The organism is Nocardiopsis sp. MG754419 (assembly GCF_018207095.1).
In the GTDB taxonomy this organism is placed as follows: Bacteria; Actinomycetota; Actinomycetes; order Streptosporangiales; family Streptosporangiaceae; genus Nocardiopsis.
This window is the reverse complement of record NZ_QOCZ01000030.1, coordinates 1-51,637: the sequence shown is the minus strand read 5'-3', so window position 1 is coordinate 51,637 and position 51,637 is coordinate 1. Positions and strand designations below refer to the sequence as shown.

Sequence of the window (51,637 nt, the reverse complement as noted above, 5' to 3'; positions counted from 1 at the left end):
AGGCGGGTGGGGCTGAGAGCAGGCCGAGGGTCAGAGTCGCGGCGGCCGTTGTGGCCACGACCGAGCGCAAGGGGAGCGGTCTCAAGAGGAAAGACTCCAGTGAGCCTTTCTTATCCTGCTTCTCGGAGCTGAAGGACCAGCACCGCGCGGGTGATCTCCCCTGCGCGTTGTGGGCAGCAGCGTAGGCGGCGCAGGATGTCCCACTGCTTGAGCTGGGCGATCGCGCGCTCACCCGGGCTGCGAAGCTTGGCGTCGGCGGAGTTGGCGTCCTTCTTCCACTGCGGCTTGCCCCGGCCCTTGAACGGGCAGAACACCACGTCCGCCAGCCCGACGTAGCCCTTGTCACCGAGCCCGATGAGGCCGGCGGCCTCGATGCGCTCGGAGATCTTCCATACCCGGGCGGCCCTGGTGTCGCGCACCGCTCCGGGCAGCGACCACGACGTCCACAGCGGTTCGCCGTCGGGGGCCGCGACGACCTGGATGTTCATGCCATGTTGCTTGTGCTTGCCGGAGTAGAAAGGCCGGTCGGCCGCGACGCGGTCGCAGGTGATGAGAGTGCCGTCGACGATCACGTACGCCCAACCCTTGCGGCGGGTGCGGCGCAGTCCTTGTCCGAGGGTGGGGCCTGGGCGGCGAGCAGGGCCGTGGTCTCGCGCACGTACCGCCAAGCGGTCGTGGTTCCGACGTCGAGCCCGGCCGCGACCTGGGCGAACGGTTCGCCCTTGTACAGGTGGACCAGGACCAGCAGGGCCTGTTGCGCCGACTCCAGGCGACGCCATCGGGACCCGGTGCGGGCGCGGTGAGCGCGAATGGTGCGGGCGGTGAGGTTGAGGGTGCGGCGTGACAACGGCAGCGCGGCAGGTTAGAACAGCATGCGGAGCTTCTGGTGCTGGGTTTTCTTGGTCGTTAACTCCTCTACCAGGGGCTTCTTGCTGTCTGGGAGGGGGTGCGGCAGACCGGTACGGGCCTGTGACCTGCACCTTCAAGATGAAAAAGGCTCACTGCTGCACCTCGGAGCAGATGGAGGGTCATTATTCTCCTGGTCTTATTTGGTGTCTTTATTCTTTGCCCTACGCCACAATGCAATCTTGAGGAGGATCCATACCGAGAAAAACAGGTCGGAGATCAGCGAACAGATAACGCCAGCATCAGGGGAGCCGCCAAAGGCGAGCCAGGCGAAATCCACCAAGAGTCGACTGGGGACAGGAGCAGCCCAAATGACACCCGAAGCAATATCGCCGAGATCACCTAATCGCCTCGTCATCCTCTAGTGTTATCCGCCGAATGCCCCCATGGCTATAAAAACTGAACCGCAGACTATGGCACCGACCGAAGGAATAATGACTTGAAAAGATGCGAAGTGAGGCCAACCTTTATCAGTTTTATAAACTCGATTATGAATAGTTCTAGCCGAACCAGCAATCTTATTGCGATAGATCAATCCCAGCACCCCGAGGATGATCACAATTGCGCCGATAGCGATTTCCAATATCTATCTTTTTTCCTAGAACTGCCATCCTGCCATGGCAGAGCACGAAGCACCGAGGCCATAAGTGACCCCGCCAGTGCCGCTCCAGTTTCCTAGGCTGTCATAGCTGACACTGGCGTTGCCACCAGCCCCGTACGCGGCATCGCAACCTGCTTGGCCGAAGAGTCCATCAGCTCTATCGCCAGTTACTCCGACATCTCCACTGCCTGCTATCCCGGTCGAAACACCGGGTCCAGCTGCAACGCGACCGCCAAACTGGTCCCAGCCGCTTCCATCAGGATCAATACTCAAGGATTTCCATCCTCCTCAGAAGCCAGTATGACTGAAACCGTTGTGTACTGGCAGAGCACACGCGTCGCGTGCACGAGAGCCATCATCCGATAACCTCGCCCTCGACAATCGGACGCTTCCCCGGCTTGTGTGCTCCGTTTGTGCTCCGCAGTTTTGGACCGGGGCGTCAGCGGGCGGCACGACGTGGCACAGGACGGCATCCTGATTCGGATGGTGCGGGACACAACGACACGAAGTGACACGGGGCGGTACCCGGGCGCCGGACTTCTCATCCGATGCATGCGCTCAGCCTTCGTTGTCTGTGGATACTCCTTTTTCGCGTTTCAACACACTCCTCGATCGCCATTCGGCGGGCCTGGGCCTCCGGTCGCAGACCGACAGACCCGGCGAGACCATGACAAGGCCCCTTGACCGGTCCGGCTGTTACAGCAGAGCAACGCGATCGCGCCCGACTCGGACACGACGGCCACGATCTTCGCTGGGAGGGTACGGGTCGGCTGGCTGAGGACCCGGTTCCGTCGACTCACTCGCTCGAAGAGCGGATATTAGTGCGGCGCCCTTTCTCGATAAGCGTCGACCACGGGCGCCGATGAGGCGGTGCCGGGATAGAACATGACCGGTCCGACCACCCGCACGCGTACCCGGTCCCCGACCCGTGGGAACGGGTGCATGTGGGTCCGGGCCCGGACCACGATGTCCGTGCCCTCCAGCAGGAGCTCGACCAGGCTGTCGTGCCCGGCGAAGCGCACTCTGGTGACCTGCGCACCCCTCGTGTCCGAGCCCGTGTCATCGTGGGCCGCCGCGGGTGCCAGGTCGATCCGTTCGGGCCTGACCAGCACGGTCCCCGGTCCTCCCTCCGATACCCCCGGGTCGACGGCGGCCAGCGTTCCCAGGGCGCACTCCACCGCTCCCTCGCGCTTCCGCCCGGGCAGCGTGACGGTCTCCCCCAGGTACGACGCGAGTCCGGCGTCCTGGGGACGCTCGTACACCTCCCGTGGCGTACCGGTCTGCACGATCTCTCCCGCGCGCATCAGCGCGACGGTGTCTGCGGTCGACAGCGCCTCCTCGGGATCGTGGGTCACCAGGAGCCCGGTGACCCCCGCGGCACGCAGGACCCGCCGCACCTCGTCGCGCAGATCCGACCGGAGCGCGGGGTCCAGGGCGTTGAAGGGCTCGTCCAACAGCACGAGGCCTGGCTCGGGGGCCAGGGCACGGGCCAAGGCGACCCTCTGCTGTTGGCCACCGGACAACTCGTGGGGCATGCGTGCGGCGTGGTCGGCCAGCCCCACCAGGTCCAAGACCTCCTCAGCGCGGGCCCGGCGCTGGAGCCGGGCGCGTCCGCGCAGGCCGAAGACGACGTTGCGCAGGACGGACAGGTGAGGGAACAGCGCGCCCTCCTGGGGGACGATGCCCACGTTCCTGCGTTCGGGGCGCAGGTGGTGGCGCCCAGCGTCGGCGAGGGTCCGGTCGCCCACCCGGATCCGGCCGGCGTCCGCGCGTTCGAAACCGGCGACCAGGCGCAGCAGGGTGGTCTTGCCACATCCGGAGGGGCCCAGCAGGGCGCCCAGGGTTCCGTCGGCGACACGCAGGTCGACCCCGCGCAGAACCCGCGTGTGCCCGAAGGACTTCTCCACGTCGGTGATGTCAAGGGCGCTCATGGGTCACCTCGTCGGCGGTGGCGGCCTTGCGGCCGAGGATGAAGGCGGGCACCGAGGCGAGAAGGATCAGCATCATCGCGTAAGGCGCCGCGGCGGCGAAGCGCCCCACGTTGGTCGCCGACCAGAGGCGCATGGCGATGGTCTCCATACCGGTGGGGTGCAGCATGAGGGTCAGCGGGAGTTCCTTCATGCAACTGAGGAAGACCAGCGTGGTCCCCGCCGCCACTCCGGGCAGGGACAGGGGCAGCGTGACCCTGGCGAACACGCCCGTGGCCGAGTGGCCCAGCGAACGACCCACCTCCTCCAGCACCGGCGGCGACTGCGAGACCGAGGAGCGGATGGAACCGACCGCCGCGGGCAGGAACAGCAACGCGTAGGCGAAGATCATCAGCGGAAGTCGCTGGTAGAGCTCGAAGGCGTGGTTGACGGCGAAGTACACCAGGGCGATGGCCACCACGACCCCGGGCATCGAGTAGCCCGCCCAGGTGGCGCCCTCCAACAGCCGCGGTACCGTTCCTCGCCGGCGCGCGGCCAGGACACCCACCGGCAGTGCCAACAGGAGGGTCAGGAGTGCCCCGCCCGCGGAGACCCCCAGGGTGGTCAGTGCGGTCTCGACCATCCGCGGCAGGTCCGGGTCGGCCGAGGAACCGCGCACGATCCAATAGACCAGGCTCACGAAGGGGAAGACCAGCGCCGCCCCGGCCACCACCACGAAGGGCAGGACCGTGAGGGCGCGCACGGGACCGGCCCGGACCGCGGACAGACCCGCACCCGGATCCCACGGTCGGCGGGTGCGGGTCGCGCCCGCTCCCAGCCGGCTGAACCGGGCGCGGCCGCGGGCCCTGGCCTCGGCCCACAGCACCACGAGCGTGATGGCGACCAGGAGCACGCTCAGGGAGGCGGCACCGGCCAGGTCGAACCGGTTGGAGTAGTCGTTGTAGATGGCCCGGGTGATGGTGTCGTAGCGCAGGGTCGCGACGGACCCGAAGTCGGAGAGCACGTACAGGGCGACGAGGAGGGATCCGGCCGCCGCCGAGGGTTGGATGTGGCGGAGCGTCACCGGCCACAGAACCCGGAGCGGGCCGAGCCCGAGGGCCCGCGCCACCTCCTCTTGGTCGCGGTCGGCCATGCGCAGGGCGGCGACCACCGGCAGGAAGACGTAGGGGTAGCAGGCAAGGGTGAGGACCAGGACGGCGCCGACGAACCCCTGGATCTGTGGCATCGCCTCCATCCACACCATGGCGGCGACGTAACTGGGGATGGCCAACGGAAGCGTGGCCACCAGGGCCCACCAACGTCCCCCGGGGAGACGGACCCGGGCCACCAACAGGGCCAGGCCCACACCCAGGACCAGACAGCCCACGGTCACGGTCCCGGTGAGCAGCAGGCTGTTGGCCAACAGTTCGAGGGTCCGGCCGCGCGAGAGTACCTCGACCAGGATGCCCGGGCCCTCCGCGAACGCCTGGAAGAGGATGTAGACCAAGGGAAGCAGCGCCAGGGCCGCGGTGGCTCCGGCGAGCAGGTAGAGCGGCAGTGCGGAGGGCAGGGCGGTGAACACGCGAAGGCCGGAGCCTCCCCTGCGGGGGGAGGGCTCCGGCTGGGCCCGTCCGTGACGGACGTCGATCACTCGAGCCCCACCTCACGCAGGATCTCGACGGTCTCGTCCAGGGAGTGCAGGTCGCTGAGGTCGATGTCGGGCTGCTCGAGGCTGTCGATCTCGGGCAGCCCCTCCCCCAGAGCGACCCCGTCCACCAGCGGGTACTCGGAGGTCTCCTCGGTGAAGTAGGTCTGGGCCTCCTCGCCGAGGAGGTACTCCAGAACGGCCTCGGCGCCCTCGGAGTCGGCAGCGGTGGCGGTGATGCCCGCACCGGCGACGTTCACCAGGCCACCGGCGTCACCGGCGGGCAGGTAGTGCAGTTCGGAGGTGACGGAGTCGGCGCCGCCCTCCTTGACCCGCTCGTACCAGTAGTAGTGGTTGTTCAGGCTGATGTCGATCTCGCCCGTCTCCAGGCCGTCGAGCATGGAGCGGTTGTTCTCGAAGGTCTGGACGTCGTTGGCGACCAGGTCCTCCAGCCACTGCCGCGCGGTGTCCTCGCCCTCGATGACCCGCAGACCCGTGACGAAGGCCTGGAAGCCGGCGTTGGTGGGGGCGATACCGACCCGGCCCTGCCACTCGGAGTCGGTCAGGTCCAGGACGCTGTCCGGGGCCTCGTCGACGTTGTCGGGGGCGTAGGCGATGACCCGGGAGCGGCCCGAGACACCGACCCAGTTCCCTTCGGTGTCCTGGTACTCGGCGGGAACCCGGTCGGTGAGGTCGGCGGGCAGCTCGGCGAGCAGCCCCTCCTGGACCAGGAGTCCGAGGGCGCCCGCGTCCTGGGAGAGGAAGACGTCGGCGTTGGTGTTCTCGCCCTCGGTGGCGATCTGGTTGGCCATCTGGGCGCTGTCGCCGTACCGGACGTCGATGTCCAGGCCGGTGGACTCGCGCATCATCTCGATGAGCGGGTCGATCAGTTCCTGGTCGCGACCGGAGTAGATGACCACACCGCCGCTCTCTTCGGCGGCACCTGATCCCGCGGCGTTGTCGCCGTCGCCGCCACATGCGGTGGCCAGCAGTGCGAGTACCGGGACGGTGATGAGAGCGGTCTTGAACCGTGGGGGCATGGCGTCCATCCGAAGGGTCTCCTACCGAAGGTCGTGTTCACGGGACCCGGTCGACTCCAGGCCTCGGCGAAGGTGACCCTAACCTAGGCCAGCCTTGCCTCAACAAAGTGGGGTCGCCTTGAGGGCGCGGGAGGCGCCGAGGGCGCCCGCACCCGCCTCACGAGGGTGCCCCGAGATCCTGGTACGGGTCCGACGGAGGTGACCGGTCCTCCGGTGCGGGTCCGACGGAGGTGACCGGTCCTCCGGTGCGGGCCGGGCCCAGGCCGGGGAAGGCGAGCCGCGGCCGGTCAGGGCGGGCGATCGCCCACGGCCGTCACGGTGCTCGATCCGCGTGGACAGGCCGGTGTCGACCGCGCCCGCGTGTGAGCGCGCCCGCTCGGCAGCTGCGCGTCCAGGGTGACCTCGTGCGGCGCAGGAGACGGACGACGCCTCGGTGAAAAAGGTGTGTGGGTGCGGATCCGCCGACGACGACGCCGACCACGGTCGTGATCGCGCCGTGGTCGGTCCCGGCCGCCGGACCACATAGGCGGCGGCCGGGAGTCGTTCATACCGTGATCGACGACTCGATCTCCCGCAGAGAGTGGCGGGGTCGGGGAGGCACCGGACAGTGCACCCGACGGGCGCGTTCGCCTGCGCCGATCAAGACACCATGCCGTTCAGGGCGCGGGGGTCGAGCCGAGCCCCGGCCGGACCGGCGCTGTCAGCGATCGACCGCGCTCCAGCGCACGTACTCGGGGACGACGTCGTCGACCCGCCAACGCAGTGCGGAATCGACCGCCACCACCCCTTCCACACGCCTGAGCCGCTGGACCAGCACCTGGGCCTCGCTTCGGCGCTCCACCACCCCCGACAGCGACACGACCCCGTCCTCGACCGCGACCGTGGGCCCATGGACACGCACGGGGCGCAGGGCCTCGGTGATCTCGTCCCGAGCCTCCGCGGCGATGTCCTCGTCCTCGCGGAGGAAGACCATGAGCAGGTCACGCCTGCTCACGACACCCGTGAGTCGCCCGTCCCCATCGACCACCGGCAACCGCTTGACCCCGTGGCGCTCCATCAATCGAGCCGCGCGCGCCACACTCGCGTCCGGCGCGATGGTGATGGCGGGGCTCGTCATCAACTCCCCCGCGTTCCTCGCGGCGGCCTTGTCCCTCGCGGTTCCTCCCGAACCCAGGCGGGCGCGGAGGCGCGCACGCATGGGCGGGCCGTACTCCCCGCCAGAGAACTCCTCCTTGTGGAGCAGGTCCTCCTCGGACACCAGACCGATGACGCGGCCCTCGCCGTCGGTCACGGGCAGTGCGCTCACGTGCCGGGCGAGCAGGATCTCGGCGATCAGCCGGTATGAGCTGTCCCTTCCGACCGAGACGACCTCGGTCGTCATGACGTCGTGCACGGTGTACATCGCGTTCTCCTTTCCCGGAGCGATCCGGGACCGGCGTCGCCCGCGCGTCCCTGAACCTCCCGAAAGAGCGCCCTTCGATCACCCGCGACTTCCCCCTCCATCATTCCCCGATCAGGGGAAAAGGATCATCGGCCCAGGGTCGAAGGGGTCACTTTGTCCACCTTTGGGGGCACTCGACCAGAGCGCTCCGGTGGGCACGGCTCTCCCCCGTCCGCTACCAGGAACGCGGCACACGCGCCGCACTCGACCTCGGTCGTCCAACGTCCGACGTCGAATGCCTCCCTCCCCGGGGCCTTTCGTCCCGGCGGCCGGGCCCAAGGGCCCGTGTCCGAGCACGCACGGACCGGTAAGGCTTCGCGTGAGAGATGCCAGGGCAGGGCCTCGTCCGGCGCAGAGGGGAAGGCACGCCATGAGGAGAGAAGCGGGTGTGGGCACCGCGGGCGGCGATTTCAGCCGCAGGGCCGCGGCACGACGGGCGGAGCTCGGGTTGTCCCGAGAGGATGTCGCCAAGCTCGCCGACATGGACCCCGGATACGTGGCCTACCTGGAAGAACACGCCCCCAAACTGACCCGACAGGCGCTGTACCGTCTCGCGATGGCCTTGAACACCACCGAGGACCACCTGCTCGGGGTCAACACCGATGCACCGCCCGGAGCGGCGACGACGATCACTCCCGTACCGGAGACCACCGCGCTGTCACGGAGAAAGTGCCTGGAGCTGATGAGCCCGGGCGGCGTGGGAAGGATCGGTCTGGTGTTGGCAGAGGCGACCGTTCCGACCATCCTCCCCGTGAACTACCGGGTGCACGACGGCACCCTCGTCTTCCGCACAGGCGGTCAGGGGCTGATCGCCCGCCACCTGCCGCACGACGCCGCCTTCGAAGTGGACCGGGTCGACGGTGCGACCAGTGAGGGTTGGAGTGTGCTCGTCATGGGCCGGGCCGACCCCGTCACGGACGAGGACGAGGTGGCCGTCCTCCGGGAGCGAGCTCCCGTCCGGCCCTGGGCTCAGGGCGAGCACGACCTCTACGTCCGGGTGATCCCGCAACGGGTCACCGGTCGCAAGGTACGCGGTCGGAGCCTTCTGTGAAGGGGCCGGGGACATCCGCAGGGGCACAGGCACCTCGGGGCCGTCACGGCAGGTGGTCACAGGGGACGCACAACGGCGCACGGCCCCCGCGCGGACGCCGCCCGGGCGTCACGGCGCCGCGCATTCTTCGATGGGGACCGGGCTCTCTTCGGTGGGGAAAGGACCGACGATGTCGGAGACCGAGGGCGTCATTCGTGTCTTTCTGTTGGACGACCACGACGTGGTGCGCATGGGCATCACGGCCCTGATCGAGCAGGAGGACGACCTCTCAGTGGTCGGCGAGGCGGCCACGGCGTCCGAGGCTCTCCGGCGCGTACCGGCGGCACGTCCGGACGTGGCCGTCCTGGATGTGCGCCTGCCCGACGGCAGCGGTGTGGAGGTCTGTCGGGAGTTGCGCGACCGCGTCCCGGGGCTGGCGTGCCTGATCCTGACCTCCTACTCCGACGACGAGGCGCTCCACGACGCGATCATGGCCGGGGCGTCGGGTTATGTGCTCAAGCAGATCCGCGGTGCGGACCTGGTCGGCGCGATCCGCACGGTCGCCTCGGGAGAGTCCCTGCTCGACCCGCACAGCACCACTGTGCTCCTACGGCGCTTACGCGCGGGTACCGAGTCCGACGACCCTCTCCGCGGGTTCACCGCCAAGGAGCGCCGTGTCCTGGAGCTGATCGGTGAGGGCCTGACCAACCGGCAGATCGGTGAGCGGATCTTTCTGGCCGAGAAGACGGTGAAGAACCACGTCTCCAGCGTGTTGTCCAAACTGGACATGCGCAGACGCTCCCAGGCGGCGGCCCACGCCGCACGTCTCAAGGCCCGTTCCGGTCGCGAGGGACCCGAGGCGACGGACCGACGGCGGCCAGATCCTACCTGATGGCCCGGTTCTTAGGTGGCGAAGAACTCCACCGCCGAAGTGCGGAAGATCGGTTCCTCGTGTGCGCGCTCGGGCCGGCGTGACGGGCTCGCCCGCGTCCGCACGCGTGTCGGCCGTCGAGCTGCGCAGGGACCGTTCCTGGAACAGGTCACGTTGATGGTTCAGGGCGGGTATATCGGACACGTGGATGCCGGCGACGATCTGACGCAAACGGTCCCGCTTCGTGGGGTTCTCCGGAAAGCCACCACGATGCGGAGTCAAGAAAGACAGTCGAAATCTCGATCTTGCGTTTCATTCGATGACTTCATACATCGATGAGAGCTCATCTCACAGGTCTTCGGCGTGCTCGCCCAGTGGTCACAGCAACCGAGAATGCGAGCGATGCCCAGCACGACCTTGAGCGCAGAGGCCGTGCACTCTCGACCTACGTCGATTCTGTGGCGCAAGCCCATCGAGACCGGAGACCTCTCGAGGCAGGACGGGAATCGGTTCCTCCAGCGCGACTTCGCCCGAACGAGGGTGCAACGGTGAACACACTCGGCGTAACCGATACGAGTCCAGGACCGTAGCCGCATGTGGGTAGCCCGTCCCCACTCGAACCACCGGCGCGGCGTCCACACGCCCGGGGAGGGTCTGCCCCACCGACCCTCGGAGCCTGACAACGTCCCTCTCGAGTAGCTGCTCGCGAGACGAACCCGGCCCGGACATGACCAACACCCCTGACACCGGTTGTCCACCCACAACCGCGACAGAAACCATGTCCGGATCAAACCCAGGCTGCACGGCCTTCCGGCTCACGCGTCCTTCACCGAACAACGGAAGGGGGTCCTTAAACGCCAGCGCCTCCACCTGTACCAGCAGGTCACGAGCGATGTGGATGGCCTTCAGAGTCCTGCAGCAGCCGCCAAGGAGCCGTTGACATAAAGCCAAACCACCAGAACGGCCGCCATAAATGGATAGATCCACATCATCCTGCGGTACAGATCGAGAAAAGCAACACGGCCTTCCTTTCTCGAGAGCTTCTCCTGGACGAGCAGGAGCAGCAGGTCAAGACCTGCGGCCAAGGCCAACTGGCCCCGGAGCACAGAAAAGAAGAACGCCGCACCCACGAGAAAGAGCGCTACAGTTTCACTGGAATCCCGGAGCAATGATCCGACAAGTCCAATGACGATAAGAACAACGAACCCCATGAATATCGAGACCGCAAATCTGAGGTAAGAGAGCCATGCCGCATCACGAATCGAAGGATTCTCTCCATAAACCGCCGAGTCTGCAACATTGAGAAGCCTGGAAACGGCTCTACTGCTTTTCGCTATCGCACCACAGACATACTCGTCCACGCGATAGAAATCGACCTCGATCGGCTTCCAACCAGAAGGCTTCGCCGAGTTCCCACTCGTCATTTTGACTCAACTTCCCAGCATCCAAGCGATTCGCCCCGAGGATCACCGGAGGCACCCATACGCGGGCTCGCATCGCACACTGCACCCACAGTCGAGTCTCTCAGCACGGGACTGCGAACTCATACGTGGGCTCACCCTTCGAGGCGACTCTGGTCGTGACCAGCGCAGCGTGGGACACCTGGCGGTCGATCCGGCCCCCTGCAAGCCGGTGGTCCCGCATACCTGAGTCTGATCGATGGCGTGGTGGATCGGACTCGCAGGCACAGCTCACCCTCGCCGCCATCAGCGCGCAACAGCCGGCCGGTGGGGCTGTGGACGTGGGATTACTCGCCCCGCGCGACCATGCTCCCGACCTGGTCGGAATCGTCGTAGGACAGCCCCTCCCCCTCCACGGAGGCGAGTTCGTCCTCGCGCCCGGTGAAGGCCACGACCTTGGACCGCGCGTCGAGCATGCGGCTGGGTCGGGGGCGGTCCCCTCCTCGGGCGCGGCCGAGACGAGTCGGTGTTCGTGGAGCAGGTACACGGGTCCACCGTTGGTGAACACGTGCAGGTCGGCGCCGACGACCCCACAGGCGTACCCACCGTTCTCGGCGCGGACGATCTGTTGCGGATGGAACGCATGGTCCGTCCGGGCGCCGTGGCCGCGATCAGCCATCCGCACCCGCCCCCGAACAGGCCGGTCGGCTCCGATTCGGCGTGGGAAGCACCGGTGGCAGCTGGTTCACGATGACGTTGCCGTTCTGTGCGCCGAAGACCTGACCGCCGTCCCGGGCGAAGTTGTTCTGAGTCGACGTCGCTGGTTCGTGGGGCAGGCGCTCCCGGATGTCCCGTTCCAGGGCCCGGAGTTCGTTCGCGAGGCCGGGATGCAGCTCCACCAGATTCTGGAGTCGAACCTGCCACTGGGCGACCAGTCCATCGCGCACCCGGGCCGACGCGTCCGCCGAACTGTCTGCGATCTTGGCCGCGTCGTGGTCCAGACGCTCGGCGACGGTTTTCTGTTCGTTCTCGCCCTTGCGGAGGAACAGCCGGACGATGTCCTTGCGAGCGGCGGGCCAGGTGTCCGTGGCCATGACACGTACCAGCGCGATCACGCCGTCCTTGACGACCTCTTCGAGCATCACCACATCCTCGCGTCATTTCGTCCACCCACGGTGAGCACCGACCTCGCGCCCGAAGCTCGGGCACCACATCACGATGCGCGGACTGCCGAGCACGGGAAGGTCCGGGTTCGCACCTTCGGCCAGAGGTTTGTCCACCATCCGCACGCGACCTTCTCCATCCCCGGACCCCGTGCCTGGTCGGGGCCTGCCGATCGGGAGCTCGCCGGCGGTTCTTCATGCCCCGATCGCTGTCGAGGCACCCAGGACTCGAATGCGCCCCCAGGATCATGTGGCGGCCGCCGGTGGAGGACGAACCCGGGTTCGATCACCGCGCTGGCTCCCATTGCGGCACCGTCCACGCCGCACCCCTGGCGGCCGGTCCACGCCGTTCGGGGCCATCCGGGCATGGGTGTGCGCATGCTCTCCCCATCGATGTGCGAGGCGGCTTTCCCGGGCACAGTGGGAATCGTCGCCTCGTCGTTCTCGTGAAGGCCCCGGCTGATGAACCCTGTGCCCCTGCACCGTGAAGCCGATGTCTCAATCACGGCTCCCCCGGCGTCGCCACAGAATCATTTTCGGCACGCATGCGATCAGGAAGAACAGCGCACCCACACCCAGCCATAAACCCACCCACGCGAGTGAACCCTGGACCACGCCGAACACGGAGATCGAGAGCAACCCGACCGACGTGATCGCGTTGGATATGATCAACCTCCGCCATTCGCGCGAGGTCGGACTCTCGGGAAAACCGTTCGGGAACCCGAAGGGGAGTAGGTATCTGCTTCGCGCCACTCTTTCGATGAACCCATCTTCTCCCCCGCTCATGCGGTATCTCCTCGTGAGAACGCGTCGATCCGGAAGCTTCCCTTTTTTCCGCGGGCGAGCGAAGAGCAGCACCTCAGACAGGACGGCGAGCACGCAAAGGACCAGAAGCGCCACGATACAGAAGACCGAACGGGCGATCCGTCCGGAGTGGACAAAGCCAAGGAAGATCAGGAAAGCGAACCGAGAGTCATGACCGGACCCCACCCGAGAAGGAACCTGTCGCTCCGGTTCGGCCTCTCGGCAGAACCTCTCCTGAGCCCGGAAAGAAGTGATCTCGACTTCGCCGGCCGTTCCACGAGATCGCGCCCCACCGATCCTTCCCTGGGCTCGCCCTCTCTCGCCGTGAGAATCGGTGTCCCTGCGTCAGGCCCACGAAAGGGCAGAGGGCGCGCACCCGAGGAAGGCGGCGGAGGCCGTCGTGGCGGCGACCGTGCCGGCCGCCCTACCCCCGCACGGCGTCCCACCCCTCCGTCCACGTGCACCCGCAGGCGTCGACACGCGCGGCACACGGCGGAGGTACGAGAGCGCCACCGCACGGGACGTCGCGATCAGGCGTCTCGCAAGCCACCGGGGACCGCGGTCGGGGGGGTGCCCCCGCGGAGAGCACGGGCGCGCGGGCGGGCCCTGAGTACACGCACTCAGGACGCGGAGACCGTTCGGGGGCACCATGGAGAGATGAACGCGACCACGACACGCACCTCCCACCGTCCCGGCCCCGCCCAGCTCCTGCAGTCGGCCGCCCTGCTGGTCGGATCGGGGATCTCGGCCTGGTGGCTGACCTACACCCGGCCGGAGAAGGTGGCCGCCGAGCAGGGCTTCCCCCTGTCCGAGGCCGATGACGTGATCCACTCGTTCACTCTTCCGGCCTGGGCGGAGAACACCCTCGGGGTGGGCGCCCTCGTCGTCACCGTGGTGACGGCGATCCTGTTGATCCGGGCGTGGCGGGCCGGACGGTTGGGCACCCGCTGGGCGCTGGCCCTGCTGGCGCTGGTGCCGATCCCGATGATGGCCGGGGTGCTGTGGGTGATCGCCACCGCACCGATCATCGGAGCCAACATCGGTCTGGGCCTGGGCATCATGGCGTTCGGTCCGGCGACCCTGATCCTGCTCGTCGTCGCGGTGGTCATGGCGATCCTGGCGTGGCGCGCCGGGTGACACGACGCGGATCGGTGTGGTCTAGGCCGGGGGAGGCTCCTGGTCGGCGTACATGCGGCGGACCGCGGGAACGCGCAGGTCACCGGTGGGTGCGTCGAAGGCCCGTGCGAAACGCCGGAAGGCGCGGGTGAGGTGATCGCGCATCGCGGTCTCGGCGGCGTCGGGGTCGCAGGCGTCGATGGCCGCCCAGATCCGGCGGTGCTCGTCGAGGGTGATCCGGCCGTCGGCGTCGGCGGGGTAGAGCCGGAAGGTGTGCAGGTGGCTGTGGGTCTGCTCGTAGGCCTCCTGGACCACCCGATTGTCGAGCGCGGACAGGATGAGCCCGTGGAAGCGGACGTCGTGGGCGACCAGGTGGCGGCGGATGTCCTGGTGCTCCTCGACCGCGGTCGCGAACCCGGTGATCTCCTCGTGGATGTCGGGGCCCGGGTTGGTCAGTCGGTTGACCGCCGCCGACCGGGCCGCCCACACGTCCACCAGGATGCGGAACTCGAACAGTTCGCGCAGCTGTCGCGGGTCCAGCAGAGGGGTGGTCCGATAACCCCTGCCGGTGGTGCGCACGACCAGCCGGTCCCCCTCCAGCTGACGGATCGCCTCGCGCACCGGGGTCTGGGAGACCCCGAGTTCCCGCGCCAGGGCGTCGATGTTGACCCGTTCGCCGGGGGCGATGCGATTCTCCAGGATCTGTGAGCGGAGCCGTTCGTAGACGTCCTCCGTGGACCCCCTGCTGCGCGGGGTCCCCTCCTCCGACGGCATCGTGTTCCTCATCCTCGTCCGAGCGGTGGACTGCGGGCCCGCTCGCGCGCGGACCCGCAGCGATCCTATCCGTGGTGCCCGCGACCTCCCGGCCCCTGGGAGATCAGGTAGGAGCTGAGCGCGCCGATCCCGAAGTCCCAGGGGGGCAACTCCTCCGCCCGGCCGACGGTGTTGGTGAGGGTGCCCAGCCGGGGGCTGCTGATCGACACACGGTCGCCCTGCTTGTGGGTGAAGCCGGCCCCCGGTGCGTCCCGGTCGAGGGTGGGTGAGAACAGGGTGCCCGTGTAGAGGACGAACCCGTCGGGGTACTGGTGGTGGGGTCCGTGGGCCGCCGCCACGAGCCGTTCGAAGGGGCGGCTCAGCCGTCCGAGGTTGTTCTCCCCCTCCAGGGCGAAGCCGTCCTCGGCACCGTCGATGCGCAGGGTGATCCGCTCCGTCCGGACGGAGTCGAGGGTGAAGGTGTCGTCGAAGACCCGGACGAAGGGGCCGAGGGCGCTGGAGGCGTTGTTGTCCTTGGCCATCCCCAGGAGCAGGGCGCTGCGTCCCTCGACGTCGCGGAGGTTGACGTCGTTGCCGAGGGTGCACCCGCGTGGTCGTCCCCGTGAGTCGACGACGAGCACGAGTTCCGGTTCGGGGTTGTTCCAGCTCGAGAAGGACGGGGTGCCCACGGTGGAGCCGGGTCCCACCGAGGAGAGCACCGGTGCCTTGGTGAAGACCTCCGGGTGGGGGCCGAGCCCCACTTCCAGGTACTGGGACCACAGTCCCCGCTCCACCAGGACCTTCTTGACCCGCGCGGCCTCCGCCGACCCCGGTTCGAGGTCGTCGAGGGTCCGCCCGAGGGCGTCGGTCAGGGCCTCGCGCACCGCCCGGGCCCGGGAGGGGTCCCCCTCGCACCGTTCCTCGATGACACGCTCCACCATGCTGTCGACGAAGGTCACCCCGCACGCCTTGACCACCTGGAGGTCGACCGGGGCCAACAGTCGGGGTCGGTCCCGGCGACCGTCGTCGGGCGCGTCGAGCAGGTCGCTCAACCGCCACCGGGCGGGCGTGCGCGTCGCGGCGATCCGCCGGTGCGCCTCCTCGTCCTCCAACAGGGCGGACACGGTCGGGGCGAGGGGGAAGAGGTCATGGACGAGGTCACCGCGCACCACGACCGGGCGGGGACCCCCGGTCTCGGGGTCCCACACACGACCGACCAGGGTCGCCGAGGTCCCGTCGGTCGGCAGGACGTCGTGGCGCGCGCTCATCGCCGGGCCTCCGCGGTCGCGAGCCCGCGCCATCCGGCACCGTCGGGGTACTCCCACGCGGTCAGGGAGTCCTCCTTCATCCGGGCGCCGTTCCCGGGCTCGGTGGGGGCCAGGTAGCGTCCGGACTCCACCCTCACGGGTGCGGTGAAGTGCTCGTGCAGGTGGTCGACGTACTCGATGGCCCGGTCCTCGATGCGTCCGCTGATCGCGGCGTGGTCGAAGAACGAGAAGTGCTGGACGAGTTCGCACAGTCCGACCCCGCCGGCGTGGGGGCACACCGGCACCTCGAAGCGGGCCGCCAGGAGCAGGTTGGCGAGGTTCTCGTTCACACCCGCCACCCGGGTGGAGTCGATCTGCATGACGTCGATCGCCCCGGCCTGGAGCAGCTGTTTGAAGACGATGCGGTTGGCCACGGCCTCACCGGTGGCGACCCGGACCGGGGCGATGCCCGCACGGATGCTCGCGTGCCCGAGGATGTCGTCGGTGCTCGTCGGTTCCTCGATCCACCAGGGGGAGAACTCGGCGAGCAGGTTCACGCGTTCCACCGCCTCGGAGACCTCCCAGCGTTGGTTGGCGTCGATGGCGATGCGCACGTCCGGTCCCACCGCCTCCCGGGCCAGGCGTAGGCGCCGCCGGTCCTCCTCCGGGGCGCCGCCGACCTTGAGCTTGATCAGTGTGAAGCCGTCGGCCACCGCCTGCCTGCTCAGGCGGACGAGTTTGGCGTCGTCGTAGCCCAGCCATCCCGGGCTGGTGGTGTAGGCGGGATAGCCCTCCCTGTGGAGGTGGTCGATGCGCTCCTCGCTCCCGCGGCGGCCCTCGACGAGGATGTCCCGCGCCTGGTCCGGGCTCAGGGCGTCACGGATGTGGGTGTAGTCCACGACGTCGACGAGTTCGTCCACGCCCATGCGGGAGAGCAGCAGCCACAGGGGCAGGCCCTCACGGCGGGCCCGCAGGTCCCACAGGGCGTTGACGAGTCCACCGCAGGCCATGTGGGACACGCCCTTCTCGGGGCCGAGCCAGCGCAGTTGGGAGTCGTGGACCAGGCGACGGGACGCCTCCCCCAGGTCGTACAGCAGCGCGTCGGTGGGGCGGCCGACCAGGAGCGCGCCGTAGCTGCGCAGGGCGGCGACGACCACTTCGTTGCCGCGACCACAGGTGAAGACCAGTCCGGTGCCCTCTTCGCCGTCGCTGGTGTGGAGGGTGACGTAGGCGGCGGAGTAGTCGGGGTCGACGTTGACGGCGTCCGAGCCGTCCAGGTGCAGGGACGTCGGGAAACGGATGTCCCGCACGTCGACGGAGGTGATGTGCGACAAGGTGCCTCCAGGTCGGTTCTGGGGTCGGGGCCCGCCCGGACGGCGCGCCCGGGTGGGCGGAGGTGGTTCAGCCGAAGCCGAGCAGGCCGGGGAGCCAGGTGCTGAACACCGGGAAGAAGGTGACCAGCACGAGCACGACGGCCATCGGCAGGAAGAAGGGAAGGACCCCCGTGATCACCTGGGTGACGGGGCGTTCGGTGACACTCGACAGGACGAACAGGACCAGCCCCACCGGGGGCGTGAGCAGCCCGATGATGAGGTTGAGGATGACGACCACGGCGAAGTGGACGGGGTCGATGCCGTAGATCTCGGCGGCGGGGGCCAGGACGGGGACCACGATGAGGATCGCGGCGGTGGGTTCCAGGAGCGCGCCCACCACGAACAACAGGACGCACACCAGCAGCAGGAACACCACGGGACGGTCGGTCAGACCGAGGATGAGGTCCGCGGCCGCCTGTGGCGCCCGTTCGCGGGCCAGCACCCAGCCGAACAGGGCCGCCGCGGCGACGATGATCAGGACCGAACCGGCCGTCTCCACCGTCTGGACCAGGACGGTGCGCAGGGTGCCTCGGTTGATCTTCCCGTAGACCGCGCAGAGCAGGAACAGGTACAGCACGCCGATGGCCGCCGCCTCGGTCGGGGTGGCCGCGCCGGTGAGGATGCTGCCCAGGATGACCACCGCGGCGCCCAGGGCGGGCAGGGACCACCACAGGGTGCGCATCCGGTGTGCCCAGGAGGATCGCTCCTCGCGCAGGTGGTCCTGCTTGCGCATCTTCCACCAGACCATGACGCACAGCGCCGTCACCAACAGCAGGGCCGGGACGATCCCGGCGACGAAGAGCGCCCCGACCGAGACCCCGGCGGTGACGGCGTAGATGATCGCGGGGATGCTCGGCGGGATCAGGGGGGCGATGAGGGAGGAGGCCCCGGTGATGCCGATGCTGAACCCGACGGGGTAGCCGCGCCGGACCATCGCCGGGACCTGCACGCGTCCCATGGCGGCGGCGTCGGCGATGGCCGCCCCGCTCATCCACGAGAACCCGAAGCTGGTGGCGACGTTGACGTATCCGAGGCTTCCCCGCAACCGGCCGAGGAAGGCCAGGGCGGTGGCGTAGACGCGATCGGTGATCCCCGAGGCGTTCGCCAGGCACCCCAGGAGGATGAACATCGGGACGGCGAGCAGGGGGAAGGTGTTGACCCCCGAGACGGTCTGCTGGACGGCGATGGTCAGGGACGCGGTGGGGTTGACCACGACGTAGACCAGGGACGGGATCAGTAGGGCCAGGGCCACCGGCACCCGGAGGAAGAGCAGCACGACCAGGCCCAGGGTCATCCACAGCAGGGTCATGGCCGGGCCTCCTCTCCGACCGGTTCCGTTCCCGGAAGGGCCGGCCCGCCCCTCTGGCCCGGGCGACGGACCAGGTGCACCAGGGTGTGGGCGCACATCAGGGCGAACCCGAGCGCGGCGGCCAGGTAGACCACGGGGATCGGCACACCGGACGCGGGCGCGGTCAGGCCGGCCGCGGAGGCGACCAGCGCGACGGCCGCCACGGTCATGACGGCCGAGGTGGCGATGACGACGACACCGGCCAGGACGTCCACCACGAGGGCGCCGCGCGACCCGAGCCGGTCGACCACCAGGTCCACGCGGATGTGCAGTCGGCGTCCGGCCAGGTGGCCCGCGGCGAGGAAGGTGAGCCACACCAGCAGGAACCGGGCCAGCTCCTCGGTCCAGGACAGCGGCGCCGCGAACACGTATCGGGTGAGGACCTGGAGGACGAGCAGACCGAAGGTGGCCAGGAGCACCGTGACCAGGACCGAGCGTTCGACCGCGACCACCGTGCGTCGGATCCGGCCGCGTTCCTCCAGGGGGTCGGGGGCGCCTGGGGCGCTCGCGTCGGTCACGTCCCCTCCTGGATGGTGAGGTAGAGCTCGCCCCAGGGCACCTGGTCGGGCAGGCGCTCGCGGACCCGGTCGGCGAAGGCCTCCCGGTCGACGTCGCGGTTGACGGTGATGCTCCCGTCCTGTTCCCAGCGTTCCAGCGCCTCGGTCTCCTGTTCCACGATGCACGCGCGCACGGCGTCGGCACCGTGTTCCATCGCCGCGTCGAAACGGACCCGTTGGTCGTCGTCGAGGGTGGCGTACACGCCGTCGTGGGTGACGACGTGGACCGCCTGCACGATGTGACCGGTGAGGTTGACGTACCGCTGCACCTCGTGCAGCTTGGACGACTCGATGGTCGGTACCGGGTTCTCCTGGGCGTCGAGGGTGCCCTGTTGCAGCGCCATGTAGAGCTCGTCGAGGGCCATGGGGGTCGCGGTTCCGCCCATGGCGGCGATGTTGGTCAGGTACAGGGGGGCGTCGGGGGTGCGGACCTTGAGCCCGTCGAGGTCCTCCGGGGTCCGTACGGCCGCGTCGGAGGTCAGGTGCCGGGTGCCGTAGTACCAGGTGGACAGTTCCCGGATCCCGGTCTCCTCGTACATGCCCTGGTGGATGTCGGTGACCTCGGGGCTCTCCACCGCCGCCAGGAAGTGGTCGACGTCCTCCAGCAGGTAGGCGCTGTCCAGGAGGGCCGCGGGCTCGTGCCAGACCCCCAGGAAGGACGGCCCGGCCACGGCGAGGTCGAGGCCGCCGAGCGCGATCTGCTCCAGGGTCTCGGCCTCACTGCCCAACTGGGCGGCGGGGTAGCTCTCGATGTTGACGCCGCTGCCGCTCAGGGACTCCTGGATCGTGGGGACCCCGCAGGTCTCGACGGGGTGTTGGGCGTCGTAGACGTGGGCGAACTGGAAGAGGGTGTCGTCGGGGCCGAACACCTCGTCGGACCGGACGTCGGTGTCGACGCGCCCGCCGACACAGGCGGTGAGGGACAGGACCAGGGTGAGGCCCGTGCACGCCCGGAACAGGACGCGGCGCCGAGGGCCGTGCCGTGTCACGTCGCCCCTCCCCCGGGTGTGTCCGTCCCCCCGTCGGTCCACGGCAGGTCGGAAGGGGCGGTGAGTCCGAGTTCGGTGGCGAGCGCGTCGAGCAGGTCCACGGTCGCGGGGCTCAACGGCACACCCTCGCGGGCGGCCGTGGCGGCCGCGCGGCGTTCGGGGTCGCCCGGGGCGTGGACGTGGGTTCCGGTGGCGCCGCAGGCGCGCACGCGGTCGCGCAGGTCGGAGACCTTCCGTTCGGTGTGGGCCCGACCGGTGAAGGCGTCGGTGTCCAGGGCCAGGAGCAGGTGTCCGGTGTTCATCCGTGCGCCGCGGTCCGCCCAGATGTCCTCGGTCCGGTGCGCGAACGCGGCGGTGGTGAGGGAGGCGGCCAGGGCTTCGAGCAGGACCGAGAGGCCGGATCCCTTGGCCCCGCCGAACGGCAGGAGGGCTCCGGACAGGGCCTCCTCGGCATCGGTCGTGGGCCGGCCCCGGGCGTCGACCGCCCACCCCTCGGGGAGGGGACGACCCTCGTTGGCCGCCGCGACGACCTTGCCGTAGGCGCCGGCGCTGGTGGCCATGTCCGCGGTGAGCGGAGCGTCGTCGGCGGTGGGGACGGCGATGGTGAGGGGGTTGGTGCCGAGGAGCGGGGTGGCACCCCCGTGCGGGGCGACGGCGGGTCCCGTCGTCGAGGTCACGATGCCGATCAGGCCGTGGTCGGCGAGCCGATCGGTCCAGTAGGCGCCGGCGCCGTAGTGGGTGCTGTTCTGTACCGCCACGGCGGCCACCCCGTGGTGGCGCGCCTGTGCGACGACGTGTTCGAGGGCGCGGTCCAGGGCGATCTGGCCCAGGGCCGCGTCGGCGTCGAGGACGGCCACGGCGCCGTGGCGTCGGACCCAGGTGAGGGTGGGACGGGGGTTGATGCCGCCCGCGCGCAGCGCGCTGACGTACAGGGGCAGGCGCAGGAGTCCGTGGGAGCCGATGCCGCGTTGGTCGGCCTGGACGAGGGAGTCGGCGGTGAGGCGGGCGTCGGGCTCGGGGACACCGGTGCTCGCGAGTGAGGTCGTGGCGAGGTCGCGCAGGGGCCGTGCCGGGAAGGTGCGCGTTTCCAACAGGTCACCTCCATGTTCCTATAGGAAACACGCGGATCGTATATGTGGACTGGATCACAGACAAGGGGGTCTCGGTGATGGGCTTCGCGTTCGCCGGCGGACCGGGTGTGGTCGTTGGATTTCTCCGAGATGACCTGCCCGAATGGAGTTAATCGACATATGGGATGAATTCGCGCCGGTTCGGCGGGTATTCGCTCTGTCAGGACTCGCAACCCCGCTCTGCGAGAAAGGACCCGCATGACGTTCCCCCGAACCCTCACACGGATCGCGACCGCCGCGGCCGCCACACTGTTCCTGAGCGTGCTCGCCCCCGCGGGCGCCTCGGCCGACGACGTGTCGGTCGCCGACCTCAACCTGCGCACGCCCTTCGACTGTGGGCAGGTCTGGAACGCCAACACCCGGACCAACCACAACCCGCAACTGTCCGTCGACTTCCAACGGGACAACGCCCAGGGCCAGAACGTGCGCTCCAGTGCGGCCGGCACCGTGACCACGGTCGCCAACCTGGGCAACGAGAGCTACGGCCGCTACATCATCGTCGACCACGGCAGCGGCGTCACGACCCTGTACGCCCACCTGCAGACCCAGTCCGTGTCCGTCGGCGACAGCGTCTCGACCGGCTCGGTGATCGGCACCGTCGGCAGCACCGGCGGTTCCACCGGACCGCACCTGCACTACGAACAGCGCGAGAGCGGCACGGTCGTCGAGGTCGTGCTCAACGGCGTGGAGATCCACTACTACGGCAACACCACCATCACCAGCAGCACCGGCTGCTGAGCCACGGCCGCCCCGTTCCCGGACGGGGCGGCCCTGACCGTGTGGCCTTCCCGCCACCGCGCCGCGCACGACGCCGGCGCGGTGGCGCCGTCTCGTTCGCCCGAAGACACGGGGTGTCGGCCCCGGGCCCGCGTGGGCGGGATTCGAGGTCGCCCGCCCGAGATCGTTGGGAACTCGGGCGTCGCGGGGCAGGGACACCTCATCCCTGTCGGTGTCATCCCGGAGCCCGGCGATGCGGTCACGCCGCGCCACCGGCGCGGTCAGCGGGCGCCGCGCCGCAATCGGAGCCGGTAGGAGTACTGCTCGGGCAGGAAGTGGCTCGTGGCCAGCTCGACCACCGCACCCCGAGTGTCGAGGTAGGTGCGGTCCACCCGCAGCAGTGGTGCCTCCTCCGCGCAGCCCAGGTCGCGCACCACCTCCGACGGAGCGGCCACCGCGGTGATGCTCTGCTCCGCCTCGGCCACGGGGTGTGCCAACCGCCGGTCCAGGAGACCGATGACGGTGGCGGCGCTCTCCGCCCCCTCCCGGTCGAGCTCCTCGACGTCGTCGAGCCGCGCGCCGACCCACGGCGGGAGGTGGACGGTCGTCACACAGAAGGGATGGCCGTCGTGGTCACGACGGAAGTCGACGCTGTGCACGGTGTCGGTCTCCAGCCGCAGCCTCCCGGCGACGTCGAGGTCCACCCTGCGTCGCAACGGCCGCAGCACGACCATGCGCGTGTCCTCCGACAGCGCCATGAGGTCCTCGACCGAACCGAACCGGCGCAGGTAGCGGCCCGCGTTCCGGGTCGGGTAGGTGCCCCGGCCCCGCACCCGGTGTACCAACCCCTCCGCCACCAGGTCCTGGAAGGCGCGGCGGACGGTCTGCCGACTCACCCCGTGCAGGTCCGCCAGTTCGGCTTCGGTGGGCAGGCGCGACCCGTCGTCGAACCTGCCGCCGAGCACCGCCGTTCGCAGTTCCCGCGCCACCCTCTGATAGGCAGACTCGCCGCTGTTGACCGCCATCGCTCCCGCCCTCGTCCCGACCCGTCCGGACCACCATTGTCCCCGTCCGCGATGGGCCGGAAGACGCACCGCGCGACGAGGAGGTTCGCCCCGCTCGTGGCCTCAGGGGTTCACGGGGCGCCCACGGCGGGGGCCGACAGGTGGGCGCGGAGCAGGTCGGGCGCGGTGGCCCAGGTGGCGCCGGCGAGCACGGCGGGCACCTCGGGACCACAGTCCGCGAACTTGGCGGCCAACGCGGTCTCGTCGGCGGGCCGCCCCGGGGCCCCGGCGGGCAGGTCGAGGGTGGCACTGTGGCGATGCCCGTCCTCGGTGGTCACGTGGACGGTGGTGACCCCGTCCAGGAGACCGTCCCCACCGGGGGTCGATCGGACGCGCACGGCCTCCACCAGGCGCCGGGCCTCGGGGCGCCGTGCGGCCTCGTCGGTGAAACTCGCGAAGCCGGGGTGGCCGTCCAGGAGGGCCGTGGCCACGGCGTACTCCAGGCTGAACTTGGCCTGCAGCCCGGTGGTGGGCCGGTGGTGGAGGAGCGGGTGAAGGGTACCGCCCGGGGTCTCGACCTCCACGAGCCGGACCGCGGCGGGGTCGGGCACGGCCTCCGCGAGCGCGCGCACGGCGCCGATGGGGCGCTGCATGGCGTAGCAGCAGGGGTGGATCTTGGTGGCCAGGCCACCGGGGACGGCCTCGGCGGCGGGGTCGAGCAACTCCGGGGTGAAGGCGTCGGGGTCGCCGCCCACCAGGGCGAACCACTGGTCGAGGGCGGTGGGGTCGGTCTGGACCCCGGACGCGGCCAGGCGGGCGGCCCGGACCCCGGCGTGGGTGGCGAAGCCGACCTGGAGGGATTTGGCGTCGGTACCGAAGGCACGCTGGACGCCCCCCGCCGCGGGGACCGCGAGCGCCATGGCGGTGGCGGTCCCTTCGGGTGACAGACCGAGCGCGAGGGCGGCGCCGACCGCGGCGGCGGGCGCCCCGGCGGTGCAGGTGGCGTGCCAGCCGTCGGTGTAGTGGCGCCAGCCCAGGGCGGTGCCCAGGCGGGCCATCACCCCGGCCGCCGCCAGGTAGTGCTCCTCGCTCCCGCCCACGGCCAGGACCGCGGGCACGCACACGACGCTGATGTGGGCGGTGGAGGGCAGGTGCAGGTCGTCGAAGTCGAGGACGTGACCGATCGCGGCCCACCGGGCCTCCTCCGGCAGGTCCCGGGCGAGGTCGACCAGCGGGTGGTCCTCGGCGGCGAGGGTGACGGCCAGGGTGTCGCGCAGGGATCGGTGCGCGAGGGCACGGTCGTCGGGGGTCGGGGTGAGGGAGTGGGCCCAGTCGGCGAGGGCGCGGGCGATGACCATGGGGCCTCCGGGGAGCCGAGGGGTGAGTTCGCAGAGGTGCGCTCGATTTGTACGGCCATTTTCTGCGCCCGGTATGCCCGCTGTCAACGCCCTGGAGACCAGGTGCAGCGGCAGGGGTTTCCGGTTCTGTCGGCGATGTACACCGGCGAGCATGTATTGGCCGTACATGCTGGAACGGGCAACGGACAGGGGGCGTGTGCGGGCACGGGCGCGCCGCACGGATGCGAGGCGGGCGCGGCCGACGAACGACGAGCGTGGCGCCGGGGCCGGTCCCGTCGCGCGATGCGCGCGCGGCGTCGACGCCCCGCGTTCCGCACCCTGTTCCCGGTGTGCCGAGCCCCGCCTCCGTCGCCGACGGTCACCGACGTCGCCGAGGGCCGGGACGGGTGATCGACCACCCGCTCCGGGTCCTCGGCGTCGGTGCGCGACGGATCAGACGGCGGGTTCCCCCGCGCGGTAGCCCAACTGGTGCGACAGTTCCATGGCGGCGTCCGCCATACGCGGGGCCAGCTTCTCCAACGCCGGTCGGTCGGTGCGCACCGCGGGCACACTGATGCTCAGCGCGGCGGCCACCTCACCGGCGTGGTCGCGCACCGGCGCGGCGATGCCCGCGACCCCGAGCACGCGTTCCTCCAACGAGATCGCGTACCCGCGCTCCCTGATCCCGGCGAGCTCGGCGCGCAGGTCCGCGGGGTCGATCCGGGCGTGGGTGGTGGAGGACCGCAGGTCCTGGGTCAGGACCCGCTCGCGCAACTCCTCGGGGGCGAAGGCGAGCAGGAGCTTGCCGGGGGCTCCCTGGTGCGGCGGGATGGGTGCGCCCAGGTCGGTGTAGGTCCGCCGCAACGGCAGTGTGCTCTCCACCTGGGCGATGGTGCGCCGGACCGGGGTCTCGTCCATGATGTGCAGCCCCACGGTCTCACCGGTGAAGTCCCGCAACGCCGTCATGGTCTCCTCGGCGTGCAGCTCCAGGGAGAGCTGGGTGCGCGCGGTGTCGGCGAGGCCGAGCAGGCGCGGACCCAGGCAGTAGCTGGTGCTCCGGGGAAGCTGGACGACGAGTCCGTGTTGGACGAGCGTGGACAGCAGTCGATGGGTGGTGCTGCGGGTGAGCCCGGTGGCGCGCGCCAGCTCCGACACGCTCGCCACCGGACGTGCCGGGGAGAAGGCGGACAGGATCGCCACGGCGCGATCGATGGCCTGGACCGTGCCCTGCTGGCCTGTCATGGTGCTGGGTGCCTTCCCTCGTCGTGGCGCGTCGGCGGCCCGGGCGGGCCGCCGACGCTCGTAGAGCATCGCGGTCTGGGGGATCAACGCAGCAGCGGTCCCGTCTCGCGGACGTCCGATACCTCGTCCATCGACGATACAAGCCCGACCAACGCGGCCGTGCGTTGCGCACCGAGCACCGGCTCCAACAGGTCCACCGCCTTGGCCTCGACCTCGGCGACGCTCATCGGATCGTCCACGCTCCCGCGCACGGCCGGGACGTGACGGCGCAGGCGACGCCCATCGGTGGTGGTGGCCACCAGCGTGGCGCAGCGGACGCCACTGACCTCGGGATCCTCCGTGAGCGTGGTGCGCTCGCGCAGGGACCGGACGAGGGGGTCGGACATGCGTGCGTCGTCGTGCGCCATGGCGAAGGTGAACGCTCCGTCGATGAGCGTGCCCGCCACCAGGTACTGGACGTTGATGTCGGGCATGTCGCGGTCGTCGACCACCCGGCACAGGTCGTACGGGAGGGTGATCTCCAGCGAGGCGGTGGTCTCGGCCGTGAGACCGTGCTCGTCCACCAGGTCCAGGACCGCCTGCACCGCGGCCTGGGCCGGCGAGCCCACCGCGAACTTCTTGATGTTGGTGTGGATGATCTCGTACCGCTCCCCCAGCCCGGCCGCGAGGCGGTCACGGTCCACGCGGGTGGAGAGCGCGTCCAGGTAGTTGGGTTGACCCGAGAACACGTCGGCGACACCGTCGCAGCCGGACGCGACGAGTTCGGCGGCGCGGACCCCGTTGGCGGCGGGCATGCCGCCGAAGACGAACGCCTTCTCGACGTGGTGGGGGTCGCGCAGCCAGCTGGTCACCCCGCCCGCGCTCTGGGCCGCGTAGGACAGGGTCCAGCGGACCCGCTCGGCGTCCATGCCGTGCAGCACGGCGGCCGCGGCCGCGGCGCCGAACTGTCCGGCCAGGGCGTGGGTGCTGTAGCTGCTGCCCTCGGCCAGGACCGGGGGGCGGCCCAGCGCCATGACCACACGGGTGCCGACGTCATAGCCGACGGCGACGGCGGTGAGCAGGTCCCGACCGGAGGAGCCCAGGTCCTCGGCGACGGCCAGGGCCGCGGGAACGACCCCGCACCCCGGGTGGCTGAGCGAGGCCGCGTGGGAGTCGTCGGTCTCGTCGGCGTGCGCGGACATCCCGTTGGCCAGGGCGGCGGTGGCCGGAGAGGCCGTGAGATCCGTTCCGAGGACGGTGGCCCCGGATCCGCCCTGGGTGCGGGCGTAGGCGGCGCCCCTGATCCCGGGTTCGAGTCGGGACCCGGACAGCGTCGCCGCCAGGGTGTCCAACACGTGGAGCCGGGTCTTGGCCGCGACCTCGGGCGGCAGCCCCCGTTCGCGGGCCCCCGCGACGTGCGCCGCCAGGGCGGCGGTCCGCGGGTCGACCGGCGTCTCAGTGGCGTCGGGGACGGCTGTGCTCGCCATCGGCGGACTCCTTCTCGTTGCGTGAGTGGGGTGCCGGATCCGGAGAGCCCCCGTCGCCGGGTGGTCCCTCCGTGGGCCGGAGGTCGCCGCCGGCCGTGTCGTCGTTGGCGGTCTCCCGGGCGGGCGGAACACCACCGTCGGGGTCGGTGCCCTCCCGGTCGGCGCCGCCGTCACCGGGACCGTCGCTCTCGTCCCGGCTCTGGGCCTTCTCCTTGCGCGAGCGCAGGAGCAGGTAGACCACGGACACTCCGAGGACGCACCACAGGACGATGGCCGTGGGGGAACCGAAGAAGTAGGCGACGCTGTTGTTGCCCAGGGCCAGCGACCGCATGAGGTTCTCCTCCGCGAGCGGCCCCAGGATCAGTCCCAGGATGAGCGGGATCACCGGATAGCCGTTCAATCGGAGCACCAGGCCCAGGACACCGAAGGCGATGGCCAGCCCGACGTCGAACATCGAGAACCGGACCGCGAAGGCGCCGGCCAGCGCGATCATGAGGATGGTGGCGATGAGGTAGCCGAACGGCACGCGGGTGATGAGCGCCAGCGGGCTGGCCAGCAGGATGCCCAACGGGAAGATGAGCAGGCTGGCCACGATCATCGCCAGGACCGCGGCGTAGGCCTCACCGGGGTGGGTGACCAGGATGCGGGGGCCGGGTTGGATGCCCTGGACGTAGAGAAAGGCCAGGACGACGGCCATGGTGGCGCTGCCGGGGATACCCAGGGTCAGGGTCGGCACGAGGGTGGCGCTGGCGACGGAGTTGTCGCAGGCCTCCGAGGCGATGACGCCCTCGGGGTGACCGGTGCCGAACTTGCGCCCGTTGCGGGAGCGGCGCTTGGCGAACGAGTAGCTGACGAAGTTGGCGATGGTGGTGCCGGCGCCGGGGACCAGCCCGATGATGATGCCGATGAGACTGGACTGGCCGAGCGTGCCCGGGTAGCGCACGGTCTCCCTGGCGCCCTTGACGGCGTCGCCGACCTCCTCACGGATCTTGGAACCGTAGGAGATCCGGCCCTTCTTACGGGCGTGGCGCGAGCGCGCCGCGAGGTAGAGCATCTCGCTGACCGCGAAGAGCCCGATGAGCACCGGGATGAACGCGATGCCGTCGTAGAGCTCGAGTGTGCCGAACGTGAAGCGGTTCTGGCCGGTCAGCGGGCTGGCGCCGACGGTGGCCAGGACGAGTCCGAGCACGCCCACCATGAGGCCCTTGCGGACGGTGTCCCCCATGAGCGAGGAGGCGACGACGAATCCGAGCAGGATGACGACGAGCATCTCGCGGGCGTTGAAGGACAGGGCGACCACGGCGAGCGGTCCGAGGAGGAACAACACGACGAGACCGCTCGCGGTGCCACCGATGGAGGAGGCCGCACGGGCCACCCCCACGGCCAGTCCGGCCTTGCCCTTGCGGGTCATGGCGTAGCCGTCCAGTGCGGTGACGGCCGAGCCGGCCTCCCCGGGGACGTTCATGAGGATGGCCGGGACCGCGGCGCCGAACTGGGATCCGGCGTAGATGCTGACGATGAGGATCAGCGAGTTCTCGGTGGGGAGTCCGATGGCGAAGGGGAGCAGGAGCGCCGCGGTGTTGGAGGTGCTCAGTCCGGGCAGCACGCCGACCATGAAGCCGAGGCACAGGCCGGCCACCAGCCACAGAAGGGCGTCCGGTTGGAAGAGCATCGCCATGCCGGCGCCGATGGGTGCGAAATCCATGGTCTACCACCACATCCCGCTCGGCAACGGCACGTCCAGGAGGAGGCCGAAGACGACGTAGGCGCTGGCCCAGATGCAGAGTCCGCCGACGACGAGCGGCAGCGGGCGCCGCACGCCGGTGATGGCCAGGGCCCCGATGACGAGCACGGGGATCACTGTGAAGAAACCGAGCGGGGTGATGAGGGAGAGGGTGACCACGAGCAGGGCGATGACGGCCAGCGGGCGGCCCGCGGTGAGGCGGTCGGGCTCCTCGGCGCTCGCGTCGTCTCCGGTGTCGTCGGTCGTTCCGGCGGAGGGGTCCGTGGTCGACGGACTCGTGGACGGTGTCGCGGCCACCGGGACCGCGGGGCGTCGGAACAGCTCGCGGACCAGGTTGTATCCGCTGACCGCGAAGAGCACCGCCGCGAGCACGGCGGGGTAGACCGCCTCGGGCCCGTGCAGCGTTCCGACCTGGGTCAGGAACACGGCACCGAGCGTGAGGGGGAGCAGGGCCGGCAGTGCTCGCCAGGCGAGGCGACCGCCGTTCCCGATGGCTCCGGTGACAGGCATGAAGCCCTCCTTCCGCGCTAGCACGGTCACTCCGTGAAGGCGTCGGGGGACTCGTCGAGGATGGCCTGGATCTGTTCCTCGTTGAACTCGGCCAGTTCCCGCAACTCGTCCGGTGTCAGGTGGGCGACCTTGGTGACCTCGTTGAGGGACTCCAGGTCGGAGAGGTAGTCGGTGTCCTCCAGCGCGTCGGGGAGCACGTCGACGAGCGCCTGGTAGCGCTGGGGGAAGTCCTCGGCGCACCCGGCGGGGGCCCAGAGGGTGTAGTTGGAGGCGCTCTCGGCGATCTCGGCGTCCAACGCCTCGGCGATCGGGGGGACGCCGTCGGTCTCGTCGGGCCAGAGGTTCTCCGGGGCCTGCACGGTGAGGACGCGGGTCTCGTCCTCGATGCCGAGGCTGTTGAAGGCCCCGGCGTGGGTGGCGTCGACCTCACCCGAGATGAGGGCGGTGCGCGAGGGGCCGCCGCCGTCGTAGGAGATGATGTTGAACTCGGCCCCGGTGGCCTCCTCGATGTCGCGCAGTCCCACGTAGTTGTTGCTGGTGCGGAGGCTGACGCTGATGCGGATCTCGCCGGGTCGCTCTTGGGCGTCCTCGACGAACTCCTCGATGCTCTCCCAGGGGGCGTCGTTCTTCACCCGGATCACGCCGGGTTCGATGCTCATGCCGCCGACGGGGGCGAAGTCGTCGAGGGTGTAGTCCACATCCTGGGTGAGGTAGGAGAACTGCAGGTGGGGGACGCCCTGGACCATGAGGGTGAGGCAGTCGCCGTCGGATCCGGCCGCGCTCTGCGTGCCGATCGCCGTGGCGGCGCCCTCCATGTTCTCGACGGTGATCCGAGCGCTGAGGCGGTCCTCCAGCGCGCCCTGGACCTGGCGGATCGTGGTGTCGAAACCGCCGCCCACGGCGGTGGGGACGATGATGCGGAGGGACTGTCCGGCGAAGTCGTCCATCCCCCCGTCCTCGGCCCCGGCACCGCCGCCACCACAACCGCTGACGGCCAGGAGGACCGCGGAGCCGAGAGCGAAGGGGGCGACCCACCGAGGGCCTGGGTGGTGACTCATAGCAAACACCTGTTCCATATGTTGGATGTGTTTCCCGAAGGTTGCCCCACTGTGCTTAACGTCACTCACCTGTGTCAACAGGTTGTACCGGATTATTTCGGGGGTTGACGGAACGTTACGGCGGAATCTAATGTCCCGAATCATGGTCATTGATTCCACGATGCGCGACAAAGACCGCGCTCCACGCACCGACATCACACGCCGGTTCACCGACACGCTCCACGGTCTGTACCAGGACCGCGCCGTCCCCGAGGAGGTCCTGGCCGAGTCCCGGCGCAGCTGGGTCAACGTGGTGCACACCGCGATCGGGGCCGCGCGACACCCGATCGTGGACGCGATGGTCTCCGTCCACGGAGGGTCCGGAGCCGAGGGCCTGCCGTTCCTGGCCCGCTCCGAGCGCTCCGACGTCTACGGGATCGCGCTGGTCACCGGCACCGCCGCCCACATCGAGGACTTCGACGACACCCACCTGGCCACGGTCATCCACCCCGGTGCCGCCTGCCTGGGCGCGGCCCTGGCCATCGGCGGCCGACACGGCTCCAGCGGCGCGGAGGTCCTGCACGCCTTCGCCTTGGGGATCGAGGCCCAGCTCCGCGTCGGTGTCGCCCTGACCCCCTCCCACTACGACGAGGGCTGGCACATCACCGGGACCTGCGGGGTGATCGGCGCCGCGGTGACCGCCGGTCTGCTCCTCGGCCTGGACCGACCCGGTCTGGCCCGCGCCGTGGGTCTGGCCGTCTCCCAGACCGTCGGGCACAGGGAGGGCTTCGGCAGTTCCGTCAAGCCCTTCAACGCGGGCAAGGCCGGAGCCAACGGCGTTCTGGCCGCCCTCCTGGCGGAGCAGGAACTCACCTCCCCCACCACCGCTCTCGAAGGGCGGCAGGGGCTCTTCGCCGTCTTCTCCCCCGCCGCCGACCCCGAGGACGTACTGCGCGACATCGGCGTGCGGTGGGAGTCCTGCGACAACGCCTACAAGCCCTACCCCTGCGGGATCGTGTCCCACCCGGCGATCGACGCCGCCGTCGCGCTCGCCCCTCGCCTCCAGGGACGGGACGTGGTCTCGGCGGACGTGCTCTGCCACCCGCTGGTCGTGGAGCTGACCGGCAACCCCCAGCCGGAGAACGGTCTGCGGGCCAAGTTCAGCACGGTGCACGGCGTCGCCGCCGGTCTGCTCGACGCAACCGTGGGTCTGCCCCAGTACGCGGACGCACGCGTCACCGCCACGGACGTGCGGGACCTGCGCGCGGCCACCACCCTGTCCCCCGACCCCGACTGCGCGCGGGACGAGGCCACCGTGCGGGTCCGATTGTCGGACGGCACCGAACTCGTCGAGCACGTGCGTCACGCCCGCGGCAGCAACGCGCGTCCGTTGACCGACGAGGAACTCGCCGCCAAGTCGCTGGCGCTGACCGGCCCGGTGCTCGGCGAGCGGGCCGGGGACATGCTCGAATCGGCGTGGGGGCTGGACCGGTCCCCCACGCTCGCGGACCACTTCGCACCGGCCCGGGTCGAGGGAGCCACCGCATGACGAACACCATCACCGAACAGCTCGTCGAGTTCGCGCTCGGCTCCGAGTGGGAGCGTCTGGCCTCCGGCGCGCGCGAGGCGGCGACCGCCACGACGGGCAACGTGCTCGCCCTGGCCGCCGGGGGCGCCGCCCACCCGGCGGTGGACCGCACGGTCCGGGCCCTGGCCGCGCTGGGCGCGGGCCCGCGGGTCCCCGTGTTGGGACGCTCCGAGAGCCTCACCCCGACCTGGGCCGCGTTGGTCCACGGCCTCGCCGCGCACGTCGAGGACTACGACGACACCCACCCCTCCACGGTGGTCCACCCCGGTGCGCCGATCGTTCCCGCCGCCCTGGCCGGCGCCCAGATCTCCGGCGCGAGCGGACGCGAGGTGCTGACCGCCGTGGCCGTCGGCACGGAGGTGGCGCTGCGCCTGGGGCTGGCCCTGACCCCGCACGCGATGGAACGCGGTTGGCACATGACCGGGGTCGTCGGTGGTGTGGGCGCCGCCGTGGCCGCCGGACGGACCCTGGGACTGAGCCCGCGCCAACTGCGGCACGCCCTCGGTTTCGCGGCCACCCAGTCGTCCGGCCTGTTGGAGGCCCTGGGCACCATGACCAAGCCGTTGCACCCGGGCAAGGCCGCCTCCCAGGGCGTGGAGGCGGCGCTGTTCGCGCGGGCGGGTCTGGACGGACCGGCGGCACCGCTGGAGGGCCGGCGCGGGCTGCTCGCCCTGCTGCGCCCGGGAGTGGAGGGGATTCAGGACACCGACGCCTCGCTGCTCACCAACGGACTGGGGTCCCTCTGGGAACTGGAGTCCAACGAGATCAAGCCCTACGCCTGCGGCGTGGTGAGCCACCCGATCATCGACCTCGCCCGCGAGCTTCGCGCCGAAACGGGCGCGGACCGGGCGGTGTCCGAGGTGCGGTTGGACGTGCATCCGCTCGTGCCCTCCGTCATGGGTCGGCTCTCCCCGACCGACGGTCTGGAGTCCAAGTTCAGCGCCGTGCACTGCTTCGCCGTCGGACTGGTGCGCGACGGCGGTGGCCCGGAGGACTTCACCGACGCCGCGGCCGTGGACCCCGCACTGGCCGTGGTACGTGAGCGCTGCACCCTGAACCCCGACCCCGGGCTGGGCCGGTACGCCGTGCGCGCCCGGATCGTGACCGAGGAGGGCACCGTCCTGGAGCGCACGGTGGACGGCGCCCGGAGGCTGGACGCCGCCCAGGTGCGGGACAAGGCCCGGGCACTGGCCGCTCCCGTCCTGGGGGACGCCCACGAGGAGTTCGTGGACACCGTGTTCGGACTGGAGAAGCTGGAGGACGTGTCCCGGGTGACCGAGATCGGTCGAGCCGCCCTGGCCTCCCGGTGACACCCGACCCCGAGGCACGGCCCCGCTCACTCCTGTGGTGGGAGATCGCGACGGCGGCGGTGCTGGGCACCATCGCCTTCGCGGCCACCGGCATGGCGATCGTCTGGGTGATCGCGGGTATCGCCGCCGGTTGGCTGGTGTGCCGGTCGATGCGCCGGGCAGGACGGCGCGCCGAGCCCAGCCGCGGGGTCCGCACCCTGGGGCAGGCGCTGGTCGGCGCCGCCCTGGGGCCGGCGCTGGCCGTGCAGGACTTCACCGGGACCGCCACGCAGTTGCCCGCGGTCTTCCTCGGCATCCTGGCGATCCTCGTCGGTTCGGTCGTCGTGGCACGTCTGTACGCCCGCTGGACCGGGACCGATCGGCTCACCGCCGGTCTGGCCACCCTGCCGGGCGGGCTGGCGATCATGCCGTCGGTGGCCGTGGAACACGGACGACCGCCCACCCTGATCGCCATGATCCAGGCCTCGCGCCTGACCGTGGTGATCTGCGCGGTCCCTCTTCTCGCCCCGTTCCTGGGCGAGGTGTCCGAGGCCCCCGTGACCGAGCTGTTCCACGGGCCCTCGGGGTTGGGCGGCTGGGTGTTCTGGCTGGTGCTGCTGGCGCTCGCCCCGTTGTCGGCGATGGCCGCGCGCCGGCTCCGGGTTCCGGTCCCGGCCCTGCTCGGCCCGATGTTCGCCGCCATCGTGCTCACCGTCGCACTGCGTGTGTCCGGTGTGGACCTGCGCTTCCTCCAGGTGCCCTTCCTCCAGGAGGTCGTGGGGCAGGTCTTCCTCGGCCTGACGGTCGGCGAGTACCTGGCCCAGCGGGCGCGCCACTCGGCACGCCAGGTCGTGGGCGGGCTGCTGGGGGTGGCCGGCACCTTCCTGCTGGCCGTGGTCCTGGCCGCCGTGATGACCCCGCTGACCCCGTGGTCGTTCATGACCTGTCTCCTCATCGTCGCCCCGGGCGGGGCGCCGGAGATGGTGGTCGTGGCCGCCGCCGTCGACGCCGACCTGCACGTCGTCGTCCTCGCGCAGACCGTCCGCCAGGTCGCGGTCAACGCGCTGATGCCCTTCTGGATCTGGCTGTTCGACAGGGACCCCCCGAACGCAGGGAGCACGACATGACCTACACGATCGCCGTGATGGAGGGCGACGGTATCGGCCCGGAGATCGTCCCGGAGGCGGTGCGCGTGGCCGAGGCCGCGCTCGCGGCGGCCGAGGGACCCCGGGTGGAGTTCGTCCCCGTCCCCCTGGGGATGAGCGCCTACACCGAGTCCGGCCACACCCTTCCCCCCGGAACCCTGGAGCGGCTGGCCGAGACCGACGGCTTCGTCCTCGGCCCCATCGGCCACGCCGCCTACCCCGACGACGAGCGGGCCGTGAACCCCCACCCGATCATCCGTCGCCACTTCGACCTGTACGCCAACCACCGTCCCGCGCGCTCCTTCGCCCGGGTGCCCTCGCTGCACCAGGACGTGGACGTGCTGGTCCTGCGGGAGAACAACGAGGGGTTCCAGCCCGACCGGAACATGATGCGGGGTTCGGGCGAGTTCCAGCCCAACGAGCACAACGCGTTCAGCGTGCGCGTGATCAGCCGCCGCCAGAGCGAACGGATCGCGCACCGGGCGTTCGAGGCCGCCCGAGCACGGCGGGGACACGTCACCGCCATCCACAAACGCAGTGTCTTCGCCCTGACCGACGGATTGTTCATGGACACCGTGGAGGAGGTCGCCCGGGAGTACCCCGACGTCCGCCTGGACGACCACCAGGTCGACACCTTCGCCCTGCACCTGGCGATGCGCCCCCAGGAGTACGACGTGGTGCTGTGCACCAACATGTACGGCGACATCCTCTCCGACCTGGCCGCCGGCTTGGTGGGTGGGCTGGGGCTGGCGCCCGGGCTCAGTGCCGGGGACCGCTGGGCCATGGCCCAGGCCACCCACGGATCCGCGCCCGACATCGCCGGGCGCGGTGTGGCCGACCCCTACGCGATGATCGCCTCCACCCGGATGCTGCTGGAGTGGCTGGGCGCGCGGTACGAGGACGCGGCCCTGACCAGGGCCGCGCGGATCATGGAGGAGGCGACGGTGGAGACCGTCGAACGGGATCCGCACGTGACACCCGACCTGGGCGGTGGGGCCTCCACCTCCCGTATGGCCGCCGCCATCGCCGACCGCTGCGCCGGCTGAACCACCCGAGGAGAACAGATGACCGAACAGACCACGGGGGTCGCGCTGGTGACCGGCGCCACCCGCAACATCGGCCGGAGCATCGCCGTCGGGCTGGCCGAGGACGGCTACGACATCCTGATGATGGCCCGCACCAAGGGCGAGGGGAGCGATCGCACCATCGAGGAGGTCGAGCGACGCGGACGCCGTGCCCTGCTGTGGACGGCGGACGTGCGCGACCAGGACGCCGTCCTGGCCGGTGTCGACCGGGGCCGTGAGGAGCTGGGACCGCTCTCGGTCCTGGTCAACAACGCCGCCGTGCGCAGGGAACGGGACTTCCTGGACATCGACCGCATGGACTGGGACGAGGTGGTCGACGTCGTCCTGGGCGGGGCGTTCGTGTGCTCCCAGGCGGCGCTGCCCGACATGGTGGAACGCGGATGGGGACGGATCGTCAACATCGCCGGGGTCACCGGGCAGACCGGCGCCGCGCGCCGGGCGCACGTGGTCACCGCCAAGGCCGGGATCGTGGGACTCACCAAGGCGTTGGCCCACGAGTACGCCGCCTCGGGCGTCACGGTCAACGCCGTCTCGCCGGGGCTGATCGACACCGTGCGCGACCACGTGCCCGAACCGCACCGGGGGAAGAACGTTCCGGTGGGACGCACCGGCGGGGTCACCGAGGTGGCCGCGGCGGTGCGCTATCTGGTGGGCGCGGACGCGGGGTTCGTCACCGGTCAGACCCTGAACGTCAACGGCGGCATCCACATGGTGTGACCCCCGTCCGGGGCCGGTCCCGCTCTCGGAACCGGCCCCGGACGTCGGCGCCCGACGGCCCGGCCCGCTCCCCGCACAGGGTCATCACGGCGCCGGTGACCGTCGCGACGGTTCCGACTTCGTCGCCGCGTCCGTCGCTCGCCCCGCCGCCCTCACCGCACGATCTGGAGCGGGCCCTGGTGGAGGTGCGCGCGGCCCCGCCCACCTGGTCGCGCGGCCGGGTCGCGGTACGCCACCGGGCTCGGGCCCCGCGCGAGGCGGTCACGGGGTCGTGACCCCGGGGATCGGAAGGCGCCGTCCCCGTCAGTGTCAGTCGACGTGCGCCGGCCCGGGATCGCTCCAGTGCTCGTGCAACAGGGCGATCTGTTCGGGCAGGACCCGCGCGACCGACAGTTCCGGGAGGTCGGCCACGTCGAACCAGGCCACCTCGCTCGTCTCGGCGCTGGTGAAGGCGGGGTCGAGGTCGCCCTCCGGTGCGCACACGAAGAGGAGCTTGTAGATGTGCCGGTCGTACACCGGCGTGTGGGGCCACAGATGCCGATCCACGACCGCGGCGAGGTGGGTGGCCCGCACGCGCACACCGGACTCCTCGGCCACCTCGCGCTCGATCGCCTGACGCGGGCTCTCCAGGATGTCGCACCATCCGCCGGGCAGGGTCCACCGATGTCCGTCCGCGACCTCGCGCACGAGCAGCACCCGGCCGGAGGCGTCGAAGACCCCGCCGCGCACGTCGATCTTCGGGGTGGTGTACCCGGCGGTCACGGCGACCCGAGGATCGTAGGCGGGCGGTTCCTCCGCGGTGACCGTCGCCATCAGGTCACGGGCCAGGGACCCGATCCGATGGAACCGTTCGATGTCGAACCGGTCGGTGCAGTACGCCAATCCCGACTCCGCCTGGGCCGTGAGCTCCATCGCGATGCGACGGGTCCGCTCGGCGTCGGGAAGGGGCTCGTTCACTCGGCTCCTCGCAGTTCGGGAGGGGGCACGGGGGCGGCCGCCGTGGTCGGGACGGCCGGGTCACGAGCCTACCGCCGGGGCGCGCACGGCCGTCGCACGCGGACGGAAGTGACGGCTCCGCTCAGGGCCCCTCCCCCTCCGGCGGGGCTCTCCGCGGAAGGACCGACGCCGCGTGTCGACGGTGGTGTTCACCCTCGTCGACGGCGAGCGTGACACGCGGTGCGAAGAGCGCGCGGCGCGCACGCCCCCTTGGGCACCATGGTCGGGTCCGGCGCGAACAGGGGCGCCGGATTCGACGAGGGAAGAGAAGCCGATGACCACCGAATACGCGTTCGACTCCGACACCGACCTGGGGAGAGGACAACTCGACCATCTGTCCTCGATCCTGGACGGGGTGAGCCGGGACTTCATCGGCACGGTGGCCGCGCGGACGGGGCAGCGCTGTCTGGAGTTGGGGGCCGGCAACGGTTCGCTGGCGCGGTGGATGACCGAACGGGTGGGGCCCACCGGTGAGGTGCACGCCGTCGACCTCGTCACCACCCACCTCGACGTGCCCGGCGGGCGGGTGCACCGGCACGACATCAACGACGGACTTCCCGTGGAGGGACCCTTCGACCTGATCCACGCCCGGCTGCTGTTGGTGCACCTCGAACACCGCCGCGAGATCCTGTCCGCGCTGGTCGACGCGCTCGCCCCGGGCGGCTGGCTGGTCCTGGGCGAGTTCGCCCCACCGCCCACCGCGCCGTTGGCGGCCCGCTCCACCGCCGACGCCGACCTCTACCACCACGTGGTGGCGGCCACCGTCGACGGCGTGGGACGCGGAGCCGGCCTGGACTACGACTGGGCCCACGCGTCCGAAGGCGCGATGGTCGAGGAGGGCCTGGTCGAGGTGGACACGATGGAGTACCGGCACACCGCCCGCGGCGGCTCCGCCACCTGCGGTCTGAACAGCAACTACCTCCGGCAGCTGACGTCGCCCCTGCTCACACACGGGGTGACGGTCGACGAGATCGACCGGTTCCACCGGCTCATGCTCGACCCGGAGCTGCGGGTCGCGTTCTTTCCGTTCGTCTGCGTGCGTGGGCGCGCGCCCATGAGCGCCTGAGTCGGCGCCGCCGGGACGTCGCGGGCCCGCGGGGGGCGTGGACCGGGCTCGACGCACCGCGTCGGGGGCCCGTCCGAACGCTCGGGGCGAGCGGCGCGGCGGGTGCGCGCAGCGCCGCAGGGTGTGGAGCCGCCCGTGGACCCGGCCCTGGCACGGGCGAACCCGAGGGGTGGGCCCGGCCGCTCAGCCGTACCACTCGCAGAAGAGCACGGTGGCGTCGTCGTTGAGCGATTCATGGTGGTACTCCAGCACCTCGTGCATCAGGCGACGGAGGGTCTCGGGCACCGGCATGCTGTCCGCCTGACGCCGGATGATGAAGTCCACGAAGCGCTCCACGCCGAACTCGTTGCCGAACGGGTCGCGGGCCTCGATGATGCCGTCGGTGTACAGCAGGAGCCGGTCTCCCGGGCGCAACCGTTCGCGGCACACCGTCACCGACAGACCCAGGTCCATCCCCAGCGGGTGCGTGGGTTCGCACTCCAACTCCCGCACCTGATCGCCACGGATGAGGATGGGCGGAAGGTGACCGCAGTTGACCCAGGTGAGCACCCCCGTGGACAGGTCGAGTTCGGCCAGGATCGCGGTGACGAACCGGGTCCGCACGAACTCCTCGATGAGGATGCCCTCGACCCCCCGTGGGATGTCGGGAAGCGGGGTGCCCTTGCGCCGTTCGTTGCGCAGGGCCCCCACCGCGAGGTTGGCGATGAGCCCGGCGGCGTTGTCGTGGCCCATGGCGTCGAACATGGCCAGATGCGCCGTGTCCCCCGCCAGGGCGTAGTCGAAGGAGTCGCCCGCGTTGGCGTAGGCCGGTTCGGTGACGGCGGAGATCGTCACGCGGGCGTCGGCGAACGTGGTCGGGGGCATGAGGGTCCACTGCATCTCGGCCGAGACCGACATCGCCCGGGTGCGGATCAGTCGGGCGTAGGCGTCGCTGTTGGAGCGTTTGGCCACGATGAGGAGTCCGACCACCGAGGCCAGGTCGCCCATGGCGGACCGGTCCGGGTCACCGACGTAGTCCACGCGCAGAACGCCCAGACGCTCCACGCTGTCCTTGATGGGCACCCAGTAGCGCCCCGGTGCGCCGTCCGGATCCCCCACGCCGATCCGCCTGCGGTGCGCGTAGGGCACCGGTTCCCAGTGCTCGCCCCGGCCTTCGAGGCGGACCGTGATCCCGGTCGAGTAGGCCCGGCCTGCCGGTGAGGCGTCCACGGAGAGGTCCTCGCCCCCCTTGCGGGCGTCGATCCCCTTGCCGGTGACCTCGCGCAGGACGCGTTCCTGACGGTCGGCGAGGTAGAAACGGGCCTGGGAGAAACCCGCGGCGTCGGCGGTCCTGGCCAACAGCCCCGGAAGCTCCTCGAAGGTGGCCAGGTGAGCCGCCCGCAACAGGGCGATCATCAGCTCGTTGGCCGTGTGCTTCGCGGGCATCACGTCACCCCGCCGTCCGACGTGGGAACGCCCGTCCTGTTTCGGGCGCACCCATCGGACCGTGTCGACCGGAGCCTCCATCGTCGCACAGCGCGATCTCTGAGGGCAGACCCAGCGCCCCCTCTCACGTGGGACGACACCGCCCTTGGGGCGGCCGGTGCGGTGGTACCGCCCCGGGCGGCGGTGTCCGGCGCGGCGGGCGTAGAGTCGACGCCCGCGCGGCGCCCGGTCGCGCCCACCCCGAAGGGATCCCCGGATGAGCGAGACGGGCGCGCGGGTCGCGCTGGTGACCGGAGCCGCGCGCAACATCGGCCGGAGCATCGCGGTCGGCCTGGCCGAGGACGGCCACGACGTGCTCCTGCTCGTGCGCACCGACGGCGCGGAGGCCCGCAGGACGGCCGACCTGGTGGCCGAGCACGGCCGGAGGGCGCTGGTGTGGACGGCCGACGTCCGCGACGGGGACGCCGTTCGTGCCGCCGTCGACCGGGCACGCACCGCGCTGGGCCCGGTCTCGGTCCTGGTGAACAACGCCGCCGTGCGTCCGGAAGGGGACTTCCTCGCGCTGACCTCGCAGGAGTGGGACGAGGTCGTGGACACCAACCTCAAGGGGGCGTTCCTGTGCGCCCAGGCGGTGCTGCCCGACATGCTGGACCGAGGGTGGGGCCGCATCGTCAACATCGCGGGGGTCGCGGCACAGGCGGGGGCCGCCCGTCGCGCGCACTCGGTGGCGGCCAAGGCCGGGTTGGTGGGGCTCACCAAGGCGTTGGCCCACGAGTACGCGGCCTCGGGGGTGACGGTGAACGCGGTCTCGCCCGGGTTCGTGGACACGGTGCGCGAACAGGTGCCCGCCCACCTGCGCAAGGCGCCCCCGCCGGTGGGCCGCCCGGCGCGGGTGGAGGAGGTGGCCGCCGCCGTGCGCTACCTGGTCGGTGACGGAACCGCCTCGGTCACCGGGCACACGCTGGACGTCAACGGCGGCTCCCGCATGGTCTGACCGGTAGGGCCCGAGTGCGGGTACGGGTGTCGCGGAGGCGGGTGTGCCCGGTGGGACCGGCCACGCTCAGCCGCCGCGGTGACCCCTCCTGAGGAGGGATGCTCGGTGGGAACCCGACCGCCGCCGACTCGGGTGCGCGCGCAGCGCCCCTTACCGTCTCCCCCGGTGGAAGCCGCTCCGCACCGCCGCCTCGCGGACACCCCTCACCTGCCGTCCTGGTGGCGCAGCGGCGCACCTTCCGGGTGACCCCCTCAGGAGCGGTGCACGGTGAGGCTGTCGGCCGCGGCGGAGGCGGCCTCGGGGCTCACGACACCGGTACGCGCGAACTCGCCCCACACACGCCGGACCGCGCGGCCACGCCGGTCGATCTCCTCCCAGGTGGTGCGGCCCACCAGGCTGGCGTGCTCCCAGGACTCGCGAGTACCGAGCAGCAGGGGAAGATCGGTGATGTGCGCCGACCCGAACGGGCTGTCCTTCGGCCGCCAGGTGAAGGTGTAGCGGAACGCCGTGCCGCCGGCCCTGCGGTGACGACGCGCGAAGGCGCGTACGGGTCCGGTGTAGATGATCCAGGTGGTCGCCCGCACCAACATCCGGCGCAGGACCGGACCGACCACCGGCAGCCCCGAGATCCTCTTGATCGGGGGCAGGAACTCGGCGAACAGTCCCGTCTCCTCGTGGGTCGCGCCGACGAGCAGGTCGACCCGGGGCGCCACCTCGCTCCACGCACGGTCGCGGTCGGACTCGGCGGGCAGCGGGTCGTGGCCGTAGCGCACGCCGAACGGCATGGCGCTGGGCAGACCGAACCCCCGGGCCGTGCCGGTGGCCTCCTGTTGGAGGGCGAGCAGCGTGCGGGTGTCGGTCTTCGCGTCGGGTGCGCCCACCACCCGTGCCATGGCCTCGTACATGCGGTCCCGGCCCTTGAGCAGTCCCAGCGGGGCGCTCTGGACGATCGCACGCCGGAACAGCCCCTCGGTGCCGTGGCCGATCATCAGGTGCGCCACGGAGTCACCGCCCGCGGACTGGCCGAACAGCGTGACCCGGTCGGGGTCGCCGCCGAAGGCCGCGATGTTGTCGGCCACCCAGCGCAGCGCGATCACCTGGTCGAGCAGGCCGAGGTTGGCGGGGGCGACGCCCGGTAGGCGCAGGTAGCCCAGGACGCCCAGCCGGAAGGTGACCGCGACGACGATGACCCGCTGTTCGGTGACCAGCCGGGTGGGGTCGAAGATCGCCAGGTCCCCGGAGCCGGTGACGTAGGAGCCCCCGTGGAACCACACGAGCACGGGCGGTCGTTCGTCCTCGGCCAGGTCGACGGGCACGGTGACGGACAGGCGTTGGCAGTGTTCGTCGTGGCGGCCGGTCGCGATCCCCTCGACCGTCTGGGAGACCACCTCGGACGTCGACTGCGGCGACGCGGGCGCTGGTGCGGTGGCCTCGAAGGGTGCGGTGAACACGGGTTCGGGCACCGGCGGCGCGAAGCGTTCGGCCCGGGCGTAGGGGATACCGAGGAACCGTAGGACCCCTTCGCGCACGGTCCCCGAGATCGGCCCCGCGGGGGTCTCCAGGTGGCGCAGTTCGTCCCTGGAGACGGAGGTCGATTCGGTCATGGTGTCCCTCCGGTCGTGCCGGGCCCGGACGTGGGCCCTGTGTTCACCCGATCGACGGTACCCGGAAGGACGGACCGGGGCCCCGCGGAGGTCCGGGCGGGGACGCGCCGGTCGGCGCGCCGGACCGTCCGGGTCCGCGGGGAACGAGGGTCGCCTTCGGCGGGGGCCTCATGTGGTGGTCCGGGCACCGTCGTCGACGTGGGGTTGCAACGGGCCGGCCGCGTCGGTCCCTCAGGTTCCGGTGTACTCCACCCGACCCGGGTCCTCGCCTCGGTCCGGGCCCTCGTCTCGGCCCGGGGCGGGCTCGGGGGTCGGGCCGGGATCCCCGGTGGTGTCACCGTCGTGTTCCCGGAGCCAGCGCACGAGGGAGACGGCGACCAGGATCAGGACGAAGATCAGCGGGAAGGCGGTGACCACCGAGAGGGTCTGCAACGCGTCGGTGCCTCCGGCGGACATCACCGAGACCGACACCGCCGCCAGGACCAGGGCCCACAGCACACGGTTGCAGCGGGAGGGCTCGACCTCGTTGGGCAGGTCACGGGAGGTGGCCGAGCCCATGATGTAGGACGCGGAGTCCAGCGTGGTGGCGAGGAAGACGAGCAGCAGCACCAGGAACAGCGGCGTGATGATCGCGCTGAGCGGGAACGCCTCCAAGGTGGTGAAGATGGCCGGCACCGCGCCTTCGGCCTCCAGGGCGTCGACGATGTTCGCCCTCCCGCTCAGTTCGAAGGCCATGCCGGAGTTACCGAGCAGCGCGAAGGAGAGCCAGCAGCCGAGGCTGCCGAAACCGCACATACCGATGATGATCTGCCGGACGGTGCGCCCCTTGGAGATCTTGGCGCAGAACATGCCGACGAACGGCCCGTAGGAGATCCACCAGCCCCAGTAGAAGACGGTCCACACCTCCTGGAACCCCGAGCCTCCGACCGGGTCGGTGTAGGTGCTCATCCGCACGATGTTCTGGGCCAGCAGACCGAGGCTGTTGGTGAAGGTGTCGAGCACGAAGACCGCGGGCCCCACAGCCAGGACCAGGATGCCCAGGAAGGCGGCCAGGTAGAGGTTGAGGTTGGCCAGGCGCTTGAGCCCACGGTGCAGGCCCAGGGCGACGCTTCCGGCGAACAACAGGGTCCACAGGCCGATGACGACCGTGTTGAGGGTGACGCCGGGTTCGAACCCCAGCATGCGGGAGGCTCCCTCGGCGACGGTGGGCACGGCCAGGGCCAGGGAGGTTCCGGCCGCACCGATCATGCCGAGGATGAAGAGGACGTCGATGAGCCGGCCCGGCCAGCGGTCGACGCGGTCGCCGAGCACTCCACGGCAGGCCTCGCTCAGACGCAGGCGGCGGATTCTGCGGACGTGGTAGGCGTAGGCCAGGGCCAGGGTCGGGACGCAGAAGACCGCCCAGGCGGTGGGCCCCCAGTGGAAGAGCGGGTAGGTCGCCGACCACTCGGCGGCCTCGGCGCCGCGCGGTTCGAGCTGGAAGGGCGGATCCACGTGGTAATGCGCCCACTCGATGATCCCCCAGTACATGAGACCGCCGCCGATGGCGGCGGTGAAGATCATGGCGAGCCAGGTGGGGGTGGTGAACTCGGGGCGGTCGTCGGGACCGCCCATTCTGATGCGGCCGAATCTACTGAAGACCAGCCAGAGGAGCAGGACCGCGAGGCCGACCACGAACCACATGTACACCCAACCGAAGTCGGACTGCAGACGTGCCAGGACGCCGCCGAGGAGCCGTTCACCCGCCTGTGGCGCGATCACGAAGGGTGCGGTGAAGCCGACCACCATGATCAGCGCGGGCCAGAAGACTGAGTTGTCGATGTTCCAGCGGATGACTCGGGTCACCTCCGGGTTCGAGGGCACGGACCATCCATGTACTACTGCGTTGCGATTAACTAATCAAACAGTCAGATATCGCACTGTTGCGATTCCGCACCGGAACCGTCGGTGATCGTGACAAAGAAACGCCTGATAGTAGGGCTTCTGGGCGCCACGCCCCGACAAAGCGTCACCTCCATAACGAAGTGGCAACCCCGAGGTGCGTTGCGAAAATCGCCACGCCGCTGTTACGTTCTCCTGCGTGAGCGACGACGTGACCGACGATGTGCGCGGCAGGGCGCGCGAGGCGATCCGCCGATCCGGCCTGTCCCAACGGCAGTTCGCGGCCAGACTCGACATCGATCCCAGCAAACTCTCCAAGTCCCTGACGGGCACCCGGCGGTTCACCGCCCGGGAGCTGGCCCGTGTCGCGGACGAGACCGGAGTGACGGTCAACTGGCTGATCAACGGCCAGGACGACGCCGAGACGGTCTCGGCGGCGCCGCGCGACACCTCGGCGGTACGACCACCGCACGCGAGCCTGGCCGACCACCCCACCGCCGCCAAGGAGCACAACCGCAGACTCCAGATCATCGAGGCCGCCTGGACCCTCATCGCCGAGCACGGCTACCACTCGGTCCGTGTCGCGCAGGTGGCCCAGGCGTGCGGCACCTCCAGCGCCACCGTCCACTACCACTTCCCCACCCTGAACCACCTCCTCGTGGAGGCGCTGCGGCACTCGGTCAAGCAGGCGTTCGACCGTCAGGTCGCGGGGCTGCACACCATCGAGAACGCGCACGAGCGCCTGCTCCGACTCATCGAACTCCAGCTGCCCGGCTCCGACCGGCTCCGACTGGAGTGGTCGATCTGGCTCCAGGTCTGGACGGCCGCGGCGCTGGACCACGACATGCGCGACCTGCACGCCCACTCCTACCGGCGCTGGCACGAGACCATCGCCCGCACCCTGCGGGAGGGACAGGAGAGCGGCGTCTTCGCCGACTTCGACGTCGAGGAGACGACCAGGCACCTCACCGCCCTCATCGACGGGCTGGGCATCCAGGTCATGACCGGGATGCCGGGTCGGTCCGTCGACCACATGCGCGACACACTGCACGCGGTCATCGACCGCGACGTGCTGGGGAACCGGGACCACCGGGACCCACCCACCCCCTGAGGACCACGGACACCCGCCGGCTCCGACCGGAGCCGGTGACCCCGCACGGTCCAGGCCCTCCGACGCCACACCCCGAGCAGAGAGACGGAGCCCCGTCATGAGCGACACCATGAACCTCAAGCCCATCCTGACCTGCGCCCTCACCGGCGCCGGTGACACCGTCGGCCGGAGCGAACACGTCCCGGTGACCCCGGCGCAGATCGCCGCCTCCGCCGTGGAGGCGGCCGAGGCCGGCGCCAGCGCGGTGCACATCCACGTCCGCGACCCCGAGACGGGCGCGCCCTCCCGGGACAACGCGCTCTACCGGGAGGTCGTCGACCGCATCCGCCAGACCGGGATCGACATCGTCATCAACCTCACCGCCGGCATGGGCGGCGACCTGGTGATCGGCCAGGACGACCCGCTCCGGTTCGAGGAGGGCACCGACCTGGTCAACGGGCTGGACCGTCTGCCGCACGTCGAGGAACTGCTGCCGGACATCTGCACCCTGGACTGCGGCAGCCTCAACTTCGGTGACGGCAGCCAGGTGTACATCTCGACGCCCGACATGCTGCGCGCGGGCGCCAAGCGCATCCAGGAGCTGGGGGTCCGCCCCGAGCTGGAGATCTTCGACACCGGCCAACTGTGGTTCGCCAAGACGATGCACGCCGAGGGTCTCATCGACGACCCGTCGATGTTCCAGCTCTGCACGGGCATCCCCTACGGCGCGCCCTCGGACGTGGGCGTCCTGCAGTCGATGGTGAACATGCTCCCCGAGGGCGCCCAGTGGGCGAGTTTCTCCATCGGCCGCAAGCAGATGCCGTGGGTGGCGCAGTCCGTGCTGCTCGGTGGGCACGCCCGGGTGGGGTTGGAGGACAACCTCTACCTCAGCCGCGGGGTCAAGGCCACCAACGGTCAGCTCACCGAGAAGGCGGTCGGCATCATCGAGCAGCTCGGCGCCCGGGTGGCCACCCCGGACGAGGCCCGCGCCATGCTCGGGCTCCGGAGCGCGACCTGAGCCCTGTTCGACGCACCACGGGGGCGCTCCTGCGCTCGGGCACCGGCGCGCCCCGTACCGCCGGTGGCCCCGGAGCGCGACCGCGAGGGACGCGCCGGTCCACGGCGGGGCCCGAAGGCTCCCGCCGTGGTGCGCCCGCGCACGGGACGGCGCGGTCACCGGACACGACGGTGTCGGTGACGGCCCGTCCCCCGGCACCCCACCGGTCCCCGGTGGATCACGGACCCCGTGGTGGAGATCGCCGTGGGGTCGAGCGCACGGGGTTCCACCCCCGGCCACGCGAGCCGCGGCGCCTCCCCGGGTGCGCGCACGCGGTCTCGTGAACGCGGAGCGCCCGCTCGCACCACCCGAACGACAGCGACCGGGAACCCGCCGAACGGGCCCCGGAGCATCTCCCCCCGACACGCACCACCGAACGTTTCAAGGAGCACTATGACGGAGAGCGCGAGAACCACCCCCGAGGCCGTACGCACGGTCGCCTGCGTCGGAGCGGGCGTCATCGGGGGCGGCTGGGTCGCCCATTTCCTCGGCCGCGGCTACCAGGTGGTCGCCTGGGACCCCGCCCCCGACGCCGAGAGCCGACTGCGCGGTCTGGTCGCCTCGGCCTGGCCCGCGTTGGAGCGGCTCGGCCTGGCCGAGGGGGCCGCCATGGCCAACCTGCGGGTGGTCGACACCCTGGCCGAGGCGGTCTCGGTCGCGGACTTCGTCCAGGAGAGCGCACCGGAGCGGCTCGACCTGAAGGTCGACCTGCTGGCCGAGATCGACGAGGCCACCCCCGAGGGCGTGGTCATCGCCTCGTCCACCTCCGGATACAGCATGAGCGAGATGCAGGTCCGGGCGCGCACGCCCGAACGGCTCGTGGTGGGTCACCCGTTCAACCCGCCCTACCTCGTCCCCCTGGTCGAGGTCGTCGGCGGTGACCGCAGCGAGCAGTGGGCGGTCGACTGGGCCTGCGACTTCTACCGTGTCGCGGGCAAGTCGGTGATCAGCATGGACCAAGAGCTCCCCGGGTTCATCGGCAACCGCATCCAGGAGGCCGCCTGGCGCGAGGCGCTGCACATGGTCGCCGAGGGCGAGGCGACCGTCGAACAGATCGATCTGGCGATGACCAGCGGCCCCGGCCTGCGATGGGCCTTCTTCGGGCCCTGCCTGACCTTCCACCTGGCGGGCGGGGAGGGCGGCATGGCGCACATGCTCGACCACTTCGGCCCGTCCCTGAAGTCCCCGTGGACGCGTCTGGAGGCGCCCGAGCTCACCGGGGAGCTGCGCGACCGTATGGTGGCCGGCACCGACGAGGTCGTGGCTGGCCGTTCCACCGCCGAACTCATCGCCCAGAGGGACCGCCGCCTGATCGCGGTGGCACGGGCGTTGCAGGAGGTCGAGCGCGCGGAGGCCGCCGAGCGTGCGGGGGGAGTCGCGTGAGCACGACCCTCACCCAGCGGCTCCGGCCGGAGTGGATCGACTACAACGGGCACCTCAGCGAGGCCTACTACGTCCTGATCTTCGGGTTCGCCACGGACGCGTTGATGGACCGGGTCGGACTGGACGCCGCCTACCGTGAACGGACCGGCTGCTCGCTGTACACGGTCGAGGCGCACGTGCGGTACCTGCGCGAGGTGGCGGCGGACGCGGAGGTCGAGGTGCGCACCCGGGTGATCGGCCCGGACACGGAGCGGCCCGGCGCCAAGAAGGCGCGGCTCTGCCACGAGATGTGGGTCGACGGTACCGTGGTCGCGACCGAGGAGCTCATGGCGCTCCACGTCGACCAGGGGCAGGGGCGCACGGTGCCCTTCCCCGAGGAGGTCGCCGCCCGTCTGACCGCCCTGGGCGAACCGGCCCCCGAGTACGCGGGCCGTTCCATCGGCGGGTAGGGCGCACGTCGTCGGCGTGGGCACGGGGGCGCCGTGGTGCGCGTGACCGTGGGCGGGCTCGATCGCCCGGTCCGGCACGGCGGCGCCCCCGTCGTCCGAGCGACAGGAGCGCACCCCCGTGTCCCGGTCCGGCCGCGGGTTCCGGGGCGACACCGAACGGCGGGACGTGCCCGCCGACCACCGTGTGGAACGGGCCTCTCGGCGTGGTGCGCGGGGGCGGGGTCCCCGCGTGCGACCCCACGGTGCCCCTGCTCGACGACCGCGCTCGGTCCCCGCCCCTGGTGGACGTGGTGCGTGGACCGCGGTCCCTCGCTCACGGGGAAGCGGGATTCCCCGCGGCCGACCCGTGTACTACGGTGGTCCGAGATCACCTACATTCACCCATATCGTCGACGTCGCAGTGCACGGGAAGCCGGTGGGAATCCGGCGCGGTCCTCGCCACTGTGACCGGAGGGCACCCTCCACGCCACGGGGCCGTGACGGCCCGGGAAGGCGGAGGGTGCGGGGCGCGACGCCCGACTCCGGGAGCCAGGAGACCGGCTGCGACCGTCCGCGTCATCAAACCACGAAGGATGGTTTGTTCGATGAAGCCCACAGACGCACGGGCGGCCCGGCGCCGTACCCGCTCCTGGCTCCTGCCCACCTTGGCCGTGGCCCTGGCCGCGACCGCCTGCGGCACGACCGACCCCTCCCCCGCCCCCACGGCCTCCGGCGAGACGATCCGCAACTGCGACGTCGACGTGGCCGCGGACACGCCACCGGAGCGGGTGTTCGCCGCCTACCAACCCGCCATCGAGACGGCCCACGCGCTGGGCGTCAGCGACCGTCTCGTGGGGACCGCCTTTCTCGACGCCGCGGTGCTGGACGAGTACACCGACGCCCAGAGCGGGCAGGAGTACTACCCGAACCTGCCCGGCCGCGAGGAACTGCTCTCCCACCGACCCGACTTCGTGCTCTCCGGGTTCAACGACGCGTTCACCCAGGAGGCCTTCGGTACCCGGGCCTCGCTGCGGGAACTGGGCATCGAGAGCTGGATCCCGTCGCCGCTGTGCCCGAGCGCCGACGGGAACACCGACGCGACCATCGACCCCGCCACGGTGACGATGGACAACATCTACGCGGACCTGCGGGACCTCGGGGACCTGTTCGGCACGCGTGAGCGCGCCGACGAGGTCGTCGCGCGGATGCAGGGCACGATCGACGAGGTGTCCGACACCCTGGAGGGCCGGGTCTCGGAGGACGACCGCCCCTCGGTCATGGTGGGCCGCCCCTCTGACCAGGGGTTCCGGATCGCCGGCGGCCCGGACTTCTCCACCGAGATCATCGACCTGGCCGGCGGCGTCAACGCCTTCGCCGACGTCGACGGGGGACGCAACCACGACGCCTCCACCGAGGACGTGATCGCGCGCGACCCCGACGTCATCCTCATCGACGTGTGCTGCGACGCGGAGATGACCGCCGCCGACGCCGCACCGGACGTCGACCAGATCATGGCCGACCCCGCCCTGGCCAATCTGACCGCGGTGACCGAGGGCCGGGTCGCGGAGTTCACGTTCGCCGACCGCTCGGCGGGCGTGCGCAGCGCGGCGGCCGTGGCGACGGTCGCCGCGATCCTCCACCCCGACCTGTTCGCGTAGGGCGCCCGATGACCGACCACGTGGCCGTGCGGCCCGGGTCGCTCTCCCCCGCCGGGAAACGTCGTCGGCCACGGTTCGCGACGGGCGGCCCCGGGCTGCTCGTCGGAGCGCGGGCCCGGGGCACCGGGCTCGCGGTGGCCGTCGTGGTGCTCGCCGGAGCGCTGTCGGCATCGGTCCTGGTGGGGTACGAGCGGCTGTCCGTGACCGACGTGTACGCCGCGTACGCGGGATGCACCGGCTCCGACACCGACCTGATCGTGCGGCACCTGCGGGTGCCGCGCACCCTGGTCGGACTGGCCGTGGGAATCGCCCTGGGGGTCTCCGGGGTCCTGGTGCAGGGGGTGACCCGCAACCCGCTCGGCGACCCGGGTGTGCTGGGCATCAACGCGGGGGCCGCCCTGGGCGCGGTGATCGCGATCAGTGTGCTCGGTGTCTCGACCCTGACGGGCTACGTCGGCTTCGCCTTCCTCGGCGCGGCGTTGGCCGTCTGCGCCGTCCACGCCATCGGCACGTGGGGACCGGACGGGGCCGACCCGGTACGGCTCACGCTCGCCGGAGCGGCGATCGCGGCGCTGTTGGGTTCACTGACCTCGGCGCTCGTGCTGCGCGACCGCGCGAGCCTGGACGAGTACCGGTTCTGGGTGGTGGGCTCCCTGGCCGGCGCCGACGTCGCGGCGCTGTTCCAGGCGCTGCCGTTCCTGGCCGTGGGTCTGGTGTCGGCGATGGCGGTGGTGCGCCCCCTCAACGCGATCGCGCTCGGCGAGGAACTCGCCCGCAGCCTGGGCACCCGTGTCCGGGCCACGCGCGGGATGAGCGGGCTGGCGGTGGTGTTGTTGGCCGGGACGGCGACCGCCCTGGCCGGTCCGATCGGATTCGTCGGTGTCGCGGTCCCCCACGTCGCACGGATCCTGGTCGGTCCGGACCACCGCTGGGTGCTGCCCTGGTCCGCGGTGCTGGCCCCCCTGCTGTTGCTGACCGCCGACACCGTGGGACGGGTGGTCGCGCGCCCGGAGGAACTCCAGGTCGGGATCGTCACCGCCATGATCGGCGCGCCCTTCTTCATCCTGCTGGTGCGCCGGCGCAGGGTGGTGGGGGTGTGATGGGTGTTCCCGCGCTGACGCATCGGGGCCGGGCCGTGGTGCGCGTCGGTGGCCTGTCGGTCCTGGTGTCCTGGCCCTCGCTCTTGCTGACGGCGGTACTCGGCGCCCTGGCCGCGACGGTGTCACTGGTGTCGCTGACCCTGGGCGACTTTCCGATGGGGGTCGGTGAGGTGACGGCCGCGCTCACCGGTCAGGCCGACCCGATGGCCCGGCACGTGGTGGTGGAGATGCGGTTGCCGCGCACAGTGACCGGGCTGGCGGTGGGCGCCGCGCTGGCGCTCTCGGGTGCGCTGTTGCAGCGGCTGGCGCACAACCCGTTGGTCAGCCCGGACGTCGTCGGAGTGAGCGCGGGCGCCACGGCCGGTGCGGTGGCGGCCATCGTCGTCCTGGGCGGTGCCGCGGCGGTCATCGCCTCCGGTGCGCTCATCGGGGCCGTGACGACCTCCGCCCTGCTGTACCTCCTGGCCTACCGGCGCGGGGTCGGTGGGCAGCGCCTCGTCCTGGTGGGGGTGGCGGTCACCGCCATGCTGGGTGCGGCGACGTCGTACCTGCTGACCCGCACCGACCTGAACACGGCGCAGCGCGCCATGGTCTGGCTCACCGGCAGTCTGGCCAACCGGGACTGGCCGCACGTGGTGACGATCGTGGTGGCGCTGGCCGTTCTGGCTCCCCTCGTGCTGTTCCTGGCCCGGTCGTTGTCCCTCCTGGAACTGGGCGGGGACACCGCGGCGGCGTTGGGCGGGCGGGTGCGGC

The 51,637-nt window shown here is 70.8% G+C and carries 44 protein-coding genes, 1 pseudogene and 1 riboswitch; of the genes and pseudogenes, 18 read left to right on the top strand and 27 right to left on the bottom strand.

The features are described 5' to 3' along the window. Positions 1-110: 110 nt before the first annotated feature. The 5 genes and pseudogenes from DSY14_RS08815 to DSY14_RS08795 all read right to left on the bottom strand — a co-directional run bounded on the left by DSY14_RS08815 (position 111) and on the right by DSY14_RS08795 (position 7,501). A pseudogene (locus DSY14_RS08815) lies at positions 111-853 on the bottom strand (transposase family protein). 1,472 nt (positions 854-2,325) lie between these two features. After that, complete coding sequence (locus DSY14_RS08810; RefSeq protein WP_211715993.1) at positions 2,326-3,438, bottom strand: ABC transporter ATP-binding protein; 1,113 nt, start codon at positions 3,436-3,438, stop codon at positions 2,326-2,328. Continuing rightward, positions 3,425-5,065 (bottom strand): iron ABC transporter permease, encoded by a 1,641-nt coding sequence (locus DSY14_RS08805; protein ID WP_211715992.1) that lies wholly within the window; start codon positions 5,063-5,065, stop codon positions 3,425-3,427. Before DSY14_RS08805 ends, DSY14_RS08810 begins: the two co-directional genes overlap by 14 nt. After that, positions 5,062-6,108: an iron ABC transporter substrate-binding protein gene (locus DSY14_RS08800; protein ID WP_211715991.1), complete on the bottom strand. Its 1,047-nt coding sequence runs from the start codon at positions 6,106-6,108 to the stop codon at positions 5,062-5,064. Before DSY14_RS08800 ends, DSY14_RS08805 begins: the two co-directional genes overlap by 4 nt. A gap of 691 nt (positions 6,109-6,799) precedes the next feature. After that, complete coding sequence (locus tag DSY14_RS08795) at positions 6,800-7,501, bottom strand: CBS domain-containing protein (RefSeq protein ID WP_211715990.1); 702 nt, start codon at positions 7,499-7,501, stop codon at positions 6,800-6,802. A gap of 409 nt (positions 7,502-7,910) precedes the next feature. On the opposite strand from DSY14_RS08795, the gene DSY14_RS08790 reads away from it, so the two are divergent. Next, positions 7,911-8,591: a pyridoxamine 5'-phosphate oxidase family protein gene (locus DSY14_RS08790; protein ID WP_211715989.1), complete on the top strand. Its 681-nt coding sequence runs from the start codon at positions 7,911-7,913 to the stop codon at positions 8,589-8,591. A 169-nt stretch (positions 8,592-8,760) separates the two neighbouring features. Continuing rightward, complete coding sequence (locus tag DSY14_RS08785; RefSeq protein ID WP_211715988.1) at positions 8,761-9,462, top strand: response regulator transcription factor; 702 nt, start codon at positions 8,761-8,763, stop codon at positions 9,460-9,462. Between the two features lie 884 nt (positions 9,463-10,346). Here DSY14_RS08785 and DSY14_RS08780 read toward each other — a convergent pair. From DSY14_RS08780 to DSY14_RS08770, 4 genes are all read right to left on the bottom strand, one after another. After that, positions 10,347-10,865: a hypothetical protein gene (locus DSY14_RS08780; RefSeq protein ID WP_211715987.1), complete on the bottom strand. Its 519-nt coding sequence runs from the start codon at positions 10,863-10,865 to the stop codon at positions 10,347-10,349. A gap of 323 nt (positions 10,866-11,188) precedes the next feature. Continuing rightward, on the bottom strand, positions 11,189-11,317 hold the full coding sequence (locus tag DSY14_RS29175) for a hypothetical protein (protein ID WP_283091596.1): 129 nt from the start codon (positions 11,315-11,317) through the stop codon (positions 11,189-11,191). Positions 11,318-11,512: 195 nt separating this feature from the next. Next, on the bottom strand, positions 11,513-11,983 hold the full coding sequence (locus tag DSY14_RS08775) for a hypothetical protein (RefSeq protein WP_211715986.1): 471 nt from the start codon (positions 11,981-11,983) through the stop codon (positions 11,513-11,515). Positions 11,984-12,502: 519 nt separating this feature from the next. Then, on the bottom strand, positions 12,503-12,790 hold the full coding sequence (locus DSY14_RS08770; protein ID WP_211715985.1) for a hypothetical protein: 288 nt from the start codon (positions 12,788-12,790) through the stop codon (positions 12,503-12,505). Between the two features lie 675 nt (positions 12,791-13,465). Here DSY14_RS08770 and DSY14_RS08765 point away from each other — a divergent pair. After that, the gene (locus DSY14_RS08765; RefSeq protein WP_211715984.1) at positions 13,466-13,945 is read left to right on the top strand and encodes a hypothetical protein; all 480 of its coding nucleotides are present in this window, start codon (positions 13,466-13,468) and stop codon (positions 13,943-13,945) included. Between the two features lie 21 nt (positions 13,946-13,966). Here the strand turns inward: DSY14_RS08765 and DSY14_RS08760 are convergent, their stop codons facing one another. The 7 genes from DSY14_RS08760 to DSY14_RS08730 all read right to left on the bottom strand — a co-directional run bounded on the left by DSY14_RS08760 (position 13,967) and on the right by DSY14_RS08730 (position 21,282). Further along, the gene (locus DSY14_RS08760) at positions 13,967-14,698 is read right to left on the bottom strand and encodes a GntR family transcriptional regulator (protein WP_249187548.1); all 732 of its coding nucleotides are present in this window, start codon (positions 14,696-14,698) and stop codon (positions 13,967-13,969) included. A 65-nt stretch (positions 14,699-14,763) separates the two neighbouring features. Continuing rightward, positions 14,764-15,945 carry a fumarylacetoacetate hydrolase family protein gene (locus tag DSY14_RS08755; RefSeq protein WP_211715982.1) on the bottom strand — a complete coding sequence of 394 codons (1,182 nt, stop codon included), beginning with the start codon at positions 15,943-15,945 and terminating at the stop codon, positions 14,764-14,766. After that, positions 15,942-17,258, bottom strand: coding sequence for an enolase C-terminal domain-like protein (locus DSY14_RS08750; RefSeq protein ID WP_211715981.1), 1,317 nt, complete (start codon positions 17,256-17,258; stop codon positions 15,942-15,944). The genes DSY14_RS08755 and DSY14_RS08750 overlap by 4 nt, the downstream gene beginning before the upstream one ends. 67 nt (positions 17,259-17,325) lie before the next feature. Continuing rightward, the gene (locus DSY14_RS08745; protein ID WP_211715980.1) at positions 17,326-18,606 is read right to left on the bottom strand and encodes a TRAP transporter large permease; all 1,281 of its coding nucleotides are present in this window, start codon (positions 18,604-18,606) and stop codon (positions 17,326-17,328) included. Continuing rightward, positions 18,603-19,163 carry a TRAP transporter small permease gene (locus DSY14_RS08740; RefSeq protein ID WP_307851169.1) on the bottom strand — a complete coding sequence of 187 codons (561 nt, stop codon included), beginning with the start codon at positions 19,161-19,163 and terminating at the stop codon, positions 18,603-18,605. Before DSY14_RS08740 ends, DSY14_RS08745 begins: the two co-directional genes overlap by 4 nt. Beyond that, positions 19,160-20,191 (bottom strand): TRAP transporter substrate-binding protein DctP, encoded by a 1,032-nt coding sequence (dctP, locus tag DSY14_RS08735; protein WP_211715979.1) that lies wholly within the window; start codon positions 20,189-20,191, stop codon positions 19,160-19,162. The genes DSY14_RS08740 and dctP overlap by 4 nt, the downstream gene beginning before the upstream one ends. Further along, a complete protein-coding gene (locus DSY14_RS08730; protein ID WP_249187547.1) occupies positions 20,188-21,282 on the bottom strand; it encodes an Ldh family oxidoreductase in 1,095 nt (364 codons plus the stop codon). The genes dctP and DSY14_RS08730 overlap by 4 nt, the downstream gene beginning before the upstream one ends. A 237-nt stretch (positions 21,283-21,519) precedes the next feature. Here DSY14_RS08730 and DSY14_RS08725 point away from each other — a divergent pair, with 237 nt between their 5' ends. Continuing rightward, positions 21,520-22,059, top strand: a complete 540-nt coding sequence (locus tag DSY14_RS08725) for a M23 family metallopeptidase (RefSeq protein WP_211715978.1) — start codon at positions 21,520-21,522, stop codon at positions 22,057-22,059. A 260-nt stretch (positions 22,060-22,319) separates the two neighbouring features. Here the strand turns inward: DSY14_RS08725 and DSY14_RS08720 are convergent, their stop codons facing one another. From DSY14_RS08720 to DSY14_RS08690, 7 genes are all read right to left on the bottom strand, one after another. Continuing rightward, positions 22,320-23,063, bottom strand: coding sequence for a GntR family transcriptional regulator (locus tag DSY14_RS08720; RefSeq protein ID WP_211715977.1), 744 nt, complete (start codon positions 23,061-23,063; stop codon positions 22,320-22,322). 110 nt (positions 23,064-23,173) lie between these two features. Continuing rightward, positions 23,174-24,400, bottom strand: coding sequence for an MmgE/PrpD family protein (locus DSY14_RS08715; RefSeq protein WP_211715976.1), 1,227 nt, complete (start codon positions 24,398-24,400; stop codon positions 23,174-23,176). 432 nt (positions 24,401-24,832) lie between these two features. Next, a complete protein-coding gene (locus tag DSY14_RS08710) occupies positions 24,833-25,621 on the bottom strand; it encodes an IclR family transcriptional regulator (protein WP_211715975.1) in 789 nt (262 codons plus the stop codon). Between the two features lie 83 nt (positions 25,622-25,704). After that, positions 25,705-27,087, bottom strand: coding sequence for an MmgE/PrpD family protein (locus DSY14_RS08705; RefSeq protein WP_211715974.1), 1,383 nt, complete (start codon positions 27,085-27,087; stop codon positions 25,705-25,707). Next, the gene (locus DSY14_RS08700) at positions 27,056-28,792 is read right to left on the bottom strand and encodes a tripartite tricarboxylate transporter permease (RefSeq protein ID WP_211715973.1); all 1,737 of its coding nucleotides are present in this window, start codon (positions 28,790-28,792) and stop codon (positions 27,056-27,058) included. Before DSY14_RS08700 ends, DSY14_RS08705 begins: the two co-directional genes overlap by 32 nt. 3 nt (positions 28,793-28,795) lie before the next feature. Further along, a complete protein-coding gene (locus DSY14_RS08695) occupies positions 28,796-29,341 on the bottom strand; it encodes a tripartite tricarboxylate transporter TctB family protein (RefSeq protein WP_211715972.1) in 546 nt (181 codons plus the stop codon). A 26-nt stretch (positions 29,342-29,367) separates the two neighbouring features. Further along, entirely contained in the window at positions 29,368-30,399 is a 1,032-nt protein-coding gene (locus tag DSY14_RS08690) for a tripartite tricarboxylate transporter substrate binding protein (RefSeq protein ID WP_211715971.1), read from the bottom strand. Between the two features lie 160 nt (positions 30,400-30,559). On the opposite strand from DSY14_RS08690, the gene DSY14_RS08685 reads away from it, so the two are divergent. The 5 genes from DSY14_RS08685 to DSY14_RS08665 are packed head-to-tail and all read left to right on the top strand — an operon-like array spanning position 30,560 to position 36,202. Beyond that, the gene (locus tag DSY14_RS08685) at positions 30,560-31,927 is read left to right on the top strand and encodes an MmgE/PrpD family protein (RefSeq protein ID WP_211715970.1); all 1,368 of its coding nucleotides are present in this window, start codon (positions 30,560-30,562) and stop codon (positions 31,925-31,927) included. Beyond that, a complete protein-coding gene (locus DSY14_RS08680) occupies positions 31,924-33,276 on the top strand; it encodes an MmgE/PrpD family protein (RefSeq protein WP_211715969.1) in 1,353 nt (450 codons plus the stop codon). Before DSY14_RS08685 ends, DSY14_RS08680 begins: the two co-directional genes overlap by 4 nt. Next, the gene (locus DSY14_RS08675; protein ID WP_211715968.1) at positions 33,273-34,382 is read left to right on the top strand and encodes an AbrB family transcriptional regulator; all 1,110 of its coding nucleotides are present in this window, start codon (positions 33,273-33,275) and stop codon (positions 34,380-34,382) included. Before DSY14_RS08680 ends, DSY14_RS08675 begins: the two co-directional genes overlap by 4 nt. Continuing rightward, positions 34,379-35,446 carry an isocitrate/isopropylmalate dehydrogenase family protein gene (locus DSY14_RS08670; protein WP_211715967.1) on the top strand — a complete coding sequence of 356 codons (1,068 nt, stop codon included), beginning with the start codon at positions 34,379-34,381 and terminating at the stop codon, positions 35,444-35,446. Before DSY14_RS08675 ends, DSY14_RS08670 begins: the two co-directional genes overlap by 4 nt. A gap of 18 nt (positions 35,447-35,464) precedes the next feature. Beyond that, positions 35,465-36,202, top strand: coding sequence for an SDR family NAD(P)-dependent oxidoreductase (locus DSY14_RS08665; RefSeq protein WP_211715966.1), 738 nt, complete (start codon positions 35,465-35,467; stop codon positions 36,200-36,202). Between the two features lie 309 nt (positions 36,203-36,511). Here DSY14_RS08665 and DSY14_RS08660 read toward each other — a convergent pair whose 3' ends face one another. Further along, entirely contained in the window at positions 36,512-37,114 is a 603-nt protein-coding gene (locus DSY14_RS08660) for an NUDIX hydrolase N-terminal domain-containing protein (RefSeq protein WP_211715995.1), read from the bottom strand. 358 nt (positions 37,115-37,472) lie between these two features. Here DSY14_RS08660 and DSY14_RS08655 point away from each other — a divergent pair, with 358 nt between their 5' ends. Continuing rightward, positions 37,473-38,264, top strand: a complete 792-nt coding sequence (locus tag DSY14_RS08655) for a trans-aconitate 2-methyltransferase (protein WP_211715965.1) — start codon at positions 37,473-37,475, stop codon at positions 38,262-38,264. A gap of 183 nt (positions 38,265-38,447) precedes the next feature. Here the strand turns inward: DSY14_RS08655 and DSY14_RS08650 are convergent, their stop codons facing one another. Further along, positions 38,448-39,689, bottom strand: a complete 1,242-nt coding sequence (locus tag DSY14_RS08650; RefSeq protein ID WP_211715964.1) for a PP2C family protein-serine/threonine phosphatase — start codon at positions 39,687-39,689, stop codon at positions 38,448-38,450. A 256-nt stretch (positions 39,690-39,945) separates the two neighbouring features. Here DSY14_RS08650 and DSY14_RS08645 point away from each other — a divergent pair, with 256 nt between their 5' ends. Further along, the gene (locus DSY14_RS08645) at positions 39,946-40,683 is read left to right on the top strand and encodes an SDR family NAD(P)-dependent oxidoreductase (protein ID WP_211715963.1); all 738 of its coding nucleotides are present in this window, start codon (positions 39,946-39,948) and stop codon (positions 40,681-40,683) included. 251 nt (positions 40,684-40,934) lie between these two features. Here the strand turns inward: DSY14_RS08645 and DSY14_RS08640 are convergent, their stop codons facing one another. Next, complete coding sequence (locus DSY14_RS08640) at positions 40,935-42,287, bottom strand: carboxylesterase family protein (RefSeq protein WP_211715962.1); 1,353 nt, start codon at positions 42,285-42,287, stop codon at positions 40,935-40,937. A gap of 231 nt (positions 42,288-42,518) precedes the next feature. Further along, a complete protein-coding gene (locus DSY14_RS08635; RefSeq protein WP_307851168.1) occupies positions 42,519-44,150 on the bottom strand; it encodes a BCCT family transporter in 1,632 nt (543 codons plus the stop codon). Between the two features lie 217 nt (positions 44,151-44,367). Here DSY14_RS08635 and DSY14_RS08630 point away from each other — a divergent pair, with 217 nt between their 5' ends. The 7 genes from DSY14_RS08630 to DSY14_RS08600 all read left to right on the top strand — a co-directional run. Further along, entirely contained in the window at positions 44,368-45,279 is a 912-nt protein-coding gene (locus tag DSY14_RS08630; RefSeq protein ID WP_211715961.1) for a TetR/AcrR family transcriptional regulator, read from the top strand. A gap of 97 nt (positions 45,280-45,376) precedes the next feature. Continuing rightward, entirely contained in the window at positions 45,377-46,276 is a 900-nt protein-coding gene (locus DSY14_RS08625) for a 3-keto-5-aminohexanoate cleavage protein (protein WP_211715960.1), read from the top strand. A 432-nt stretch (positions 46,277-46,708) separates the two neighbouring features. Next, positions 46,709-47,698 (top strand): 3-hydroxyacyl-CoA dehydrogenase NAD-binding domain-containing protein, encoded by a 990-nt coding sequence (locus tag DSY14_RS08620; RefSeq protein WP_211715959.1) that lies wholly within the window; start codon positions 46,709-46,711, stop codon positions 47,696-47,698. Beyond that, positions 47,695-48,147, top strand: a complete 453-nt coding sequence (locus DSY14_RS08615) for a thioesterase family protein (RefSeq protein WP_211715958.1) — start codon at positions 47,695-47,697, stop codon at positions 48,145-48,147. Before DSY14_RS08620 ends, DSY14_RS08615 begins: the two co-directional genes overlap by 4 nt. A gap of 381 nt (positions 48,148-48,528) precedes the next feature. Next, positions 48,529-48,707, top strand: a riboswitch (cobalamin riboswitch). Between the two features lie 24 nt (positions 48,708-48,731). After that, complete coding sequence (locus DSY14_RS08610; RefSeq protein ID WP_211715957.1) at positions 48,732-49,784, top strand: ABC transporter substrate-binding protein; 1,053 nt, start codon at positions 48,732-48,734, stop codon at positions 49,782-49,784. An 8-nt stretch (positions 49,785-49,792) separates the two neighbouring features. Continuing rightward, positions 49,793-50,884 (top strand): iron ABC transporter permease, encoded by a 1,092-nt coding sequence (locus tag DSY14_RS08605; protein WP_211715956.1) that lies wholly within the window; start codon positions 49,793-49,795, stop codon positions 50,882-50,884. Then, on the top strand, positions 50,884-51,637 hold a 754-nt coding region (locus DSY14_RS08600; protein ID WP_211715955.1), incomplete at its 3' end, for an iron chelate uptake ABC transporter family permease subunit. The genes DSY14_RS08605 and DSY14_RS08600, both read left to right, overlap by 1 nt.

What these genes read in the sequence shown, in the direction of transcription:
- DSY14_RS08775 (WP_211715986.1), bottom strand. Translation starts at nt 11,983, where the DNA reads ATGCTCGAAGAGGTCGTCAAGGACGGCGTGATCGCGCTGGTACGTGTC.
- DSY14_RS08685 (WP_211715970.1), top strand. Translation starts at nt 30,560, where the DNA reads ATGCGCGACAAAGACCGCGCTCCACGCACCGACATCACACGCCGGTTC.
- DSY14_RS08670 (WP_211715967.1), top strand. Translation starts at nt 34,379, where the DNA reads ATGACCTACACGATCGCCGTGATGGAGGGCGACGGTATCGGCCCGGAG.
- DSY14_RS08720 (WP_211715977.1), bottom strand. Translation starts at nt 23,063, where the DNA reads ATGGCGGTCAACAGCGGCGAGTCTGCCTATCAGAGGGTGGCGCGGGAA.
- DSY14_RS08610 (WP_211715957.1), top strand. Translation starts at nt 48,732, where the DNA reads ATGAAGCCCACAGACGCACGGGCGGCCCGGCGCCGTACCCGCTCCTGG.
- DSY14_RS08640 (WP_211715962.1), bottom strand. Translation starts at nt 42,287, where the DNA reads ATGACCGAATCGACCTCCGTCTCCAGGGACGAACTGCGCCACCTGGAG.
- DSY14_RS08795 (WP_211715990.1), bottom strand. Translation starts at nt 7,501, where the DNA reads ATGTACACCGTGCACGACGTCATGACGACCGAGGTCGTCTCGGTCGGA.
- DSY14_RS08760 (WP_249187548.1), bottom strand. Translation starts at nt 14,698, where the DNA reads ATGCCGTCGGAGGAGGGGACCCCGCGCAGCAGGGGGTCCACGGAGGAC.
- DSY14_RS08800 (WP_211715991.1), bottom strand. Translation starts at nt 6,108, where the DNA reads ATGGACGCCATGCCCCCACGGTTCAAGACCGCTCTCATCACCGTCCCG.
- DSY14_RS08710 (WP_211715975.1), bottom strand. Translation starts at nt 25,621, where the DNA reads ATGACAGGCCAGCAGGGCACGGTCCAGGCCATCGATCGCGCCGTGGCG.
- DSY14_RS08680 (WP_211715969.1), top strand. Translation starts at nt 31,924, where the DNA reads ATGACGAACACCATCACCGAACAGCTCGTCGAGTTCGCGCTCGGCTCC.
- DSY14_RS08645 (WP_211715963.1), top strand. Translation starts at nt 39,946, where the DNA reads ATGAGCGAGACGGGCGCGCGGGTCGCGCTGGTGACCGGAGCCGCGCGC.
- DSY14_RS08650 (WP_211715964.1), bottom strand. Translation starts at nt 39,689, where the DNA reads ATGCCCGCGAAGCACACGGCCAACGAGCTGATGATCGCCCTGTTGCGG.
- DSY14_RS08770 (WP_211715985.1), bottom strand. Translation starts at nt 12,790, where the DNA reads ATGAGCGGGGGAGAAGATGGGTTCATCGAAAGAGTGGCGCGAAGCAGA.
- DSY14_RS08695 (WP_211715972.1), bottom strand. Translation starts at nt 29,341, where the DNA reads ATGCCTGTCACCGGAGCCATCGGGAACGGCGGTCGCCTCGCCTGGCGA.
- DSY14_RS08690 (WP_211715971.1), bottom strand. Translation starts at nt 30,399, where the DNA reads ATGAGTCACCACCCAGGCCCTCGGTGGGTCGCCCCCTTCGCTCTCGGC.
- DSY14_RS08765 (WP_211715984.1), top strand. Translation starts at nt 13,466, where the DNA reads ATGAACGCGACCACGACACGCACCTCCCACCGTCCCGGCCCCGCCCAG.
- DSY14_RS08745 (WP_211715980.1), bottom strand. Translation starts at nt 18,606, where the DNA reads ATGACCCTGCTGTGGATGACCCTGGGCCTGGTCGTGCTGCTCTTCCTC.
- DSY14_RS08665 (WP_211715966.1), top strand. Translation starts at nt 35,465, where the DNA reads ATGACCGAACAGACCACGGGGGTCGCGCTGGTGACCGGCGCCACCCGC.
- DSY14_RS08625 (WP_211715960.1), top strand. Translation starts at nt 45,377, where the DNA reads ATGAGCGACACCATGAACCTCAAGCCCATCCTGACCTGCGCCCTCACC.
- DSY14_RS08725 (WP_211715978.1), top strand. Translation starts at nt 21,520, where the DNA reads ATGACGTTCCCCCGAACCCTCACACGGATCGCGACCGCCGCGGCCGCC.
- DSY14_RS08620 (WP_211715959.1), top strand. Translation starts at nt 46,709, where the DNA reads ATGACGGAGAGCGCGAGAACCACCCCCGAGGCCGTACGCACGGTCGCC.
- DSY14_RS08705 (WP_211715974.1), bottom strand. Translation starts at nt 27,087, where the DNA reads ATGGCGAGCACAGCCGTCCCCGACGCCACTGAGACGCCGGTCGACCCG.
- DSY14_RS29175 (WP_283091596.1), bottom strand. Translation starts at nt 11,317, where the DNA reads ATGCTCGACGCGCGGTCCAAGGTCGTGGCCTTCACCGGGCGCGAGGAC.
- DSY14_RS08785 (WP_211715988.1), top strand. Translation starts at nt 8,761, where the DNA reads ATGTCGGAGACCGAGGGCGTCATTCGTGTCTTTCTGTTGGACGACCAC.
- DSY14_RS08715 (WP_211715976.1), bottom strand. Translation starts at nt 24,400, where the DNA reads ATGGTCATCGCCCGCGCCCTCGCCGACTGGGCCCACTCCCTCACCCCG.
- DSY14_RS08810 (WP_211715993.1), bottom strand. Translation starts at nt 3,438, where the DNA reads ATGAGCGCCCTTGACATCACCGACGTGGAGAAGTCCTTCGGGCACACG.
- DSY14_RS08790 (WP_211715989.1), top strand. Translation starts at nt 7,911, where the DNA reads ATGAGGAGAGAAGCGGGTGTGGGCACCGCGGGCGGCGATTTCAGCCGC.
- DSY14_RS08660 (WP_211715995.1), bottom strand. Translation starts at nt 37,114, where the DNA reads ATGGAGCTCACGGCCCAGGCGGAGTCGGGATTGGCGTACTGCACCGAC.
- DSY14_RS08780 (WP_211715987.1), bottom strand. Translation starts at nt 10,865, where the DNA reads ATGACGAGTGGGAACTCGGCGAAGCCTTCTGGTTGGAAGCCGATCGAG.
- DSY14_RS08755 (WP_211715982.1), bottom strand. Translation starts at nt 15,945, where the DNA reads ATGAGCGCGCGCCACGACGTCCTGCCGACCGACGGGACCTCGGCGACC.
- DSY14_RS08655 (WP_211715965.1), top strand. Translation starts at nt 37,473, where the DNA reads ATGACCACCGAATACGCGTTCGACTCCGACACCGACCTGGGGAGAGGA.
- DSY14_RS08700 (WP_211715973.1), bottom strand. Translation starts at nt 28,792, where the DNA reads ATGGATTTCGCACCCATCGGCGCCGGCATGGCGATGCTCTTCCAACCG.
- DSY14_RS08605 (WP_211715956.1), top strand. Translation starts at nt 49,793, where the DNA reads ATGACCGACCACGTGGCCGTGCGGCCCGGGTCGCTCTCCCCCGCCGGG.